Origin of the sequence: Nonlabens xiamenensis (genome assembly GCF_003865345.1) — a bacterium.
In the GTDB taxonomy this organism is placed as follows: domain Bacteria; phylum Bacteroidota; class Bacteroidia; order Flavobacteriales; family Flavobacteriaceae; genus Nonlabens; species Nonlabens xiamenensis.
In genome coordinates, this window is sequence record NZ_RMVE01000002.1 from 403,699 (window position 1) to 461,369 (window position 57,671).

Genomic DNA, 57,671 nt, shown 5'->3' on the forward strand with positions numbered 1-57,671 from the left:
TGCCGGAGGCTTACGTGTATTAAAGTATGGTATGACTCGCCAGTTGATCTTGGGATTAGAGGTTGTGCTAGCCGATGGACGCATTATTTCTTCCCTTAAAAAAATCATCAAGGACAACAGTGGTTATGATTTGAAGCAGCTTTTTATAGGTAGTGAAGGTACATTAGGTATTGTTACCAAAGCCATGCTTAAATTAGAAGAGGCGCCCAAAAGCAGAAATGCAGCCTATGTAGGTTTTGACGCTTTCGCGAAAGTGGTTCATTTCCTCAAATATATGGACGGTCAGCTGGCAGGACAGCTCAGCGGATTTGAATTGATCTGGAAGAATACGTATCAGCAAATGACCAGCACAAGTGATGCCGTACGACCACCGCTCCCTTATGACTACAATTATTATGTGTTGGTTGAATCCATGGGAGCAGACCAGATAAAAGATCAGCAAAGTTTTGAATTTCTACTTGAAAAGGCCTTGGAATCAGACATGATCCTGGATGCGGTCATGGCACAGTCACCCAGTGATGTGGAATGGTTTTTCAGGATCCGGGAAGATGTAAATAACCTGGTTGATTTCATGACCCACGACCAGCATTTTGACATCAGTCTGCCCATACCACTGATAGGAGAATACATTGCAGACCGATATGAGCGGCTGAAGGAAATTGACGGCGTTGAACAGGTATATGCTTTTGGACATGTAGCCGATGGAAATATTCACTTTATGATTGGTAAAGAAAATACCTCAGCCGACCTAAAAAAGGCCATTGATCATTGCATCTATGATGGGCTCAAAGCTATCGGTGGTTCTGTAAGTGCTGAACATGGGATTGGCGTACACAAAAAGGAGTACCTGCAAATATGCCGTACCACAGAAGAAATCCAGTTGATGAAACAAGTCAAAAACATGATGGATCCTAAGGGCTTATTGAATCCAGGGAAGATTTTTTAACCAACGCAAGTTGAGCAAATTAGGTTGGGCTGTAAATACGGCACTAATATTGATACACTAGCAAAAATACCCGCATGCGTTATTTTGCCTACTCAATCCTCACTATTTTAATCTCCTGTATAACCACATTGGCCTTAAAAAATCGGCATTATTTCAACAGTTGGGAATGGGTCTAAAGCTAAACTTCAGTATGAGAATTCATCCAACAATTTGAGCCGAATGAAATATACGATCGCTTCTATAACCCTGATTTGCTTTTCTGCTCTCACGCTTGTGGTCAATGAAAAATTTGGCGCCAAAACTATTGAAATATGGGGCCAGTACACTCCAGAAGCGGACTTAGCCCGACATGAGATTGATGTTGATGATTTTGAGACTTACAATGACTTTTTGGAAGCCCTAAGTGATATAGATTGTAATAATAAAACTCCCATCATCTTGCTTAGAGATCAAAATATAACCTACCACATTCAGCCGATGTTCCATAATTGCAAAAGACTAATTTATTGCGGTAGATCGAATCGATATATTCAAATCACTTCGGACTTTATATATATTGATGAACCTGTACAATTTGGGCGTTTAACTGAAGAAAATATGTATACATTTTTCCAGGAAACCTTTCGAAAGGAACCCTATTTTCTTACACCTCAAAAACCTAGATATTCTAATCTCCATTTTGTGTTCAACAAAGATCAAACTATAGAGGTTTTCAGGGAGATCTTGCTTCTAGCCGTTAAAGCATATGTAAAAATTAAAGACCAACATGATGGAGAAGTTCCATTTAATGCACATTTTTCTTTTCCTATCCCTCCACCTCGACCACCGTCATTACTGATTGAAACCTCGTAATTTAATAGCAGTCAGCACTTTTTTAGTGTAAAGCGGGAAATCTGCATTCTGGATCCAGCTGTAGTACCCGGGCTCACTCTCCAATACATCCACTACACGCTTCCCTTTGTGTTTGCCAAAATTAAAACACTCCTCTCCCTTATCGTTATAGGCTAGCATACCTGCAAAATCCACTGGCTTTCGTCGGGCGGAGAATTCAGCCAGGGATTTCATGTCATTCTCTAATTCTGGATAGCGCTCCAATTGTCCTTTCAACACCTCGTAGGTGGCAATGGTGTCTGCCTCCGCACTATGAGCATCGGTCAATTCTTTGTCGCAGTAAAATTTGTAGGCCGCCACCAGGGAGCGTTGCTCCATTTTATGAAATATATTTTGCACATCAATAGCATTGCGATTACCCATTTCAAAATCCACTCCGGCCCTAAGCATTTCCTCGGCCAAGAGCGGAATGTCAAATCGGTTGGAATTGAATCCGGCCAAGTCTGAATCCTTAATGATATTATTAATTTCATGAGCGCGCTCTGCAAAAGTGGGTTCATTAGCTACCATTTCATCTGTAATTCCGTGTACCGCAGTAGTTTCAGCTGGAATTGGAACCGTAGGATTAACCTTGAATGTATAGGTTTTTTCGTTGCCGTCAGGGAATACTTTATGGATGGATATTTCAACAATACGATCCTTGGAAATGTTGGTACCTGTGGTTTCTAGATCAAAAAAACAAATGGGACGATGCAGGTTAAGTTTCATGAATGGCAGTGCTGTTTGGGATTGAACATTTTGGTGATTACAAATGTAGGTAAGTTCGCTTTCGCGAAAGCGGAGTCCCTAACCACATCAGTATTTGCTATTTTTACAAATATAGGTTTCAGATCAGGAGCCGAGGCACAGAATTTGAAAAGAATACGCAAAAACTACTTATGAAATTGATCGCCACCTTCCTGTTATTCATTTTTTGTCTACCAGATCAACAATTCCATCCAGGGATCAAGATCAGTGTTCGCAAAGAAAAACGCAGCATTGTATATGAGGCTGAAAACACGACCGACAAGGACCTGGATTTATTTTTTAGGGTAGAAAGCAAAGGATTCAGACGCAGCGCAGATCGCCCGATGATCACTACTATTCCAGCAAAGAAGAAGATTGATTTATTGGAAATGATACCGCTTACAAAAGATGCCGATACTGTCCATACTTATACAGCCATCGTGACCCAAAAGGACAATAACCTGAATTTGCAGCGATCTGATTCGGTGACTACAGAAGTAAGACGGATACGACCAGACAGTTTGGGTTATTAAGCCTTGAACAGGTCTTTGCGCAGCAATATGAGAAGGCATACAAAATACACGATATAATTGGCCAGATAGGCAATAACAACACCCTCCTCTGCATAAACAGGAATTGCATACCAAGAAAAGATGTAGAAGCTAGCGATACTAATGATTTCTGCGGTGAGATAACGTCTTAAGTCATTTTGCGCGATGAATCTGAACGCCATCACCGTTGTAATTATCTTGACAAAATCCCCCACCAGCTGCCACTTAAACATGGGTAGGGCTCCCTCAAACTCTGCCGTAAACAAAATAGCCACAATCCACTCCCGACATAGGTAAACTGCAACCAGACCTATGATCACCAAAGGCAGGATATTTTTATAAAAACCCCAAATGGTACTTCTATAATTACCCCTGGAAGAATTTTTACTCAAACTGGGAAGCACATACATGCTGATCAAACTGGTCACAAACATCATATAATAACTGGACACACGAGTGACCGCTTCCCACCAACCGGCTGCCTCGTCGCTCACCTGCTCCATCAACATCGTACGTATCAAAATATGAACCAGTGGGATCATCAAGGCACTAAACAAAGCCATAAGACTGTATTTAAGGAGTTGGCGTACCACCGTAGTATCAAAGGAAAAATTTATCCTTTTTGACAAACCTGTTGTTTTGGCTGTTCCCCAATGCCACCAGCCCCACGCCACCATGGCCTGAATAACGGGAACAACAACCAGGACGTATAATGCACCGCTTAGGTTGTATTGATACACACTATAAGCGGAAATCCCAAAAACAAGAACACTGATACAGATATTGACCCAGATAAACTTCTTGTACCATTGAAACCCCTGTAACAGAGACGAAAAGAATACAAACACTACGTAAAAAGGCAAACAAATGGCCAGCCACCTAAATAGGTTGGCAAAACTAGTATCAACTGCAATCAATTGTTGATCCAGCCATGGGGCCGCTAAAAAGATCAGAATCCCAGCCACCAAACTGGCGATAAACATCAGTATTTTGGCGGTACTTAAGACTTTTCTTAGTTTGGGTATATTTTCCTGAAACTGGGCCACGTGCTTGACCATTCCATTTTCTAGCCCCAGTACAGAGAAACTCAGTACGCCTTGTACAAAATTGCGAAGGTTCCCCAATATACCCATTCCAGCCGCACCTACATAAATAGCAAGCAGATGCGACATTAAGGCACCCGTACCTATTTTAAGGAACACGTGGAGCGAATTGAACCCAGCGAGTTTGAGTAACAAATTCTTGTTCAGTGAATGCAATAACCTCCTCATCAGAACTTATTGATTACATCGACAATACGCTCCATCTGTTGTGCAGTCAGAAGAGGGTGGCAAGGCAAGCTCAATTCCTGTCGATGCAATAATTCTGTCCTGGGAAACACCCCAAAATTATAGGAACTCAGTGCAGGCTGTTGGTGCGGTGGAATTTCATAGTGACAACTGTAACCGATACCATGTTGTTCCAGATGTTTTTTAAGGGCGTCCCGATCGGCTACCAAGACAGGGAAAACATGTAACGCGTTGTGATAAAGAAAATCTGCCGGTAGCAAGTCAATCCTTTCATTCTTGATATGGGCATAATAATATTGGGCAACCTCCTTTCTTTTGCTATTATCTTCATCCAGAAGCTCTAATCTGGTGGACAGGAAACCCGCCTGGAGTGGATCTAGCCTTGAGTTGAGACCTAATTGATCATTTTCATATCTACTCAGCCTACCATAATTACCGAGTTTTCTACACATCCCAGCAAGTTGGTGATCATCCGTAGTAATTGCTCCACCATCTCCCAGTGCCCCAAGATTTTTTGTGGGATAAAATGAAAATGCGCTGGCACGAGCCAGGCTACCTGCTTTTTTCCCAGTTGCATTGATCGCACCGTGGGATTGTGCGGTATCGCAATAAATTGGTATATCGTGTTCTTTGGCGTAGTCATAGACCTCATCGGCCACCATTTTGCCATATAGATCCACAGCCAAAATACCATCATAAGATGTTTCACAAGCCTCTACAGCTTTGAGATCAAGATTGAGATGGCCTACGTCAACCGGAATGGGGTGCATACCAGCATGGATAATACTCAAGAAACTGGCGATATATGTATGGGCCGGCACCAAGATTCTTGCCTTTTGAGGTAATATTCCTAATTCCTGATCAGCCAACAGAATGAGGCGTAATGCATCGAGTCCATTGGCAGTGCCAACGGCATGACCAACTCCACAGTAAGAAGCAAATTCATTTTCAAATGCTTCTAACATAGCACCACCAATAAATTGGCCGACCTCATGCAGGCGGGTTAAAGTTTGTTGATCTTGCAATGCAAACCTGGCTTGCAAGGCAGGTAGATCCAGATATGGTATTTGCGTTGGCTTCAATAGATTTAATTCATCCTCACGAAGATATTAAAAGATCTCTTCCTTCTAGCCAAACCACTGGCTCAGATCCTGCAAATTGCCAATCAACGCCAAAATGAATAAAATAAAATAGAACACATTGATCCCTAAACCTATGTACTTTTTCCAGTGGTAGGACTCCCTTAAACTTAACATAGCAAAAACAAAACCCAGGATCAGACTCACAAAAAAAAGTGTAATTAAATATCCAGTAACATCATTGATATTGTTTTGTGTGGTACGATCAATATTAGAAAGCACCACAAAGCCAACTAACAGAAGACTGGAGAGCACAGCAATGTGAAAAGAGTGCTTGGTGTATTTCATGGGTAATTCTTTGTCTTCAAAGGTACTTTCTTTTGCAATAACACTACTTAACAGTGCTTAACGGGACTTAGTGCTTTAAAACTAGGTATCGCTTTACATTTGTATCATCATAATATTGGAAGACAAAGTTTGGATTATTGAATTAGCCTGAAATAATACCTCTACTACTGAAGATACTATGAAAAAGGAAAAATAAGTTAAGTTTGGTTGAAGGACCACCGATCGCAATGAGTTTGATAGCCTCTTTGAAATTGGTGGTTTTTTATGGCCTAGAGGTAACCAGATATGTGCTGGCATTGCTGACGAAAAAAGCGTTTCTTTATAATAGAGTTATTCTACATCTTCCTGGAGTTGTTTTTCCAGTCGGCTAACTACAGTTGTCGTACACCCCAACTCTTCTTTAAATCGCTGCAATCCTCTATTGATACTACCATTTGATTCGTTTACGGGACCGTAGTCCATGATTTCAAATCCACGTGCTGCAAAATATTTCATGCTTTCGATATACGCAAAAGCCATGGCATCCTGTTTCATCCCTTTAGTCGTAGCGGCAGCATATTGAGATTTCACTACGTTGCCTTTTAGAAAAAAACATATGCCAGCAACCAGCTCTTCTTGATGAATTACTTGGAAGAGTAGTATTTGCTCTGGAAATTTGGAATACAAATGGCAGATCTCTTTTGCAGAGTGGACTGGACGGGCCTTGTGCCTGTTTTGCAAGGATGGGATAAGTACTTGTTCCCAAAATTGTTCGAATCGAGAACCCAGTGAAAACTTCATGTTGTCAAACTTTCCATTGCGGTAGCCTGCAGTTTTTTTAGAGGATACAACAAGTTTTTCTGACAGCTTGACCCACATGGAGTGTTGTTTGCGCTGTAGGTTAAAGCCTAATTGCGTTAAGACCTCATATTCCTCGTGGGTTTTGGAGTGATACCAAGGACTTTGCAGTTGAATTTCCGCTTTCGCGAAAGCGGACGTTTTCAGATAATCCAGGATATGTTGATAGACTAGTAAATAGTCTAAAGAAGACAAGCTATTTTCCCAGGCTACGCCGCCATAAGTGAGTCCACGGTGGCTATAGAATGAACCGTCGACCACATGAGCTGGCATACAAGCCAAAAGTCGGTCGCCTTTGTAAATCATCAGGCTATGGTCCTGGAACCTGTCTTGATGATATTCCATAAAATCCCTTTCCCAAATAAACGTCCCATTGGCAGAAGTTAGGATAAAGTCATCCCACTGCTGTCTAAGACTGGAATTGTATTGATGGATCTTATAAGGCGCCATAGTTGAAGTACTGCTAAGATACAAGGTGTAGGCAAAAGCCCGAGAATTTATGCAAAACAAAAAGCCGATCCACTGGAAATCGGCTTTTTAAATTGATCATCAAGGATAGACTTAAACGTGCAATGGTCGATCATCAGTGGCTGCAAGGGCTGCCTCTTTGACCGCCTCGGCATAGGTTGGGTGTGCGTGCGACATTCTGGCGATATCCTCTGCGCTGGCGCGATATTCCATCGCGGTAACTGCTTCAGCGATAAGATCTGCTACCCTGGCACCTATCATATGGACGCCTAATACCTCATCCGTATTTTTGTCGGCTAGAATTTTTACCAAACCATCGGTATCACCCGAAGCTCTGGATCTACCCAAAGCACGCATAGGGAATGAACCGGCTTTGTATTCGACTCCAGCTTCTTTCAATTCCTCTTCCGTTTTTCCTACACTTGCCACCTCGGGCCACGTATAAATTACGTTGGGAATAAGGTTATAATTGACATGTGGTTTTTGACCAGCCAAGGTCTCTGCTACAAACACTCCTTCTTCTTCGGCTTTATGGGCCAACATGATTCCTTTTACCACATCTCCGATGGCGTAAATATTGGAAACATTGGTTTGCAAGTGCTCATTTACTTCAATTTGTCCTTTTTCATTGACTTGAATACCCGCTGCGGTGGCATTCAATCCGTCAGTAAATGGACGACGTCCAACAGAAACCAGGCAGTAATCGCCTTCAAAAGTTACCTCATTGTCCTTTTTGTCTTTGGCTGTAATGGTGACTTTGTCTCCATCACGCTCTACTTTGTTAACGGCATGTGACAAATGAAATTTGATGCCCTGTTTCTTAAGAACTTTCATCAATTCTTTGGAAAGTGCCTTGTCCATGGCCGGCGTGATACGGTCCATGTATTCTATAACGCTTACCTCTGCACCCAATCTGCGGTACACTTGTCCTAGTTCCAGCCCGATTACACCACCACCAATGACGATCATGTGTTTAGGAATTTCTTTTAGAGAAAGTGCCTCTGTGGAGGTGATGATGCGTTCTTTGTCCACGGTAATAAATGGCAAGGTCGCAGGTTTCGAACCTGTCGCGATAATGGTATGCTTAGCCTCAATAGTTTGAGACTTATCCCCTTCAATTTTAATATGTGTAGCATCCTCAAAAGAACCAACACCCGTATAGACGTCAATCTCATTTTTCTTCATAAGGTAGGCGACACCATCGCAGGTTTGGTCAACGACCTTTTTCTTCCTGGCGATCATTTTTTCAAAATTGATCTTTATGTCTCCAGGTATTTCTATACCGTGTTCCTCAAAATGCTTGATAGCATCGTCATAGTGGTGAGAGGAATCCAACAGTGCTTTGGAAGGAATACATCCTACATTCAGACAAGTTCCTCCCAAGGTATTATACTTTTCAATGATGGCCGTTTTCATGCCTAGTTGTGCACAGCGTATTGCGGCTACATAGCCACCAGGTCCTGAACCAATTACTGCAACATCATACTTACTCATAAGAGTGTTTTTATGTTAAAATTATAAGATACAAAGATAAGAAAGCAAGCGCGTTTGCCGGGATTTAAGACTAAAATATTGTGTGCAACAAAGTTCCCAAGATTACTTCAATCGTCCAGAAATTTTCTTTTTCTGATAAGGTCGTATGATCAGTCGGGCTGCCCTGTCAAAGTTGAAATAGTTATAAGTCCAATTGAGAAAGACCACCAGACGGTTACGTACACCTACCAGAAAGTAGAGATGCACTCCCAGCCAGGTAAACCATGCCAGCGCGCCTCCCAGGGTAAATTTACCAACATCGGCCACGGCTTTGTTTCTTCCAATGGTAGCCATGCTTCCCTTGTCAAAGTATTTAAATTTTTTCAGTTCCCTGCCCTTCAACATCCTTTTAAAATTGGACACCAAATGAGCTCCTTGTTGGATGGCGGGTTGGGCCACCATAGGATGTCCGTGGGGAAATTTTTCAGTTTGCATCAACGCAATATCTCCAACAGCAAAAATATCGGCATAGCCTTGAATCCTGTTATATTGATCGACCAGATAGCGCTGGGATTTCTGATTGATATGCTCCTCATGGATACCACTTATGGGATTCCCAATTACACCAGCACTCCAGATGAAAGAATAAGCTTCTATAGAAAAATCTGTATTTGTCGTTACCAAATTATCCTGATAATCTTTGACCATCACGTTCAGGTGAACGTTTACACCGAGCTTCTTCAAGTACTTTTTTGCTTTGATGGAGGCTTTTTCACTCATACTGGCCAACACCCTATCCGATCCATCCAGCAGGTGGATTTCCATTAAATCTGGATCCAAATCTGGATAATCATTGGGCAAGACACCTTTTCTGAATTCGGCAAAGGCACCGGCCAATTCCACCCCTGTTGGCCCTGCACCAGATAGTACAATACGCATGAGTCGGCGTTGTTCTTCCCGGTCATCAGTCAGCGTTGCTTCCTCCAGGTTTTGAAGCATATAACTACGTATGTTCAAGGCTTGAGGAACGCTTTTCATTTGCAAGGAAGCTTCCTCTAGCTCGCTGTTTCCAAAAAAATTAGTTTTAGAGCCAGTTGCCAGGATCAGATAATCAAATTTGACCGATCCGATAGAGGTTTTTAATTCTTTGAGTACAGGTTCCACGCTATAGACCTCGGCCAATCTAAAAACAAAATTCTTTTTTTGCTCCACCAGTCCGCGCAATGGAAACGCGATCGAATCAGGTTCTAGGCCGCTGGTGGCCACTTGATACATCAAAGGCTGAAAATTGTGGTAATTGTGTTGGTCAATTAATACAACTTGTAGATCTTGCTTGACCAGCTTTCGCGAAAGCGTCACACCACCGAAGCCACCGCCCACGATGATCACACGTGGAAAATCAGACTTAGGTAGGTTCATAGGTTGTTGTTTGTATCAAAGATAAAACCTGGATAGCCGTCCTACGACCGATTAACATACTTTTTAAATACTTGGGCACCGCATTATATTTTGATAAGCATAGAAAATAATTTACTGTAAATTGTGAGGAGGATGTAACATATCGATATCAACTAAGACTGATTATACAACCAAGCCAATATCAAATAGTGCGAAAGGATTTAGAACAGGAATTTGTACAGCAACTCGAGGAGAACCAGAACATTGTCCATAAGATCTGTAGGCTTTACACGAATGATCGTGCGGCACACAACGACTTATTTCAAGAAGTAACGGTTCAGTTATGGAAAGCTTATCCCAAATTTAGGGGTGATTCCAAGTTTTCTACCTGGATGTATAGAGTGGCGTTGAATACTGCTATCACTTTGTATCGTAAATCAAAGCGCAGGGTCAACACCCAGGACTATGACAGCGTTCAGTTCAAGATTGCCGATGAAATTCAGGATGATGAACAAATGGAACAATTGAGTTTGCTTTATGGTGCGGTAAAGCAATTGAATGATATTGAAAAGGCATTGGTATTTCTCTATTTGGAAGACAAAAGCTATCGGGAAATTTCTGAAACCATGGGAATCAGCGAGGTGAATGCACGGGTAAAGATGAACCGCATCAAAACAAAATTGACTAACATTATTAATCCATAAAAAGATGGATCAACTCGATATACTCAAATCAAAATGGCAGTCCCAGACCAGCGACGTGCCTAATTATTCCAAGGAGCAGCTGCGTGGTTTGCTGGCCAAAAAATCAAGCAGCATCGTCAAATGGTTACTTATTATCGCCATCATTGAATTTGCCGTTTTTGCAGTCTTGGGTTTTTTCTCTCATGGTTTAAACGTGGAACGCAATACCATAGCCATCATAGGTAAGCCTTTTTACTATGGCTCTATTATCCTCCATTATGCAGCTATATTGGTGTTTATTTATTTGTTTTATCAGAACTACAGAAATATTTCAACCGTCCAGCCTACCCGTAGCTTGATGAACAAAATTTTGAAGACACGACGCACCATGAAGTGGTACATTTGGTACAATCTGATCTATATGATGCTCGTCACTATGATAGTTGCTGTATTGACCATAGAGCATGACCCAAACATTGTCAAGCTCTCCCAAACCCAAGAATTTATGGAACACCCTACCTTGTTTTATTTTATGATGTTGGGAGCCTTTTTTGTCGTTACTCTGGCAATGTGTGTTGTGTTATTCTTAATCTATCAAGTCATCTATGGTGTACTCTTGCGGAGGTTAAAACGCAATTACAACGAACTTAAACGTATGGAAATTTAGGCACTGGGTTGACCTGTTCGGACTTCTTAGGTTACTTTAGACAAAGTCAAAATAAATAGCTTTGAGAGGAAGACGACAACTTCCTAGATTGACTAATAAATAGATCTTACCAATCAATAACACTGGCTATTCATTTTTTACCTTAGTTCAAAGCCTGCTTTAGATTCAAAAAGCCAGCTATACAACCGCTATTTTTTTCTCACTCCCAAGACTAAGATTGCATCAAAAATGTTTTATCAAAGCTCGTGCGGTTCACAAGCATTCAAATGACATCAAATACAACTCATAAAAAAAGCCTTTACAAGAAGTAAAGGCTTTTTATTATTATAAATGTTATTTCTTGAATTTTAGAAACGGTATCCCAAAGAAGCATGGACTGTACCTGGCAACTGATTACGGTTAGGACCATCGGTTTCATTGTCGATGATATCAGAAAATCCGTAGGTCAAAGTACCTTTAAGGTAAAGACCGATTTCCTTAAAATCATAACCAAACCCAAAAGTACCAGCAAAATTGGTGTTAACCGTGTCTTCAATTTCCTCTTCGTTTCCATCATTCACGGAAGATTCACCTTTCAACAAGAACCCAATTTGAGGACCTGCATGAATACTAAAACCTTTAAAAGCATAGTATTTGAACTGTAGAGGAACATTGATATAGGATAATTTTACATCGACTTCATCCCCAGCCGCATTAGCAAACTCCTCGCCTTCTACAGAGTAGAGCAAACTTCCTTCATAGGACCAGTTTTCAGCAAAAGGTAGTTCTGCAAATAAACCGGCGTGGAATCCAGTACGGGTATCCTCAAATCCAGATCCTCCTAAATTATCAATCTTAGAGAAATTGACTCCACCGATGACACCATAGGAAAAGTCTTGGGCCTGGGCCGCAAAGGAAACGGCAAAAAGGGCTGTAAGCGAGAAAAGTATAGATTTCATTATATAGTTTTTGGTTTGTGTCAAATATATAAAAATGATGCGGGTTCTGCGATTTATTTCATATCACATTAAACGACAATTGATCATTACGCAAAATTTGCGTTCTATTTCAGGCGTTTCCTTCTGTTGGATTCATAATCACTAAAGATCATTTCTCCCAGTCCTTTTAAGCCAGTAAAAAAGGCCTTTCCCTGATTAGCCTCGGTGAATTGGTCTACAAAACGCTGTAGATAGGGATCGTTTGCAATCATGAATGTGGTAATGGGAATGTGTAACCTTCTTGCCTGGGCAGCCATCGTGTAGCATTTCTCTACTATGTATTCGTCCAATCCATTGGAATTCTTATAATATCGGCCATCCTTAAGACGCAAACAACTCGGCTTTCCATCGGTGATCATGAAAATTTGTTTATTGGTGTTGCGTTTGCGTCTAAGTATATCCATGGCCAATTGCAAACCAGCTACAGTGTTGGTGTGGTATGGACCCACCCTCAAATAAGGCAAATCAGCAATCTTGATCGGCCAAGCATCATTTCCAAAAACAATGATATCAAGTGTATCTTTTGGGTAACGGGTGGTGATGAGTTCTGCCAGTGCCATGGCTACTTTTTTGGCGGGCGTGATACGATCCTCTCCATAAAGTATCATAGAATGGGATATATCAATCATTAAAACCGTGCTCATTTGGGCTTTGAATTGCGTATCTTCTACCACCAGATCGTCTTCGGTGAGGTTAAAATTCCCCATACCATGATTGATTTGTGCGTTTCGCAGGCTCTCGGTCATCGAAATCCTGTCCAGACCATCCCCAAAACGATAAGGTCGATAATCACCGCTGTGCTCATCTCCGCTGCCTAATTTTCCTGTCTTATGATTACCAGAATTACCTTTGCGCATATTTCCAAAAATCTGTTCTAAGGCATGTTTACGCAATAGTTGTTCAGTCTTTGCGGTAATACTAAACCTTCCATTCCCAGACCCTTCACCGTCTTCTCCGTCCTGATTGCCATCTCCAATGCCATTGGGATCAAATTCCTCGCGTATATATCCGCGATCCTTTAAGTCCTCTATAAAATCGTCAATAGTATATTCGGGTGTTGTAAGCTCGTATTCCTTATCCAGTTCGCGCAGCCAATCAATGGCTTCATCAAAATCTCCTGAGGTATGCGTGATCAGCTCTTTAAAAATATCAAACAGCTTATCAAAAGGATCCTTTTCCTGTGGATCAAAAAACTTAAATTTAAAACCCAATCTTTCCTGTGCCATATCTTAAAAATAGTCGACTTTTACTCTATTCCTATCGCTTCTCTAAGATTTAACATGAGATTATAGACTACGTTATCGTTGTAGTTATGATTATCAATTAAAAAGTAGCAGATTTTGCCCATTTTATCCTTGTTTCGCTTTCGCGAAAGCGTGATGCGCAGTATTTTCGCAGCCGCTTAAAAAAATTGAAGATGACTAAACACGCTTGGCATGATGTAAGTTATGGGGCAAACGCACCAAAGAATGTAACCGGTATTATAGAAATACCTAAAAATACCAGAGCAAAATACGAATTAGACAAAGACTCTGGGATGTTGATCCTGGATCGTGTGATCTATTCTTCCATGTATTACCCCACTAATTATGGTTTCATTCCTCAGACTTATTGCGATGACAAGGATCCATTGGACATACTTGTACTTTCTCAGATTGAGATCGTACCGATGTGCCTGGTAGACGCCAAGGTGATCGGTGTGATGCAAATGATGGATGGTGGCGAGATGGATGATAAGATCATCGCTGTGGCAGCAAACGATATGAGTGTGGCACACTTCAACGATGTGAGTGAGCTTCCTGAATACTGGAAAAAAGAAATGAGAAACTTCTTTGAGGATTACAAAAAACTGGAAAACAAAACAGTTGAAGTGGAAGAATTTCAGGGACGGGAGAAAGCCATGGAAATCGTACAGAAGGCAATTGAGGATTACAAGATCGAATTCGGCGACCGATAATCTTTACTGAAAAATAATTGTAACACCCGTGACCTCAAAATCACGGGTGTTTTTATTTTCCACTACCTTTAAACTGCTGATCTTTGCTCCCAAAGAGTACGTTAAAGGTGGTCAGACTTCCATAAATTCGGGTGATATACTGCTGCAAGTCAACCTTGAGCTGATCGTCTAAGCTGGAGCTGTTGATTTTTTGCTCCATCACGCGCAGGCGATCTCTTAGCATTACAATCTTGTGCCAAAAGGTGTTGATAGGAATTTCCTTAGAGGCGAGTTGCGCATCAGCTGGTTGCAGGATCATCGTACCATTTTTGTATTTATCCGCCAGCGCCACCACTTCAGTTACATCACTATAGCGCTGCAGAATTTCCTTGAGGGATTTTTCTACTTCGTAAAGGCTGATCGTATCTACATCATCCTCGCAAGATTCTATAACCTCAAACTCATCGTCCAGCGGCAAGGTTTCTAAACCATCCTTTTGAAAAGTTACCCAGTACATTTTTGAGGTCACATTGGTGACTACGCCAAAACCAAATTCTGGATGATTGATCCGTGATCCTATTCCCAATAATTTCATAAGCTATATTTTGTGTGATTATATTTGAAGGACTAAGTTGCTAAAAAAACAAAGGCTTTGAAAAAAATATTACGTTTTATAGGAAAATCTACGCTGTATTTGGCTGGATTCCTGTTATTGGCCGGAATAATCATCAAAATTATTTTTACGGAAGATATTCCCGAGGGCCAAACTGGACCAGCCGCCAATGAGTTGGCTTTTAAAATGCTGGAGTCAATCAACTACAAGGAATTTGCCAATGCCAACGAAATACGCTGGACGTTCAGGGACAAAAACACCTATCATTGGAAAGTGCAAGAAAAACTAGTGAATGTTTATTGGGATGATTACAGAGTGGCATTTGCCACCCCTTATCCAGAAATAAGCCATGCTTTTAAAAATGATCAAAAGCTGAGTGGAGAAGAAAGAGAAAATGCCATTGCTTATGCTGAAAAAAACTTTAATAACGACAGTTTCTGGATCGTAGCTCCTTTTCAGGTAATGGATATTGGCACAAAAAGATCCGTAGTCAAGGAGGATGGAAAAGAGCAGTTATTGGTCCAATATACCAGTGGTGGCACTACACCTGGAGACACTTATTTGTGGGAATTAGATAAAGACTATCAACCGATCGCTTTTAAAATGTGGGTAGATATAATTCCACTGGATGGCGTGCGAGCCAAATGGCAGGAATGGGAAATGACGGCTGGAGGATTCCCGCTTTCGCGAAAGCGCACCATTTACGGACTGGAAATTCCTATTTCAGACCTGGAAGTGATTAAATAAAATTTTCGCTTTCTTTCTTATCCTTTCTGGACCTGGACTTTTCTCTTACCGCCTGCCAAATGTTGAAATAATCTGCCGAAAATTTATTGTAATAAATGGTGTAAAATAAGGCCACCTTCAGTATCAAGGTATAAGAATGTATAAGTGCGGTCTCCAAATCACCAGTCAGATGAAATAAGGCGGTAAAAAAAACACCTAGACTTATACCCCACTTCAGGCTCATTCGGGTGTAGAGTCCAATAAGTAACATGGAGGCGATAAAAAACTCAATCAACGGAACTGCTGGTGTAAAATAGGCCAGAAATCCAAAAGCACTATCCTCTGGCACATACTGACGCGACATGAGTACAAAATCATTGTAATGAATCAGATTTAAGACAGCGTGAACAAACAAGTAGAAGCCAAGTCCAAACCTCACCGTAAAATAAAGGATACTTTTCCAGTCTGTCTTGGTATGGTAAAGTTGTGGCATAAAATAGTTATTCTACAAAAGAGCGATGCCTAAGGGCACACCTCTTCAATTATAATTTATTTCAACCAATTAAACATCTAGCATAAAGAGATTTGGATCAATACACCTATATGCTCGATCAAAAACGTAAGACAAGCAGACAACGAACAAATTAGCCTGGCCAGAGATCCTAATTTACTTTAACAGGGACAGGGGATATTTAAGTTGGCTTTATATAAAAATAACGACTTGATGGGGTAAATTCGCAACAGGTTCTACACTTATGGGATACAACGACGAAATCATTGAAGTTAAAGGCGCGCGCGTTCACAATTTAAAGAATATTGATGTCAACATACCCAGAGAGAAATTGGTGGTGATCACCGGACTTTCTGGCTCGGGAAAATCCTCGCTAGCCTTTGATACTATTTATGCCGAGGGACAACGTCGCTATATTGAAACTTTCAGTGCTTATGCCAGGCAATTTCTGGGTGGACTGGAACGACCTGACGTGGATAAGATTGACGGCCTTTCTCCCGTCATCGCAATCGAACAAAAAACTACCAGTAAAAGTCCGCGAAGTACAGTAGGTACTATTACAGAGATCTATGATTTCCTAAGATTATTATACGCCCGCGCCAGTGATGCTTATTCCTATAATACGGGTAAGAAAATGGTAAGTTACAGCGATGAACAGATCCGTAATTTGATCATTGAAGATTACAAAGAACAGCGCATCAATATTTTGGCGCCAGCCGTCCGATCCAGAAAAGGACATTATCGCGAATTATTTGAACAAATTGCCAAACAGGGTTTTGTCAAGGTACGTGTAGATGGGGTGATCGTTGATATCACCAAAGGCATGAAATTGGATCGTTATAAAACACACGACATCGAGATCGTAATTGATCGCTTGCAGGTAGGAGATAGCGAGCAAGACATCAAGCGATTGGATGAAGCCATCCGACTAGCCATGCACCACGGAAACGACATCACCTTGTTAGTACCCCATGGTGCTGACGAAGGCCGGTTCTTTTCCAGAAGCCTGATGTGCCCTGAAACCGGGATTTCTTATCCAGAGCCAGAGCCTAACAATTTTTCCTTTAACAGTCCTAAAGGCGCCTGCCCAAAATGCAACGGAATCGGCCGACTGTATCAGGTCAATGAGAAAAAAATTATTCCAGATACCAGCTTATCCATCACCAAAGGTGGTCTTGCTCCTTACCCAGATAACAAAAAAAACTGGATTTATAAGCAACTCGAATTAATTGCCAAGCGATTTGACTTTAAACTCTCGGATCCGTTGGAAACCGTCCCAGAAGAAGCCATTCAAATGATCCTCTATGGGGGTACCGAGAAATTAGAAGTGGACAGTAAAGAATTGGGCGTCAAACGCAATTATAAAATTGATTTTGAAGGTTTGGCTAATTTTATAGAGCAGACCTATCACAACAACGATAGCGCAAGTCTCCAACGATGGGCCAAATCCTTCATGGATCGGGTCAAGTGCCCGGTTTGTGACGGCTCCCGATTACGCAAGGAGTCCCTCTATTTTAGGGTAAATGAAAAAAATATTGCAGAATTGGCTCAAATGGATATTGTCCAATTGGTGGAATGGTTCAGTGGTTTGGAGGATACGCTTTCGCGAAAGCAACTACAAATAGCTAGCGAATTGCTCAAAGAGATCAGGGAGCGATTACAATTTCTATTGGACGTAGGTCTGGATTATCTGGCCCTGGACCGAAGTGCAAAAAGCTTGTCTGGAGGCGAAGCCCAACGCATACGCCTAGCTACGCAGATCGGATCACAACTGGTTGGCGTATTGTATATTCTAGACGAACCCAGTATTGGCTTACATCAAAGGGACAATGAAAAATTAATCAATTCGCTGGTATCTCTTCGCGATACAGGGAATTCTGTGATCGTGGTTGAACATGACAAGGATATGATTGAACGTGCTGACCATGTCATTGACATTGGTCCTAGGGCTGGAAAACATGGTGGTGAAATCATCAGCGAGGGTTCGCCAGAGGAAATTCTTAAACACGACACGCTCACTGCTCAATATCTCAATGGAAAAAAGGAAATAAGCATTCCCACAAAACGTAGAAAAGGCAATGGAAAAAAAATCAACTTGAAGGGTTGTACCGGGAATAACCTCAAGAATATCTCTGTGGATTTTCCTTTGGGACAAATGATAGTCGTCACCGGAGTTTCTGGAAGCGGAAAATCTACTTTGATCAACGAGACACTGTACCCGATCATGAATGCGCATTTCTTTAATGGCGTAAAAAAACCTATGCCTTATGAAAAGATCAAAGGACTAGATCATTGTGATAAGGTGATTGATATCAACCAAAGCCCGATTGGTCGCACCCCAAGATCAAATCCTGCCACCTATACCAAAACATTTGACGAGATCCGATCTCTATTTGCCAAAACACCAGAAGCACTGATTAGAGGATACAAACCCGGACGATTCAGCTTTAATGTAGCTGGTGGTAGATGTGAAACCTGTAAAGGTGGAGGTCTTAAGGTCATTGAGATGAATTTCTTACCCGATGTTTACGTGACCTGTGAAACTTGTCAAGGTAAGCGATTCAATAGAGAAACACTTGAAATCAGATACAAAGGAAAGTCTATCAGTGATGTTTTGGAAATGACCATCAATGAAGCGACCAGTTTTTTTGAAGCTATTCCTAAGATTTACCGTAAACTGAAGACCATTCAGGATGTGGGGTTGGGATACATCACACTAGGACAACAATCCACCACTCTTTCTGGTGGAGAGGCGCAACGCATCAAATTGGCCAGCGAACTTTCAAAAAGGGATACGGGTAATACGTTTTACATTTTGGATGAACCTACGACCGGATTACACTTTGAGGATATACGCGTATTAATGGATGTACTGAATCAGTTGGTTGAAAAAGGAAATACGGTATTGATTATTGAGCATAATCTGGATGTGATTAAAATTGCTGATCACATCATCGACATAGGTCCCGAAGGCGGTCGTGGTGGTGGTGAAGTGCTTGCCACAGGAACCCCAGAGCAGGTGGCCAGACATAAAACCAGCTATACCGCAAGATTTCTACGAAAGGAATTGGATTGACCTGATTCCAAAGATGAAGAGCATCGTATAATAGAAGATAGCACAAAGCAAATGGCCATCAATTGATGGCCATTTGCTTTAGAAATAAATAGGTCATCTCTATTTCTTGGACTTTTTCTGGATCTCTTGTTGAGCCTGGGCCTGTTCCATGATTTCCTGCATCTTTGACGCAAAACGACCCTTCTTCTTTTTCGGCTTTGCTTTGGCCTTTTCAATTTTAGCCAATACTTTATCCTTATCGATAATCACATATTTGATCACCAACATCAAACCAATGGTAATCAGGTTGGATATAAAGTAATACAAGGATAATCCACTCGCATAGTTGTTAAAGAACACCAACATAAACAGTGGGGACAAGTACATGATAAATTTCATGTTAGGCATACCAGGTTGTTGGGCAGCCTGCATATTTTGTCCAGTGGTCATCTGCATATAAAAGAAGATAGAAACCGACGCCAGAATAGGAAACAAACTTACGTGATCACCATACCCCCAAATATAAAATGGTAGCTCAAAAATCTCGTCATAACTGGAAAGGTCGTCTGCCCAGAGGAAACTTTTTTGTCTGAGTTCAAAAGCCGTAGGGAAAAATTTAAATAGGGCAAAGAACACCGGCATTTGTAGCAGTGCAGGTAAACAACCTGCCAACGGACTCGCACCTGCCTCACTTTGCACGCGCATCGTCTCTTGTTGCTTCTTCATCGGATTGTCCTTGTACTTTTCGGCAATCTTATTGATCTCAGGTCTTAAGATTTTCATCTTTGCTTGCGTCAGATAACTCTTGTACAATACAGGAGACAATACCAAACGCACGCAAATCGTCAAAAGAATAATAGCTATCCCGTACGGAATTCCCAATCCGTTATCAGGATTACTCAACAAGCTAAACATAGGACGTATCGCCCATTCATTGATCACGCCGAATATTCCCCATCCCAAATCAACCACTTCATCTAGGTTGCGGTCATAGGTATCAAGGATATCATAATCGGTTGGACCAAAATACCAGTCCATATTGTATACAAGCTCACCGCCATTGTATTCCATCTGAACTTCTGAACTGAACTTTTTGGTCAGCTCATTTTGCTCATCATTAGCGCTATAGTTGTTGAAGGATTGCATTAAACCACTTTGAAATGGCGTATCTGTCAGGAGAATAGAGGAAAAGAAATGTTCTTTATAAGCTATCCATGTAATTTTTTCCGCCTCCTCTTCAGCGTTTTCACCTTGACCTGTATAGTCATCACTTCCACCATCATATTCAAATTTGATTTCGGTGTAGCGGTTCTCATTAGAAATACTTTTAGACCTTCTATACGCTTGAAGTTCCCAATTTAAAGTCGCAGCTTCGGTAGTGTTCACGAGTTGAGACAAACCTTGAGACCTTATATTGAAGTCCATCATATAATCGTCTGGCTTCAATTCGTACCTAAATTCTAGGGTCGCGCCTTGTCCTGGATTAGCAGTCAGACTCAAGACCTGGTTTTCCCCATTGCGCGAAGTTTTAGGGGTAAATACCATATTACTGGTATTTAATTGGCGACCATCCTGGGTTTGAAAAGCAAGGTTGAACTTGTGGTCATTTCCTTTAACCAGATACACCGGAAGGGAATCATAGGTAACAAATTTTTTCAACAACGCCTCTGTAATCAGAGCTCCTTTGGTACTGATCTTAAAGTCTACCAGTTCGTTTCCAAAATCGAGCACCTGCGCTTTGTCGACAATGCTGTCTGTGGATATACTGCTACTATCGTTAACTGTATTGACGGGAGTAGTTTGTTCTGTTATCGACTGGGATTCAGTGGTGGTAGGTTCCTCCTTGGGTGGTTCTTCCTGATTTCTCAAAAACATAAAGGCCAGGATCCCAAAAATGAGGGCCAACCCTAACATGCTTTTCCAATCTGTCTTTTTTTCTTCCATAAATTTGCCTTGTTCAGGCGTTTATTGCACTTCGTATTCGTTTAGTGTTACCCTTTAGGGTTTATGCTTTACGCTTTTTATAGGCGTCTGCGGCAGCTACAAATGAGGTAAACAAATGATGTGGCTGCGCTACCGTACTTTTATATTCGGGATGGTATTGTACACCGATAAACCATGGGTGATCCTCAATCTCAACGGTTTCTACCAGATTTGATTTTGGGTTAATACCTGTCGTTGCCAACCCAGCATTTTCAAGTTCTTCACGGTATTCATTATTGTACTCATAGCGATGTCGGTGGCGTTCACTAATCATATCCTTGCCGTATATCTCTCTTATTTTTCCACCGATTAACTGGCAATCCCATGCTCCTAATCTCATGGTTCCACCCATATCCAAGATGTTTTTTTGATCTTCCATTAGGGATATAACTGGATTCTGAGTGTTTGGATCCATTTCCACCGAGTTGGCATCATGGATACCCAACACATTTCTAGCATATTCAATTACCGCCATTTGCATACCTAGACAAATTCCGAAAAAGGGTAATTTATTTTCCCTGGCATAACGCACAGCCTCTATTTTACCTTCAATACCTCGTTCTCCAAATCCTGGAGCCACAAGTAAACCATCTAAATGGGACAATTTTTTCTTCAAGTTTTCAACTTCGAGATACTCACTGTGGATGGACTCAATATTGACTTTAACTTCGTTGGCTGCTCCAGCATGAATAAAGGCCTCTAGAATAGATTTATAAGAATCCTGCAATTCGACGTATTTACCAATCAAGCCAATGGTCACTTGACTTTTAGGATTTTTATGACGTTGCACAAATTCATTCCAACTGCGTAAATCTGGGTGATCTTCTGTGTCTATTTTGAGGTTTTTGATGACAACCCGATCCAATCCTTCAAGCAACATTTTGTTAGGTACGTCATAAATGGTTTCTACATCAATGGATTGAATAACAGCTTCTTGTTTTACATTGCAGAAACGCGCTAATTTGACACGAATATCCTCGGTGATCTCATGTTCGGTACGACATACCAAAATATCTGCCCTTACCCCGCTTTCCATCAATGTTTTGACGCTGTGCTGGGTAGGTTTGGTCTTCAGTTCTCCAGCAGCACTGAGGTAAGGAATAAGCGTTAAATGAATGACCAGTGAATTATCTTCACCCAGCTCCCATTGCAGTTGACGCACACTTTCTATATAGGGCAATGACTCAATATCACCGACGGTACCTCCTATCTCGGTTATAATCACATCATAATCTCCTGATTTCCCAAGGATCTGAATACGTTCTTTGATTTCATCGGTGATATGGGGAATGACCTGAACGGTTTTTCCCAAGAACTCTCCTCTTCTCTCTTTGTCGATGACGCTTTGGTAGATACGACCTGTAGTGACATTATTGGCTTGGGAAGTATTGACATTGAGAAAACGTTCATAATGTCCCAAATCCAAGTCCGTTTCTGCTCCATCCTCTGTCACAAAGCACTCACCGTGCTCATAAGGGTTCAAGGTTCCTGGATCTACATTGATATAGGGATCAAGTTTTTGAATAGTCACGCGTAAGCCTCTGGCCTGCAATAATTTTGCAAGAGATGCTGCGATAATTCCCTTTCCAAGGGAAGAGCTCACTCCACCGGTTACAAAAATATACTTTGCGTTTACCATAGCCTGCTGTTACATTTATACAAAAACAGCTGCAAAAGTAGTTATTTTGACTAACAGATACGAGAACTTTTTGAGGGAATCAGAGCAAGCCTTCAAGCTACCCAATTCTTTAACTGTCTACGCGTGCTCACCAGAATCTCTATTCCACCAGAATTTTTTGGGTATTGACTCTTCCTTCATTTTCTATACGAACCAAATACACTCCAGAGGTCACGTTGCTCAATTCAATTTTCTTGCGAAGTCCATTTGTGAAATCGTAGATTGTCTGATATACAGATCTTCCATTCAAATCAAAGACTTGAATATTAGTCTTTCCTGTACGGGCTTCCCCAAAATTAATTTCAAAAGCCCCCCGATTGGGATTGGGGTAGATACTGAATCGATCGGCAGCAAACTCCTCATTGCTTAAAGGTGTTACGGTGGTTGTGCATATCTCTACAGCCCAATCATTCAAGGTCCCGTTATCACCGGAAAAGAAATCGGCAATAGCCAAGGTCCAATTACCTCCAGAGTCATTTCCGACAAAATCATTTAAATTTCCTAGGGGTTGATAGGTACCGACGGTGGGACTTGCACAGACAATATTGGGCGCACCTTCTTCAAAGTTTACATCTAAGTCGTCATTGTTCCCACAATTGAACTGCCACAATCTTACGGTAGTGCTAGAAGGGTCAGTTACTTCAAAAATAAGGTCCTGAATAAAGCTATGGGATATATCCACATTTATACTGATCCCAGTGATACTATCGTTGTCAGGGATATTGATCACATTTGCTGTTACCGGGCCTGCTACTGGAGTGGTTCCTGATCCCGTTCCATCTGCAATCGGTATTGAGATATTTCCTGAAGAATAGGTGGTACAAGTCTCTGTAACCTGAGCGTTTACACTGAAATCAGTACTATTGATATTAAAAAACGGATTAGTGGCTCCTACCACCATCAAACGACAGAAAGGAGCAACAATTCCGCCAGGGACTGTAATAGTGGCAGATCCGTTGTTGGGTACATTGGATGCTAATATTGTATCAAAGGTCTCGCCGGCATCTGTGGAAAGCAAAATATCAACCGAATTTTCATTCACACCATTGGCGTTGGTTCCAGCAACGTCCCATGTAATTGTTTCTGTAGTGTTTGGCAGCCATGTGATGCCGGTTGTATTTTGGGAAGTCACAACAAATGGACCTGCATTATCTGTGGTAATAATATTGACAAAATCCACTGCAGTCTGACCTCCCCTACTGTCATTATCTCTCACTGTAAGTGCAAAAGTCATGGGCCTAGAAATGGAGGCCAGTTTTTCCCAGGTGGTTGAATTCCCTCCATTGAGGACAATATCAGGTAACCTTGGTATATATCTAATTGGATCATCGCTTCCCTCAAATGATCGCACGAGTGGACCAGAAGCGGAGGTTTCGGTTGGAATTCCTGATGGTCCGAGATCAAATTGTTCCCAGGTGTAGGTATGCCCTACCGTTCCATCGACATCAGTTGAAGCTCCCACCAATCTATATGGAGTTGAAATGGGAATAACACGATCACTTCCAGCTATTGCAACAGGCGCTACATTCAGACTAGCTACATTTTGCGAGCAGGTAGAGAAACCGCCTGGTCTGATATTGTCAAAGATATTTTCCAAACTGATTTGATGGAAATAAGGATCAGTGCTCTGTTGCACATTCTGCGGCGGACATATTCCTGCGTAACCCATGATGGTAGAACCACTGCCAGGCTCATAGGCTGCGGAAGCAGACCTATTTCCACCAGAGCAATTGGCGGTACTCCCATTAAATGAATGTAATGCACCAAATTGATGGCCAATTTCATGGGCTACAAAATCCACATCAAATGGATCACCTATAGGGGCGGGCAGACCAGTTACCCCCTGTGCTTTTCTATTGGTACAAGGTGATGCTAGTGATGCAATACCACCGCCACCAGTGGTAAAAACATGACCTATATCATAGTTATTGAAACCTATATTGGCGTCAAGTACTTGCGGATTCTGTGAAAACAAGACATTATTGGCATTGTTGTTATCTAGATTATCGCTATTGATGAAGACCACTAGGTCATTATTGGCCACCAATTCCATGGTCAGCGACAAATCACGTTCATAGATAAAGTTATTTCTAGCCAAGGTGACATTCATGGCTGCCAGCACCGCAGTACGCTTTTGAGCTTCGGTATCTGTGGCCGATAAACCAGCTCTGGTCCAATGAAATTCTGAATACTCCACCGTTGCCGAAATAGCAATTCTAAACCTGCGCAATAGCCCATCATTGGCATTTTTTGCATGATAGGAAGAAGGACCCATGCGATGGTTAGGCATGTCTTCCTCCACCACTTCGCAATGTGACCCTGTTTGAATGGCGGGTAAGTCTGCTTTCGCGTAAGCGATATAAGTACCGCGATCTGTAGTATAGGGATCAATAAAAGAAGTCCCATGCTCTGGAGAAAAAACCATTCCGTGGAAACCATAAGGATCCACCGTGAACTTAATGCTATTTCCGGTCCCTCCGGCAGCGGCGCCAGTATAGGTACGTATATTGGGATATTTATTTTGAAGGGCATCAGCCATGGTTGGTGTTTCAAATACTTCAAATACCTCAAGCCCATGTGATGTAGGTAGTACTATGCTTGTAGGCACAGCACCTGGAATGCTGGCCTCAGTTACTTGCTGCAACTGAGCACGCAGGTCAGACAAATCCATTTTGTAAAAATTAGCCCGGGATGGTTCAGACTTTCTAAAGAGTGCGGTACTACCCATATCTGGTCCACCGACCTTTTTCCAAATCAATTTTCCATTGTTTTGAGCGAGACCAGATCCCGTCATTAAAACCATTACCAAAACAAGGAGGCCATGAGCACTCTTATACATATTCTAATCTTTAAGCCACAATAATAGAGTTTTATGTAAAATATTTAAAAGTTTTTAAAGATTCCTTAACCGAGGAAAGATAAAATTCAATATTTTCCCCCTTTAATCGATGCTAGCAGGGAATACTTGTCCTTAAGGCTGTCAAATATTTAATCAATGACAAGACTCTTTATATTGTTCATAGCGGCTTGTGTTGGCATGGCTTGCCAGAGCAAAAAACTTAGGTTTGACGAGCAATTGCATCGTCAAAATTGCCCAGAAAATGGCAATTGCGACTTAAGGATTTATACAGATAAGGGGGTAGAGACCAAAAAGGACGAATTCAATGCTTCTTATCAGGAACTCTACACCGCCGAAGGTAGTCATGTTTTGGAATTTGAGTACGTTAGAAATACTTCTCCCGAGATACAAGATGATCAATACCGGGAAATCATTCGTATAGAATTTGATGATGATTTGCAGGCTTTGTCGCTTACAAATAAGGAGTTAAATCAAGTGAAAGTTAGCCTGACGCGACTTTGCAATTGCAGGGGAGCGACAGGCGTGTACCCCATCGACCAGGGAAGCTTAAAAATGAGGAGGCAAAACGGGAAAATCGAATTAGACCTGAAGTTCAGCCTGTCTGAAGTACCCCACGAAATCCATAGCATTCAGGAAGTATTTTCCTATTGATCTGTCTGCGCCCAAGCTGAGTAAGTAAATAATTCTTCCCTTATTTGTTGCTGCCAATGGGACTGGGCTTCTTTGTTATTTCCATGTTGGGACTCACGATCGTAGTTTTGTTGTCTGGCCCTTCTTTTTTTCTCAAATACCTTAAAAATAAAATCCACCTCCTTTTTAGGCTCATTTTTTGGTACGTAGCGACTGTACGCCTCCCTTAATTGTCTGGCATACAACTCGCTGATATCCCAATGAAGTTGCTCATGCGCCAACAACGCCCGATCATGCTCATCCAATTCCTTTTTCCAGCTCAATTGTGGGTAGAAATAGCTATTGACCCGAACATCTACATGCCATTCACCATTTTGCATTGAACTACTGAACTGGTAGCCCATACCAGAATTTACGCTGGCATGATGATCTGCATTAGATGGCGGTGTCCCTCTAAAATCTTCCCAACTCAATGTGGGATGCTCTTGGTAAGTCCAGCGTTCTTTAGGTTCTGAATTTAAACACAGTACTAATGCTGATAAGGTGACCAACCATTTCACGACATCCAGTTAAAATTAATGTCTTTTTCAATCTCTGGGTGCAAACTATTGAGCACTGGACAGGTAAGTGCCACCCGTTCCAGGATGGTTTGCATGCGTTTATCGCAAGAAGCTTTCATGTCCAATTCTACCTCAATCCCACTGATACGACGAGGATTGGAAGCCATGATTTTGTTTACTTTGGCGGTACTGCCTTTGAGTTCAATTTTCAATTCCCGGGCTTTTATACCCATTACAGTAAGCATGCAACTTGCCAACGCGGTAGCGACAGTATCTGTAGGAGAGAATGCCTCACCTTTACCATTATTATCGACAGGTGCATCAGAAACAATAGATTCTCCGCTTTTAAGGTGCGTGGATTCGCAACGTAATTCTCCCAAATATTCAACCAAGGCTGTCATCATCAGTTTTGTGTAAAACCAGGTGAACCCATCTCAAGCTCCTTGATACTCAAATCTTCCTGATATTGTAGAATGTACACTGCGTTATTGAAATATCCAGAACCTGGTTTTTTCAAATACTCAAATTTGTTTTCTGTCATTACAGTTTTTCCGTTGCGCACAACGCTCTCGTATAAGTCTTCGGCACTGGCCTGTCTTAAGAAGACATCCATACTCAAATCAAAACCCCGGGTTGCATAGGCATTTGGAGAGATCGCAAATTTCTGAAAATAGGCGGTTTTGAATTCGTTATCAGCTCCACCATCATTGAACATCTGAGGATAGGTATAATGCAAGGCAGCCAACCTCATATTGGAAAGTTCCATCTCTTCAAAGGCCTCTAATCCAAACATGGTGATTCTGTGGGTGTCTGCTTTGGCAGCATAACTACTCACTGCATCTGTTACAAAACCAACATTGTCCACAGCTAGAACCACTACGTTTTCACGTTCCGGATCCAGTTCCTTGACATATTGGACGTTAAAGATGTAATTTTTCTTCTCGTTGGGAATCAACAATTTTGCCTCAGGAAGCAAGTTGGCAAATTCATTTTTAAGACCTGGTTCATTGTTGTCAGTCACAATGATTACATTTTTACCTTGTGCATAGGTTTTTAAAAATACTTTCAATTTCGACTTGAGTAAATCTGAGTTGGGTCTTGCCTGAAAATAATTTTCAAAATTGGCCTGGTCTACCGTAGACAATGGTGAAATAACCGGTATTCCATCTTGTCTCAGGGCTTTGGCTGTTTCTAAGGCATTGGTGGACATCAAAGGACCAATTACCGCAGAATACGCTCTAAAATTATTGTTATCCAAAATATCTTTGGTTTGCTGTAAGTTCTTCTGGGTATCATAAACATCAAACTGGACATTGATTCCCAGATTGCGAGCGCTATCCCTCGCTATTTGCATCCCGCTATAAAAATCCAGTGCTATACGCAAGGTGCGATCCTCTTTAAGCCGATCTCTATCCGTAGTTTCTTCATTGATCTGTTGAAGTGAAAATGGCAATAAAACCGCAATACGCTGAGCTTCAAAATTGCGTAAACTATCTACAAGTCGGGCGACTTCTCTGTTGCGGTCTAACAAGACTACATCACTTGTAAGATTAGGATTGGGAATTCTGATCACCATACCTTCCTTTAGCCCATCATTTAATGCCGGATTGAGCGCTATGAGTGAATCCTCGCTAATTCCAGCAATATTTTTAAGGGAATACATACCCATGCTTTTGGGAATCGTATAGTCCACAAATTTATCCACAGGAGCTGGATTGGTATCGGCATCAGCATCGTTATCTGCTTCGGCTATCTCAATGCCTTTGGGTACATTGAGAATCGTACCAGGTCGCAATTCGGTCACCTTTGGATTCATGGCCTTGAGTTCCTGGATCTTTATCCCGTGATTGGTAGCAATACGGAACCATCCTTCAGATGGACGCACTACATATTTACCATCGGGCAAGTTCGTACGATCCACAACTTCGGGAGCAGTATCTGCAATGGAAGTAGTCACTTCTTCAAATACGGGAATCTTAATTTTATCGCCCTTTTGCAGTGGACTGGAATACAACTGTTTGTTGGCTTCCTTGATGTCCAGTTGTGTTACCCCATATTCTTCTGCCAATCCAAAAAGCGTCTCTTTACGCTTGACTTTATGGCTTTTATACCGAACAACTTTACGGGAAGTGATGATTTCCTTTGGTTCTGGAATAAGTAAAACCATACCATATTTCAAACCAGATTTGAGATCTGGATTCAGATCCAGCAATTGCTTTGCCGTTACATCATAAGTTTTGGTCAAGGTATAAATGGTTTCGCCTTGGGCGACCTTATGCTGTTTATAATTTTGAAGGAAGGCTGCGTCCGCTTTCGCGAAAGCGAAACACACCAACATCACTATCAATAGATTTTTCATAATTTTATTCCCATTCAATGGTTGCAGGCGGTTTTGAACTGATATCATAGACCACTCTATTAACGCCTTTTACCTTATTTATTATTTCGTTACTGGTCGCCTGTAAAAATTCGTACGGCAAATTCACCCAATCTGCGGTCATTCCATCCGTACTTTCTACAGCTCGCAGGGCAACACATTTTTCATACGTACGCTCGTCACCCATTACACCTACACTATTCACAGGCAATAACATCGCCCCAGCCTGCCATACTTGATCATACAGGTCCCATTTTTTGAGGTTATTGACAAAGATGGCGTCAACTTCCTGTAAGATAGCTACTTTTTCTGGAGTAATGTCACCAAGAATACGAATTGCCAGTCCAGGACCAGGAAACGGATGCCTTCCCAACAACTCGGCTGACATTCCCATGGATTTACCCACCCTGCGTACCTCATCCTTGAACAAGGAACGCAACGGCTCGACAATTTTCAGCTTCATGTAATCTGGTAAACCACCCACATTATGATGCGATTTGATGGTAGCACTAGGCCCTCCGGTTGCACTGACACTTTCTATAACGTCAGGATAAATAGTTCCTTGAGCCAACCATACCACATCTTTGACCTGGTGGGCTTCATCATCAAAAACATCAATGAACACCTTACCGATGGCTTTCCGTTTGAGTTCTGGATCAGCCTGGCCCTTCAAGGCATCCATAAACCGTGCCGAAGCATCCACCCCTTTTACATTCAGCCCCATACCTTCATACTGCTGAAGCACCTGACTGAATTCATTTTTACGCAGTAATCCATTGTTGACAAAGATGCAATAGAGATTTTCTCCAATTGCCTTGTGCAATAACATCGCCGCTACCGAGGAATCTACCCCTCCAGACAAACCTAATACTACACGATCGTTGCCCAACATTTCCTGCAAACGCTCTACGGTTTCTTCTACAAAAGAGTCAGGCGTCCAGTCTGGTTCAACTCCAGCAATATGGATCAAGAAATTTTCAAGCAATTGCTTGCCATCGGTTGAATGGTATACCTCTGGATGGAATTGAATGGCAAAAGTAGTTTCCCCTTCTATTTTATAAGCAGCGTTCTCTACATCATGCGTGCTGGCCAATAAAACGCCTCCTGTAGGGAGTTTTTTGATGGTGTCGCTATGACTCATCCACACCTGACTTCCTGCCGATATTCCCTTAAAGAATTCCTCACCATCCTTGATGTGAGAAAGATGAGCACGGCCGTATTCTCTTGTGCTGGAAGCGCCTACCTCACCACCGTGAAAATGAGCGAGATATTGCGCGCCATAACAAACACCTAGCAACGGCTTTTTCCCTCTTATTTCCTCTAGATCAATGTGGAATGCCTCATCAGATCTTACCGACATCGGACTTCCAGAGAGAATCACAGCTTTGTAGGATTCCAGATTGGACGGAATCTTGTTGAAGGGATGAATTTCAGAATAAATATTGAGCTCCCTTACTCGGCGCGCAATCAGTTGGGTATATTGCGAGCCAAAATCTAGTATAAGTACCTTGTCGTGTTGCATGGGCAAATTTACTTTTTTCTGTTGGGAACCCATTCGATTGATTGGGCTTTTGTTAACGTGTTTTCAAGATTGTATAAAGCCCTGGATAAAACTACTCTTCAAACACCAGTACACTAAATCTCAAGTCCAACGGGTCTAATCCAGCCTGGATCCACTGAATCATTACTGGACCATAAGCTTGATAGAAATAGGAAAAATTACTCTGACGTTCCTGTAGGCTCTGGTTGGGAAAGAGTTGCTGTTGAATAAGTAAGCTGCGTTCCACCTGATCGGATAGCTTGCGCTTCTGTGCTTTGAGTAAGCGTTTTTCCAGATGTTCCAATCCCTTAATTTGTTTACGCTCCTGCGCTCCAACGGCTCCGAGAAATGAAGGGTCGGTTTGTTCGGCCAGTTCATATAATTCCTTGAACTGATGATGAAGCCTTTTTTTCTGTGGAGTAAAGTCAATATCAATTTGACTTAGTACGCGCGTTGCCTTTTCAGCCAACTGATGTTCTGGAAGGAAAAGATCTTCTAATTCGACCGGTAATCGTTTTAGTTTGCCCCATTCTTTTTTGGACATCAATAGCGCTGAATTTCGCAAGAGCAAGATAGGAAACACTACACCTTGGGAGTCAAAGTATTGTTTAAGTTGCAGCCAATAAGCCATTTCGCCCCCTCCACCTATATAACATAAATTAGGCAAGATAGATTCTTGATACAGCGGACGCATTAATACATTAGGTGAAAAGCGTTCTGGATACTGCTTCAACAGATCAATGATCTCCTCTTGAGAGAATGAGGTTTCCATTTCGTCCAAATAAAACCGACCGTCCCGCTTAATGATACGTTTTCGGTATTCGTCGGTCAGATAGAACAAGTTGATTTCCCTGGGGTTGACCTGTATGTTATATTGATCGGGCCACTTTTTTAAGGTTTGGCCGACAGATTGATGGCAGGAATGCTTTAATAATTCTTCCTGGAACGTGGGAATCATGAGTTTCTTTAACCTAGCATCATCTGCGTCTAAAACAATAAGTCCATCCTTGCCAAATAACTCATGTGCAAGGTATTGGGTAGCCGCCGCAAGATTGTCGTGATCCAGATAGGCTTCTTTAAATAACTCTTGCAATCGGAGCGCATTGTCGTGTTTCCCCAAAAATGTAGAAAAACCTTCTAAAACATGATCCAGACCTTCTGTGGTCAACCTACCGACAGCACCAGCAGCTTCTCGATCGTACACAATCTTACGACCGCCGTAATTGAAATACTGAATTTCTTCAAAATCATGATCTTCGGTAGCCATCCAATAAACAGGTACAAAATCAAAAGCTGGATATTCTTCTTTCAAACGTTCACAGAGCTTGATGGTAGAAATAATCTTGTACAAGAAATATAAAGGTCCAGTAAAGAGATTGAGTTGGTGGCCCGTAGTAATGGTAAAAGTGGTATCCTTAGACATCAGGTCGATCTGAACCATTGCATCCTTCTTATATTGTAAAGAGGAATACTGCTCTTTCAGGACCGATACTAAGGTTTGTCTATACACCTGTTTCGCCTGCCATTCTTTTTGTTTCTCCTCCAGTTGCGGACCAAAATTTTCCATCTTAGGATACCGATGGTACAAATGGGCAAGTTGTTCTTTTTGATCCAGGTAATCTGAGATCAGATCTGAAAAGAAACGCAATTGCTGGTAAGGTATATGTTTAACGGTCATGGAAAAAGCTGGCATCTGATCAACCATTTCCTGCGACGGATTTGGAAATGGATAATATCGCCTCTTATGATGGCTTACTCGAAGTTACTATTTCTTTTTTCCTTCGTACACCGGAAGGAGCTTATTGGACACCTCACCAAAACCAATTCGGAGGTCACCCTTATGGCAATAACCCCTCATAGTTACTGTGTCATTATCTTCTATGAACTTTCTCTCGGAACCATCGTTAAGCTTTACAGGCTTCTCTCCTCTCCAACTCAATTCCAGCATGGATCCATAAGATTCAGGTGTCGGACCAGAAATAGTTCCACTCCCCATCAGATCCCCACTATTTACTCTACAGCCATTGACGGTATGGTGGGCCAATTGCTGTGAGATGTTCCAATACATATATTTAAAATTGGAATTACAAACTGTGGTAGGTCTTCCGTTATCAGGGGTTACATCTACCTCAAGATTGATATCAAAGCTGTGTTTACCTTTGGAATCTAAATATTTCATCACAGGCTGTTCGCGTTTAGGGCCTTCAGTACGGAATGGCTCCAAAGCTTCCAAAGTAACGATCCACGGAGAGATCGAACTCGCAAAGTTTTTGGCCAAGAAAGGGCCTAAAGGAACATATTCCCATTTTTGTATATCACGGGCACTCCAATCATTGAGCAATACCATTCCAAAAATATAGTCCTCGGCTTCATTCACTGGTATAGGATGCCCCAGATTATTGGCATCTGTTGTAATAAAAGCCATTTCTAATTCAAAATCCACCAATTTTGAAGGGCCAAAAGTAGGTTCATCTGCATTGGCTGGAAAGGTTTGACCTTTGGGTCTGTGTATTGGAATACCAGAAGGTACGATCGAACTCGACCTGCCGTGGTAAGCTACAGGCATATGCAGCCAATTGGGCAGCAAGGCATTATCCGGATCCCTGAACATGGTTCCTACATTGGTCGCATGTTCCTTACTGCTATAAAAATCGGTATAATCCCCAATCATTACTGGCAACTGCATCTCTACCTCGTCCATGGCGAAGATGATACGCTCTCGATGCTCCTTATGGTCACGCAATTCAGGATTTTCCTTGTCAAAAATATCTCCGATACGGTTGCGCACCAACCGCCAGGTCTTTTTCCCATCAGAGATAAAATCATTGAGCGTATCCTGCATGAACATATCGTCTGTCAAAGGAACATCACTGAAATACCCCAACTCCTGCAACGCTCCCAAGTCAATCGCATAGTCACCAATTCTAGTTCCTATCGTGATCACATTGTCCCGGGTCAGGAATACCCCAAACGGTATGTTTTGAATAGGAAAGTGCGTGTCTCGATTATAACCGATCCAGGATTTACGGTTGGGATTGTTGGTTCTTTGAGGCATGATTTTTAATTTGTTGTTAAAAAGTACTATCCAAATATATCATTTATCAGTTGGTTGCACACGACCATAGCGTATTTTTGTTTACTAAAATATTCCCAATGGCACATAAGGATACAGTAATATTTGACCTGATTAAAAAAGAGCAACAACGTCAGACCCAAGGCATCGAATTGATCGCCAGCGAGAACTACGTGAGCGAAGAGGTCTTGGCCGCAGCTGGCTCTATTCTCACCAATAAATATGCAGAAGGTTACCCAGGCAAACGCTATTATGGCGGTTGTGAGGTGGTAGACCAAATAGAGAATATCGCTATCGACAGAGCAAAAGAACTTTTTAATGCCGAATACGTGAATGTGCAACCTCATTCTGGTAGTCAAGCCAATACAGCGGTATTTCACGCTTGTCTCAATCCAGGTGACAAGATTCTTGGTTTTGACCTCTCCCATGGAGGCCATTTAACCCATGGATCGCCAGTCAATTTTTCGGGTAAGCTCTATACCAATGCCTTTTATGGCGTACAAGAGGATACAGGAAGATTGGATTATGACAATATTGCTCAAATTGCACGTGAAGAGCAACCTAAAATGATCATTGCAGGTGCATCGGCTTATAGTAGAGAGATCGATTATCAACGCTTTCGCGAAATTGCAGATGAAGTAGGTGCCATCCTTTTGGCAGACATTGCCCATCCTGCCGGATTGATCGCTAAAGGCATTTTGCAGGACGCTGTGCCTCATGCTCATATTTGTACCACAACCACCCATAAAACTTTAAGAGGTCCTCGCGGCGGACTGATCGTCATGGGTGAGGATTTTGAAAATCCGTTTGGCCAGAAATTAAAAAATGGGAAGCTTAAAAAGATGTCCACTCTTCTTAACAGCGGTGTTTTCCCAGGAAACCAAGGTGGACCATTGGAGCATATCATCGCTGCTAAAGCGGTAGCTTTCCGCGAAGCCTTGTCTGATGAGTTCCTACACTACATGGTTCAAGTCAAGAAAAATGCCGAGGTAATGGCGCAAGCCTTTGTTGATCTAGGCTATCATATTATTTCAGGTGGAACTGACAACCACATGATGCTAATTGATCTAAGAAATAAAGGAATCAACGGGAAACAAGCTGAAGAAGCCCTCGGTAAAATTCACGTAACCGTCAACAAAAATATGGTTCCCTTTGATACAGAATCTCCTTTTGTCACTAGCGGTATTCGTATTGGTACACCAGCCATTACAACGCGAGGAATGAAAGAAGATGACATGAATGCCATTGTAGAGATCATAGATGAGTGCCTGCAAAATCACGAGGATGAAGCAAAGCTAAAATCATTGGCTGATCGGGTGACGTCGATGATGGGTGATCTTCCATTGTTCCAGATGTAAATCATCTCGGTATTTTAATAAAAAAAGAGGCTGTCTATAAAACATAGACGGCCTCTTTTCTTTTAATAGCTCATCGGCCTAGGAGCCGGCGATATATTGGTCCACTTGTTTTTCCAAGACGTTGAGTGGAAGGGCGCCGTTGGTCAAAATCACATCATGAAATTCCCTGATGTCAAATTTATCGCCCATGGCGTCTTTGGCTTTTTTTCTCAACTCCAAAATTTTGTTCATCCCCACTTTATACGCGGTGGCCTGTGAAGGCATCACTATATGACGCTCCACCATTTTTACAGCATCGCTTTCGGCATTGGGCGTATTGTCCATATAATATTTGATTCCCTCTTCACGGGTCCATCTTTGATCATGAATACCAGTATCCACGACCAGACGACAAGCTCTCCACAATTCCATAGCTAGTCTTCCAAAATCACTGTATGGATCATTGTATTTTCCAATTTCTTTGGGAATATATTCTGAATACAACCCCCAACCTTCAACGTAGGCAGTATAGAAACTGTGTTTTCTAAAATCGGGAATGCCTTCTAACTCTTGGGCAATGGCAATCTGCATATGGTGACCGGGAATGCCTTCGTGATAGGCCAGGGCTTCCATTTGATATGTAGGCATAGCTTCCATTTTATAGAGATTGGCATAGTAGGTTCCAGGTCGTGAACCATCCATGGCCGGTTGCTGGTAAAAAGCCTTACCTGCACTCGCCTCTCTAAATGCTTCTACCGCTTTGACCTGAATGTCAGCTTTGGGTTGGGTCAGGAACAATTGGTCCAAGTCTTTTTTCATTTGGGCGATGATAGCTTTGGCTTCTTTAAGGTATTTTTTTCGGCCAGTCTCATTATCCTGATAGTAAAATTGTTCATCTTCCCTCATAAATTTGAAAAAATCCTGCAAGGATCCCTCAAATTTCACCTGCTTCATGATCTCCTTCATTTCGCCGTGGATACGTTGCACCTCTGCCAAACCCAATTCATGAATTTCCTGTGCGCTCATATCCGTAGAGGTCGTTCTTTTCAGCGCCATTTCATAAAATTGATCACCTTTAGGAAATTTCCAAACGCCATCTTCTCCAGTAGCTCGTTGTTGTTGGTCTTCCAAGGTAGCAATCAAAGTTTCATAGCCTGCTTTAACTTCCTTGGAAAGTGCATTGATAGCCTCTTGTTCCAGCGCTTCCTTTTCCGCTTGATCAATGTTCAACTGATTGACTTTTGAGACAAAATCCGCCAATAAAGTGCTCTGGTCTTTGCTATCGGCAAAAGGAAAGCCACTAATTACATTTCGACTGTCTTTTAAGACATGATCAAAAACAAATTTGGGCACCATGATGCCGTTGCTTTCCCTGAGTTGAAGGTTTTCTGAAAGCTGTTCAAAAAGTGGCTGAATGCCCTTGAGTCTAGCGATGTAGGCTTTGGCATCTGGCACACTATCAATTTTGTGCATATTGATCAAGAAGGCAGGAATCTCAGCTTGCATACCGTGCATTTGATTCACCGGATAAGTATACAGCCTATAATCAAAGTCGGCTATTGCTTGTTCTTGCTTATCCTTATACAAATCATAACTCAGCTTGTCCTGTCCGCTCAACACTGAGGGATCAATAGAGTCCTTCAAATAAGTCAATCGCGCCTCGGCCAGCTTTTTTGACTCTAGCTCATACTCAGACGAGATGTCTGTCCAGGAGCCATAGTTGGTACGTATGCCCATAGAAGTTTGCATCTCTGGATCTCTGGCCAGATCGGTTTGAAATTGTTGTTCCAACCAATCGTTAAATTGTTGGGCAGCTTGATCTGGTGTCGCTTTCGCGAAAGCGTCCTTTGACTCATTTTTACAGGAAAAAAGCAGCAATATAACCGCCAATACAAACAAATTTCTCATATAGCTTGTGTTTACGGCTAAATATAATACAACAAAAAAACCGATGCGTTTTGACATCGGTTTTTATGAGAATTTTAGGGAATCACTTGGTGTTCTCTAGTAGCCATTCCAAATATTCCTCAATATCTGGTGTGTAACCTACCGGTTCCCCGACCTTATTGCCGTTTTGGTCCAAAATAGCATAATAGGGCTGGGCTGCATTGTTGTATTCTTTCTTTTGCAATTCGTACCATTTATCGCCAATGGTCCTCACTTTGCCATCAATGATGTCAGATTCATATTGTTGGTCTTCTGGAAGTTTATTGGCATCGTCTACATACAATGATATGAGCACCACATCGTTTTTCAAAATGGGCAATATACGCGGGTCGGACCAAACGCGTTCTTCCATCTTTCGGCAGTTGACACAGGCCCAACCCGTGAAATCAAGAAGTACGGGTTTACCGACTTCTTTGGCGTAAGCCATACCTTCTTCATAATCGTGAAAAGAGATGATATCATGTACGGCCAGGTGAGCTCCTTCAGGAAGTTCTTCTTTCAATTCCACTTTGGAATACCCTACTCCATAAGGTGACTCGGCATAATTTAGTGGTGGTGGGAAACCTGAGATAATCTTGAGTGGCGCACCCCATAATCCAGGTAACATATACAAAGTCACAGCCAATGTGAGTAATCCGAGCAAAAATCTACCGACAGAAATAGGTTGTTCAGGTCCATCGTGCGGAAGTCTAATCTTTCCAAACAAATAAAGTGCTAGGCTGGTACTCACAGCAATCCATAAAGCTAAGAAGACCTCTCTTTCCAAGAAGTGAAACTGGTACACCAAATCTGCCGAAGAAAGAAATTTTAATGCCAGGGCAAGTTCCAAAAATCCCAGTACCACTTTAACCGTATTGAGCCATCCACCAGATTTAGGCAGCGAATTCATCCAGCCAGGGAAAATGGCAAAAAGTGTAAAGGGCAGCGCCAGTGCAAGGGAGAAACCGAACATACCTATAATGGGCGCGATCCCACCCTTGGTAGAAGATTCTAAAATTAAGGATCCCACGATAGGACCTGTACAGGAAAAGGAAATAATGGCTAGTGCCAAGGCCATAAAAAATATACCGATGATACCGCCTTTGTTAGCATTGGCATCTACCCTATTGGCCCAGGACTGGGGCAAAGTGATTTCAAAAGCGCCAAAAAAGGAAATAGCAAAAATGACCAGTACTAAAAAGAAAGACAAATTAAGCCACGGATTCGTAGCCATAGAATTCAGGATCCGGTCCCCAAACAAGGCAGTAACAGCCGATCCAAGTACAACATACACCAAAATGATAAAAAACCCATAAAGAAAGGCTTTTCTGATCCCAGAAGCTCTGTTCTTACTTTGTTTTGTAAAGAAACTTACCGTCAAGGGAATCATCGGGAAAACGCAGGGCGTTAATAAGGCGGCAAAACCAGCCAGAAAAGAAACGATAAATATGCCCCAAAGGGATCTATCTTCTTCATCTTTTGCAGGAGACGAGGGCTCTAATTCAGCTTCTTTTTTTTTAACCTCTTCTTTGGTTGGCGGCGGATTTCCAGAATGACCTTCTTTAACAGGAATGTCCTTTTCGGCAGGTGCCTGGGCCACTAATGGTTCTCGTTCCTCGTCTAAATATGTTTCAATAATCATCCCTGCATCCTCTGGAATACTGGCTTCAGGATTGATTTTGTAGTACAAGGGAACACCCGTAGGTCGCAAACAGCGCTCATCATCACAGGTCTGATAAAAAGCCTCGGCGACCAAGTATTCTAAATTGGGGTCTAACACCTTTATTTTTTGTTCAAAAACTGCCAGATCGGCAAATTGGTAGACATTGAATCCCCATACATCAGAATACTCTGCATAGGAACCATTTTCTTTGTTAGGACCCAGCAATTCGATCTTAGCTTCTGCGTCATAAAAACTAAGCGTGGTAGCCACTGGTCCTCTATTCTCTTCTGAAGAGGCTTGGGAATACACATGCCATCCGGGCTCGATGAGTGCGGTAGTCGTTAATAGGTATTCATTATTTGAGAGTTTTTCTACTTCAGTAGACCATTCCGTCGGGTCCGATTGGGCTTGAATCGAACATACGGACAACACCCACAGGGCAATAAGCGTTAATCCTTTCATTTTTCTAAATTAAGTTCTAAAATATGTTTGGTTTTGGATGTGATCACAAAATTTTTGGAAGCGCGTAAACCTACCAACCACAAAATTTTGTTTTCACATGTCAATACTAAGGCTTTTTCTTTATCTATTAAAGAAACCTTAAGATCAGTTAATAAATCGCTGACTAATTTAGTGCCTTTCATACCAAAAGGCTGCATGCGATCGCCAATTTGCCAGGTACGCAACTCCAATGGCCATTGTATCAGATCAGCATCGAGAAAAATACGATCATCTCTCTGTCTGGATTTTACATATTGCAGTGGATCTTGGGTTTTCACTTCATTTATGCTAATTCTCTTACCTGCCAGGCTTACTTCTTGGGCGGTTTTATCTATGAGTTGGCCTAGCGCTCGAACTTCTACTTTATGCCTCAGACTGAGTCGGTCCCGACCCCTGATCAATTCCCAATCCCCTGCAAAAATTCGTTTGCCTGGCTGGGCATCCAGCAGTTGAACCGCATCAGGAATGTGAAACCCATATGATTTGATCAGTTCATATAAATAGGCTTCGGCAGCTCTGGTGGCCTTCAGTTTTTGAAGAGCTATATGCATTCCATCCTGATCTTTGCTGGTCCCGCTTTCGCGAAAGCGGTCTACCTCGCGCTGTACCAAAAGATCGGCTTGTTTTAGATAGGCCAAACTATCGGCCAGATGCAAACCCAATTCTGGTAAAATTTCATGTAGTTGAGGCAGTACCTGATGCCTTAATTTATTGCGCAAATAAGCTTGAGAGGCATTGCTAGAGTCTTCTCGCCAATGCAGATTTTGTTTTTCTGCATAGGCCAATATGTCTTTCTTTCTCCATGAGAGCAAAGGTCGTCTGATATGCCCATTGCGCGCTGGAATACCTGAAAGCCCCTTCAAACCTGCGCCGCGTCCTAAATTGATCAGCAAGGTTTCTAGTTGATCGTCCAAATGATGTGCCGTCAGCACATAGTCCACTTTTCCGCTTGCTATCCATTCACTGAACCAATCGTAACGCAGTTGTCTGGCTGCCATCTGGATCGAACACTTATGTCTGGTGGCATAATTAGCGGCATCCATCTCGCGGACCTGTATTGGCCACCCCAAACGATTGGCCCAATCGGCAAGGAATTGAGCATCTGCATCACTTTCTGCCCCTCGCAATTTGAAATTGACATGGAGGATACTGGCCGATAAACCCAGCTCAGAGCAAAGTTGTATCAATACGCTGCTGTCTAATCCGCCGCTGGCCGCCACAGCAACCCTGGCACCCGACAATTCAGGAAATTCACGGATGATGTTTGTGGCAAGATCATTCATATCCCGGCAAAGTTACTCAAAACGAATTCCCTGTAAGGCGAGGACTTGAATCAAGGCCTTGGCTTTAAGTAGACATTCCTCGTATTCTTTCTCAGGCGTGGCTGCGGCTGTTAATGCACTACCCACTCCAAAGGCGAGTTCGTTTAAGTTTTGATTATATAGAATAGTCCGGATCACCACGTTGAAGTCAAAATCATCATCTGGGGTGAAGTAACCAATAGCTCCACTGTATAAACCTCGCTTGAAGGATTCGTTCTGTTCAATAATCTTCATCGCGCTGATTTTAGGAGCGCCAGTCATACTTCCCATTGGAAAACTGGCCTTAATCGCATCCATTGCATTGTATTCGGGAGCAAGTCTTGCTGTGATCGTGCTGATCATCTGATGCACTTGCTTAAAACTATAGATTCCAAAAAGCTCCTCTACCTCAACACTGCCTTTGGCGGCTATACGCGCCAGGTCATTGCGCACCAGGTCCACAATCATGACATTTTCAGACCTCTCTTTGGGATCTTTAAACAATTCTGTTCGCAAGGCTTGATCTTCTACTATCGCCATGGATCTTCTTGCCGTACCTTTTATGGGTTGAGAAACTAGCAAATTACCTTCTTTTTTCAGGTAACGCTCGGGACTGGCACTCATCACATGGTAATCTCCAAACCTAGCGTAAACCGCAAAAGGAGGTTCACTTACTGCATTGAGATCTAAAAATGCTTTTAAAGAGTTTAGGCGAACTTTTTCCGCATAAAATTGTGTGCAGAAATTGGCTTCATAAATATCACCTCTATGGATGTGGTCAAGAAATGTTTGCGCCTTTTTTAGATAGGCTTCACGTGTATCTCTAGCGATGAGATTTCCGCCTTCAAAAGGTCCCGAAGTATGATGGTGGGCACTTGTTGCTTGAATGACATCAATTATTGATTGAGCTTCCTGAACGGAGCAATGGGCATGTACTTTTACTGCGCTAGCTGTAAGTTCAAAAATGAATTTGGGCACAAAAAAACAAAGGTCTGGAAATCGCAGATTGTCAACACCTCCAGTGGTCAAAGATTCAAGTTCGCTTTTTAAATCGTAACCCAACCATCCAAAACACCAGTCTTGGTGCTGCTGACGAAAGTTTTCCAAGGCATCAAATGCCTTTCCCGCTGCGCAAACCAACATATCTACTACTCCTACGCCGATCAAAGTTTCATGACTGGTGTAGGATGACTCAGCCTGATTACTATCCAACATACAGAAATACTCTTCCTGCTGGTAGTAGGACAACAATCGGCGTTTAAAATCAACTGAATCCTTTAAGGGAAATCTATGCGCGATACGTTTTTTCATGCCACGCAAAGATAGCAGGGCGTGGGGAATTTCGAATTCTGAATTTAAAAGCTATACTTTACAATACCGCGAATAAAAAACGGAGTTCCTGGGGTAAAATGAATTTCTTCCACAGGTTGGGACTCGTTGGCCAATCTGGAATTGGTGGCAAATTGCGTTTCATTCCATTCGGTATCCGTTAGATTCTGAATGGCTACTCCCAGGTTGAGTTGTGGGGACAAGTCATAGTTTACATTCAAATCTGAGACAAAGTAACCATCGGCGACAATACTATTGTCTTCATTGGCGGGCCGGTCTGCGATATATCTATAACGCAATCCTACATTCCATTTTCGATAATTTTTGAGACTAATTCCTCCCGTTGAGGTCCATTTAGGCGCCAGCGGAATAAAGTCGGCTCCATCAGTCTCATCCACTGCTCGTGCATGGGCATAATTCAAATTGCTATCCAAAAATAAATGATCGGTTAACTGGTATTGAAGGCCCAGATCAAAACCATAGCGTTGGGTCTGACCACTGGGCTCGACAATACCAGCATCACCTACATATACAAATTCCTGTTCTAGATACAGGTACCATAAAGCTGTATTGATAATCAGTCGGTCGTTGGCTTTCCAGATACTTCCTAGGTCAGATCCATAGCTGAGCGGCAGGATATCATCGGCAGATTGTTGTAGTACTACCCGGGTATCGTTGCTGTGGAAACCTATTCCATTGCGCCAATATAACTTCAGCTTATCGTTGAGGCGGTAGTCCAGATTCAATTTAGGTAACAGGGCGGTTTCTGATTGTGACTGGGTATCATAGGTACTGGCCAGGGCATCTTTATAGTTGAATTTGAATCGCTCCAATCGCAATCCAGCTTCAAGCATCCACCGATCCAAATACCAAGAAGCACTGGTAAACAAGGAGGCATTGGTCTCATTGATATCGCCTAATTGGATTTGCTCCAGGGTTTCCCTTCTATTGGCTGTGCGTGCTAGACCTGTTCCATCAGTGCGATCATTGCGCAATCCTATTCCTGCTTTTAATAGCAAATGGTGATCCCCCAGCATGGTTTTATAGCTATAATCGGCTTTAAAGCCCATCATATCCCGAGATTCCTGCTGGCGTATTTGATCTCCATTAATAGGGTCTTCCAAAAAGAAGGTAAAATTGGAGAACAACAAGAAATCGTAGTGTGAGTAATAAGCCTGGACATGCATTCGTTCACGACTATTGATGGGCTTTTCATAATTTAAAACCAGGCTTGTTCTGGAGGTATTACCGCCCTCAGTATCGTCGATGGCTCCAAATCTGCTGATCAATCCCTGATCCACTGCGCGTTGCGGAATCTGGCCGCTAGCGTCCCATTCACTGTCAAAATGTGAAATCCCTAAGTCAATTCGGTCGCCGTTTTGAGTCACATGATTGAACTTTCCAAAGAGATTTAATCGATCAAAATTCTGCGGACTTTCAAACGCGCCATCGAAGGTTAAATATTCTGTGGCCATATAAGCACTGGTGTGCGTATTCTCAACCAGTTTAATCATTCCCAGATAGCGTTGGTGGTTGAAGTCCCCTATTTCTGTGCTTATACTACTGCGATTTAAGTATCGCTTGGTCTGGAAACCTACGTGTCCGGCCGTGGCAAAGTTACCTACCTCAGGGTCGTAACTCCCTTTGGCATAACGGATATTGTCAATGGTTTCAGGGATGACAAAATGAAGATCTGCATAACCCTGACCATGGGCATGGGACACCATATTGACTGGCATTCCATCCAAATTGATCGCAACATCCGTACCGTGATCCACATCAAACCCGCGTAAAAAAATCTGCTCGGCTTTACCACCGCCAGCATGTTGCCCAATAAATAATCCAGGTACTTTTTGTAAAATCTCTTGGGAACTGGTAACTGGATTAATTTCCAGATCGACTTTGGCCAGCGTGTTTAAGGTTTCTACCTGATTACTGATGGTGACCGCCTCTAAATCAAGCGGTGCTTCCTTCAGTACAATTTCGAGAACTACATCTTCTCCGTCGATGACTTCATTGAAAGTTGCATATCCTACATGTGAGAACTGCAGGCTATCGCCTTCGTCTACATTTTGAATCTGAAAGAAGCCTTCCGTGTTTGTATGGGTATGCGTGCCTGATTTTACATGCCATACATAGACGTTTTTAATGGGTCTCCCCTCTTGATCAAGCACGGTCCCCTTGATCGTTTGTGCTGTGGACAGGTAAGTAAAAAGAAAGATAAATAGGGATAATATCGCTTTCGCGAAAGCGGAAAAAGCAGTCATAAAGTGGTTGTTTTACCGCCTATATACGTGACCGCAGTTGCGTACGGGTGCTAACAAAATGTTAATAGCACAAAAAAAAGCCTCCATCGGAAAATGGAGGCCTTTTTTTCAACTCGTAAAGCTGATTTAGCTCAGCTCTTTTGCTCGACGTTTGCGCTCGTTTTCATCCAAATAGATTTTACGCAATCTCAGGTAGTTAGGTGTCACCTCTACATATTCATCCTTTTGAATGTATTCCAAAGCTTCTTCTAAGGTAAACTTAACTGGCGGAGCGATCTTCACCTTATCATCAGCTCCGGCACTACGCACGTTAGAAAGCTTTTTAGTTTTGGTTAGGTTCAGTACTAAATCATCAGGTCTTGAATTTTCACCCACTACCTGTCCGGTATAAATTTCTTCACCCGGAGCGATAAAGAATTTACCTCTATCCTGCATTTTATCCATAGAATATGGAATAGCTGTTCCTTTTTCCATGGAGATCAACGATCCATTGATACGGCCTGGGATATCTCCTTTAAAAGGTTCAAAACCTACAAATCTGTGGTTCATGATGGCCTCACCAGCGGTCGCAGTAATCAATTGATTTCTTAGACCAATGATTCCACGTGATGGAATTTTAAACTCGCACAGCATACGATCACCTTTAGGCGTCATGCTGGTCATTTCCCCTTTTCTCATGGTCACCATTTCAACAGCCTTACCACTTACATTTTCAGGAAGATCAATAGACAATTCTTCTATTGGCTCACATTTTACACCGTCTATTTCCTTAATGATGACCTGCGGCTGTCCAATCTGCAATTCGTAACCTTCGCGACGCATGGTCTCGATCAATACAGAGAGGTGCAATACCCCACGACCAAAAACCATGAATTTATCGGCGCTATCCGTGTCATGCACTTGGAGAGCCAGGTTTTTTTCCAATTCCTTGGTCAAACGGTCCTTGATATTACGAGAGGTAACGTATTTCCCATCTTTCCCAAAGAAGGGCGAATCGTTAATGGTAAATAACATACTCATGGTAGGCTCATCAATAGCGATGGTTTCCATTGCCTCTGGATTTTCAAAGTCGGCTACACTATCACCGATCTCAAAACCTTCCAGGCCTACCAACGCACAAATATCTCCTGCGTGAACCTCTTCTACTTTGGCGCGTCCCATTCCGTCAAAAACGTAGACTTCCTTAACGCGTGTTTTTTGTTGATCGCCGTCGCGTTTGCACAAAGTTACCTGTTGGTTTTCTTTGATGCTACCACGCTTGACACGTCCAATTGCGATACGTCCGGTATAGTTGGAGAAGTCCAATGAGGTAATCAATAATTGGGTAGTTCCCTCTTCTACTTTAGGCGCTGGTACGTGCTCGATTACCATATCCAGCAAGGGCTCGATGTTTTCGGTCTCGTCCTTCCAATCTTCACTCATCCAGTTGTTCTTGGCGCTTCCATAAACAGTTGGAAAATCCAGCTGCCATTCTTCGGCACCCAATTCAAACATCAGATCAAAGACAGCTTCGTGCACTTCTTCTGGCGTACAGTTTTCCTTGTCCACCTTATTGACTACCACGCAAGGTTTGAGACCCAAGTCAATGGCTTTTTGTAATACAAATCGGGTTTGTGGCATAGGACCTTCAAAAGCATCTACCAAGAGTAGAACTCCGTCGGCCATATTTAATACACGTTCTACTTCACCACCAAAATCGGCGTGACCTGGTGTATCGATGATATTGATTTTAGTACCCTTATAATTAACAGATACGTTTTTTGCCAAGATAGTGATCCCTCGTTCTCTCTCCAGGTCATTATTGTCCAAGATGAGTTCGCCAGTGGATTCGTTTTCACGAAAAATCTCACAGTGGTGAAGAATTTTATCAACCAAGGTTGTCTTTCCATGGTCAACGTGCGCAATGATGGCAATGTTTCTAATGTCTTTCATAAATAAAAATAGCGCTTGTTAGCGGCTGCAAAAGTAGTCTTATTTATTGGTTTATAGGGATTTGTTGCGTTAAATGATCCTGATCAACAACTGACTGATTTTCAGTAAGAACATCATTTTAATCAATTCATCTGCACCCTTAGCAGTATTGAAGGGCGAAGGCTGATGGATCAAACGCTTACATAAAAAATTTTTTTGACGACTATATATGAGTTAATATTGTCGCTTAATTTTTTTGAATGGAATTGCAACAATTTGATGTGGCTGTGATTGGCGCTGGACCAGCAGGAGCCATGGCAGCCTATGAATTGGCCAAAGCTGGCAAGCAGGTTTTGGTAGTAGAAAAAAAGGAACTCCCACGCTACAAAGTTTGCGGTGGTGGTTTTGTGTATCGTGGCCTGCGGCAAATGCCATTTAATGTAGAAGAGGCTATCGACTTACAATACAAGAAAATTGATATATTTTTTAAGAATGGAGTTCACCTTGAATCCTCAAGTGACCATCCTACCTTAAGTATGGTGATGAGGGATGACTTTGATCATCTATTGATCCAAAAAGCGACCCAGGCAGGTGCCGTTTTGGAAAGCGGTAGCAAACTCACTTCTATGGAGCTCAAAGATGATGGCGTGCTGCTTACCACGACCAAAAAAAGTCATCAGGTAAATGCAGTTATTGCCGCAGATGGAGCCTATAGCCCAACGGCCAAAATGGCTGGATGGAAAAATGAAACCAGACGCATGGTACCTGCGCTGGAATACGAAATTTATGTATCTGAAGAAGTGTACCAAAAATTTAGTGATGTCGTGCGATTTGATATGGATGCTGTACCCTATGGTTATGGCTGGTGTTTTCCAAAAGATGGACACCTTTCAGTAGGGCTTGGGGGTTTTCATAAGGACAAGAAAAAATTTGATTTAAAGCAAAGCTGTATGGATTACATAGAGCGTTTGGGCATTACGGATATTGTAAAAATCAAAAAATACGGCTACAATATTCCGATTGGGACGCGAACTGATGGTTTTGTAAAGAATCGGGTATTTTTAGTCGGAGACGCAGGTGGTTTTGCCGATCCGATTACTGCTGAAGGTATTTCGAATGCTTTGATGACAGGAACCTGGGCAGGGCAGGCACTGGCTCAATCACCAGACGACATAGACAAAGCCGCAGACATCTACAAAGACAGGCTCTCGACCGACTTGTTGCCCTATTTAAAAACTGCTGCAAAAATTGCCGATATCTTTTACGGTTATGAATGGTTAAGAAATGTGCTGATCAAGAAGTATGGCGATTATTTTGCTCGCTACATGACCCAGATTTTTTCAGGCGAAAAAAATTACCCCATTCACCTAAAAAGAAAATTGGTTCAAAAAGCTTGGTCTTCTCTTTTGGGAAAATAAATCATATTCTTTAGATTCCCTTTTTTTGAGGTTAGAGCTGGTTTTTCTATTGGTTATATCGCTTTCGCGAAAGCGATATCCTACAACTTTTAGAATTTTACAAATTCAGTCCTTTTAAAAATGAATCCTACCGCTTAAGCAAGAAGTTTGAATTTCCCGCCGGATCAAGATTATCTTTGCTACCGTGCGTGTTTTTGTTTTTCTTTATTTGCTGATAGGTTTTCAGGCTGTATTTGCCCAGCAATTGGAACCTGTAAAATACCAGCTTTCTACCGAGCATGGATTACCGGACAATGAAGTCTATGCAATCATTGCAGACCAGGAACACAATCTCTGGTTGTCGACAAATAGCGGAACCTTTAAATACAATGGCAGGTCGTTTGAACATTTTCATCATGAAAAGCAAAAGGGACAATCTACTTTTGGCATAATTGCAGATTCCTCTGGAACTTTATGGTATAACAATGGTTATGGCCAGATCTTTAGCATCAACAACGACAAAGTATCATTAAGGTATGAGTTTGACCGTGTACCATTGAGCTACGTAGAAAAAATAAATGTGTTTGATGACCTCATTTATGTAAGCGGCAGGGAAAAGATTGTAATTTTTGATACTTTAAGTGGAGAGGTAAAGACTCATGACTATCAGAGTCAAAGCTTGCCCGCGACTAATGTAGACGTTTCCCCTAATGGTGCCTTTACCATCAAGGGTAATTATTTACTCAATTTACATAGGGAAGGACACACCATTCAAGCCATGGATCTGACCAACCTCAAGCTGCCAAAAAATAGAGGCTTCTTGTTTCATTTTGAAGAGGATATTTATGGGGCGTTCCCCAATTCCAATGGAAATTTATTTTTCTCCATTTTGCAGCAGAAGGAATTGATGGGCGCTTTTAAAGAAATCGATGACGCCTCAATCAATTTCATAAAAAAAATCGATGAGACCTTATGGTTTTTCACATCAAACGGCGCTTACCGTTATTCATTCAGCAACGACAAGTTTCACTATGACAGCCACTACCTCAAGGATCACACAGTAACCAACCTGGTGGTAGACCATGATGAGAACCTCATTTTTAGCACTTTAAATGATGGTTTATTTATTATTGAAGATCCTACCATAAAAGTTTTACAACTAACTGATTTTGCTCCTCTGTCGAGCATTAATTCGTTGACAAATGGCAGGCAGGGTGAAATTTACTTTCTGGTCAACCAAAGAAAGCTGGTTAACTACAATACTATTACTGGAAAAGCTACTTTCAAAAATATCAGTAGGCACCAAGATCAGTTACTATATTATGACAAACTGAAGAATCGATTGTGGTTATTCAACAATCAGGTAGCCACGGTCTTTGACGCTGACCTGCATGTCATCGATAGATTTTCTGGCATCGCCCGACCCAAGGATTTTAAACGAGCTTCAAAAAATGCTTTCATAGCAGGATATTATAACAGCGTAATGCTTGTTGACGAGGAGCTCAACCCGATTCAGAGTATTCCCATACGCACTTCTATTGTAGAAAACACCAAGGAAAAACTCTACTATTCATCTATTAACGGAGTATTTGTCACAGATCATGATCTGATGAACAATATGCCTTTAGAACTAAATGGCAAGGCATTCAAAGCCAATAAGATCGTCAGCGGCCAGGAAAGTGATATAGTTTATGCTGTTTCAAATCAAAAGCTATTTACCATTGATAGTTCCACGGTCAAACCCCACACGTTTCAATATTCTTTAAAGGAGGAGCTTGTCATTGATATTGCATACAAAGAACCTTTTCTAACCGTGCTGACTGACAAGGGTCTATATGATTACCATACGACCACCCATAAACAACTGAACTATCCTTTCTCCCTACCTAAAAACATTAGAAAAAACCTTAAACAGATACTGCCAGTTGCTAATCAATTATGGATGACAGACGGTAAGGGTTTATATATGAAATCAAAGGAAAGCAAGAGTTTATTGCCTACTAAGGAAATCGAACTCACCATGGATGGCCTTTGGATCGATAAAAATTCTGTAAAATTCAGAAACGATCAAACGATTGAAATTGAATATAACAGTACGGTAAAGATGATCCCATGGGTCAACCAAGTCAATAGCAGCCGCCAATATAACTACTACTACACACTAGATGAAGAAGAATGGCACACTTTAGAGGCAGGAGATGCAATTAGCCTTTCTGGGTTACCTGTGGGGAAAAACACGCTATTGATACAAGCGGAGGATAAATTGACTCAATCAGAATCAAACCTCCTATCAATCCATTTTGAAGTGGCAGCACCATACTTCAAGACTTGGTGGTTCTACGCGGTTATCTTTCTTCTATGTTTGCTTACCACTGGTGCATTTTATTCAATTTTTAACGCCTATAGAAACCGGAGATGGGAACATAAGATAACAAGCGTTCAAAATGAAAAAAGGCTTGTACAGCTGCAGTTGGAAAACTTGAGATCGCAGATGAATCCGCACTTCCTTTTTAATGCTCTGAACAGCCTTCAGGATCACATCATAAGCAACGAGCAAAAAGAAGCCAGCAAGTTTCTCGTCAAATTCAGCAAGCTCATGCGCATGTTTCTTGACCACAGTCGATCAGATGTCATTACTCTTGATCAAGAAATAGAGACGCTTGAACTATATCTATCACTGGAAAAAAAACGCTTCAATAACCAATTGACCTATAAAATTAAGATCGATCCATCTATCAATAGATTCAAGACGATGGTACCATCTCTTTTTCTACAACCATACATCGAGAACGCTTTACTTCACGGTCTGCTCAACAGGAATGGAAAAAAGGAGCTATCTATTGTTTTTTCAAAATACAATAACTCACTATTTTGTCGGATAAGCGATAATGGTATAGGTCGTGAGGCTGCAGCTGAACTGGCAAAACAACGTCAATCACATAGACCATTTGGGACGATGGCCAACAACAAACGCATTCAATTGATCAATTCGGGAGGAAACATGAAGTTGAATGTTGAATACACTGACCATACTGACACCAACGGGCAAGCCACCGGCACAAGCATTTTAATAAAGTTATTTCATGAACATCTCTATTCTTATCATTGATGACGAGGATCAAGCCAGACGACTGCTGCGCAACCTCATTTTAAAGAAATATGAATATGCAACTTTGCATGAGGAATGTAACATTTTGGACGCCGTAGAGGTAATCAAGAAAAATAAGGTTGACCTTGTCATATCTGATATCAACATGCCAGGTCATAGTGGTTTGGAGCTCGTCGATCTAATTAATCGGGAGTCATATGATTTTTCATTGATCTACACCACTGCGTTTGATCATTATGCGATTGAGGCATTTAAGACCAATGCCATTGATTATATACTCAAGCCCCTGGATGAAGATGAATTGTATGATGCGATAGAAAAAGCGTTGAGGCTGCAGGAAAAAAACGCAGACTTGGGTGAGCGACTCAAACGCATGCTGTCGTACGTTTCGATGAATAAGATCAAGCTTAAAATTCCTAAAGGCTACCTATTCGTGAAACCAGAGGAGATTATCATGTTTGAGGCAGACGGGATGTACACTTATGTCCACCTTACGGGACAGAAAAAACAGTTGATATCAAAACCACTTAAGTTTTTTGTGGACCAATTACAGGATAATACTTTGTTTTATAGACCGCAACGGTCCTACCTCATCAATCTTAGCCAAATCACTGAGGTCAGAAAAGACGAGGCACTCTTCATCGTCATGACAAATGGTGATAGTGTGACTGTTGCGCGAGATAAGAAAAAGGGGTTTCTGAGTACGCTGGATAAGTTATTTTAAACAGAAAGAGCCGCGATGGTTCGCAGCTCTTTCATTGAAGTTATTGGTATGATTAGTTGATGTTAACAACAGAACCACAGGCACCGTCTGCTTGGTTAATCTTTGTACCAGAAGCACCTTGGGCATCACTATGATAGTAGTACAAATCTGTTGTACAGTTCATGGTAACCTCGTCACCTGGTTCTATTTTTGTAGTGATAAATGCCTCTTTGCTGCTTCCGACCCAAAGTGTTGAGCCGCTATTGTTCTTCACCGTAAGGTTTACATTGCTTTTTAACCATCGATGGTAAGCTAACATACGCTGATACTCTGGACTATTGAAGATATCATCGTTGTATTGCTTCATGGCTTTATTCATCATTTCTCGTTTATCATCCATGTACTTTACAGTGTTCTTGTTATTAGGGTCTTTAATCCAATCCGCATAAAAAGCTTTTTGCTTAGCCGTGGCTTCATCGAGATAGGGTTGTAAGACTTCTGCGGTCAACTTTTCGATGGATACCCCACCTGCAGATGCATTTTTCATCTTTTCTTTAAAAGATTTGAACAAGCCCTTCTTTTTCTTTTTTGATTTTCCTTTGTTATCTCCTTGGGATGCTGGATCTCCTGTACTTAAAACGTACCTCACTTCATAATTATCTTTGTCTTGCCATTTATGAAGTAGAAATATATAATTGTCCTTAACCACCATTCTCTCATTACCCACACTACGCCCTTCTCTTATTACATAACCTACATTGTCTTGTAATTTTTTATTGCCTTCATAAGTGCTTTTTATATAGGTGACAGGAAAAGCAACATGGTCTGCAAAATATTGCTCCGTTTCATTTCTTGTCGATTCTGTTGCATGATTTGGATAACGCTTGAGTATAATCTGATAATGACCACCGGGCTGTGCTTTATCCTCATTGATTTCAGTAATGGTCATTACACCGCTGTGACTTTTGTATTGATCTGCGGTAATTCTAAAGTCTCCCTTAGAAATCTTGCTACTCATGATTTTACTTTGATGCATTACTTCTTGTGCATGCAAGGAACCAGCAAGGTGTATTAATGCAACAAGCGCAATTGATTTAATTTTTCGTAGTGACATATTATTATAGTTTTTGAATTACGAGGCACGAATATGTCACAGATTGGTAAAATACTTCATGGTATACTTTTAAGTCGAGTAAAAAAACTGCTGATTTGTCAAAAATCAATTTGATATTTCATCTCTCTCATCAGTGCTTAAGTTTTTTAGCTACTTCAATCAAAAAAAGGTGCTATGCAAAACAAGCATAACACCTTAAACATCTGTATTTGTTTATACTTATAGCTTAAGTATTTTTCTTGTGATAAATTGGTTAGAGTTATTAAATATTGTCACTAGATAAATACCGGTTTCCAAATTACCGAGCTCCAATTTAGGAGTGGAACTAGACATCAGTAATTGTCCGGATAGATTTCTTAGTTCTGCTTTGGCGAAAGGGAACTCACCTTCAATGAACAAGATGTTCCTAACTGGATTAGGGTAAATCGTCAAACTGCTCGTAGTATTACCTGTTATTCCTGCTGTCGCCCCAAGCTCGTATGCGCCAATATCTACAGCACTACCAGCTATCCTAGTGTTGCCATCTAGATCCTGTATGATATTAGGGTCAACAAGGCTGCTGTCACCAGCATCTATCAAATTTGAGTTCGCCCCAAAAGGCCTAAAATCTGGAGACGTTGTACTCGTAAATCCAGGAAACGCATTACTGTTATTCTGCATAGTTACCTGCGATGTGTTGTTGACTAAATGATTGTCATTGAAATCATACATATTATTTGCAAATAGCATAGTGCCTGGACTACTTGAGCTTCCAGAGTTAATATGCGCTACACCTTCGGTCAGGTTACCCATGGCATCAGTATTTGCCCAAACCACATTGTTTGCAAAAGTGGTATTGAGTGTGGCTCCTGAGGATTGATCAAAAGCCGCAGCCGCTTTGTAAACATTCACATTGGAGCCACGATCTGTATTACCGTAGATAACGTTGTTCGTAACTGTTGTGTTTACCGTTGTATTTATGACATTTGCCCTTACCCACATTGCTGTACCTGAAATTCCTAGATCAGTAGAGTTTATGTCTTGGTTTACATTGTAATAAAATAAATTGTTTGAAATACTTATGTCTGCATCTACACCAGACACACTCGCACCTGTAAATACTCCTGTACCATATCTTCCTATATTATCTCTCACAATATTATTGACAAATGTCAGCGATCCAGATATGCTTGGGTTTCTAAATTCTCCAAAGAATGCTGCCCCACCAGTTGCCACATTCCCATAAAATGTGTTGTTTTTTAAGGTAAGTGAATTGACATGTTCCATTTTGAAGATCGCAGCACCTAATAAGTATTGAGCAACATTTTGACCGGTGGCATTACCTCCTGTTATTTCCAGTCCATCTATTACAGTGTTATCTCCTTGAATAACCATCACATTGTAAGCGTTATCTGCTCTATTTCCAACATTGTTGAAATCGGCTGCACCTACATCGTCAAGGGCATTATCACCCGTAAAAATAGTTCTGTTGGTTCTGAAATCACGATCGGATATATTGGCTTCTATTCCACTAAAACCACCGTAAACTTGTACCCCACTGACACCGTTTGGTAGTCTAAAACTATGCTCCCTAGAGCTCGCATTGAGATTATATGTCCCATCTGCAACCCATATTTGGGCATTTTCTTCGGCCTGTGCAAATGCTAGAACTGGATTGGTGTAAGCATTTGACCAGCTAGTCCCATCACCGGTACCAGTAGCATCAGCATCGACGTAAGTGATAGCTTGAGGTTGTGATTGATTGAACAGTTGAGCTACCTCGGTAGCACTTAATGCGCGACGATACATTTGGAAATTATCCAACGCATCTATGAATCGATTCGTCTCTCCTAAAATCAATCTATAGGTGGCCTGCGTGAGCAAATTGTTTCTATTCTGATTTAGAGCTGTAGAAAACCCTGGCACCAATACATTATCTGCATAAACTCTAATATCATCATTGGCACCTGGAGTTACATCTACGACCACGGCGATGTGATGCCATTGCAGGTCATTGATGTTAATTACCTCATCATGGTCTCTATTAGGATTTCCATTTCCTTGAATTCTTAAGTTAAAAACATTGTTGGCCTTTCTGGAAAAAACCACCGCACGATCTGCGGAGTTTGAGATACTCTGTAATCTAAAAATTCTGCTTTGTGCACTTCCAGCATTTGAACCACCTCGGTACCAAAACGAGAAAGACATGGCATTTTGATTAAACAAAGTTTGGTCAGAGCTGAATTGTGTCCCTGCTAAACGCAACGCCTGCTGTGACCTGTTAAAGCGGTCTGGTATTTGCTGAGCAGTACCCGTCCCGGCGATATCAGTGAGCCTACCGAGTGGTTGTACGCGATTGTTAAAAGTTCCAGCAGTGCTTGTAGCGAACTCGTATCTAGCAATGTAGTCGGCAGGAAATTGAGCGCTGCTCAACTGAAATATTAAAAGAATAAGTAAAGTAATTTTTAATTTCATGTTTGTAGAATTTTCTATTCAAACACGAAAATCGAACATCAGTTCATGAACCTAGGTCCGCAGTTTTTAAACAGCTTTGATTTATTTGTAAGCGGTAATCTTTACAAAAAAATACGTCCTAAATTTTAGTTGAGTATAAATGAATTCAAAGATCATTGAATAAGTCTTTTACTACTTATCCTAACTATTCCAGTATTGAACTTCTTAAACAATGACTAGGCAAGCCCCAGTAATCAATGCTGTTGTTTAGATTTCTAGTGTATCAACCTTGCTTAGAAGTTACTTGCGCATATGGTATTCTACGATTCGCTTTCGCGAAAGCGATATCAACATACTCTTTCTGCCAACAGGCGTTGCACCTTAAATACATCTACTCCCTTGGAAAACTTTTTACTTACACTGGGTAGATTTTCACTGCTGATCCAGATTTTGAGTTCGGCATCTCGATCAAAGGTCCCAGCGGTTTCCAGGGAGAATCTGGAAATGCTCTTGTAAGGCAAAGATTTCATCTCCATCTTCTTGCCGCTTAATCCTTGTTTATCGATCAAAATCAACCGACTTGAGGTGAAAATAAACACGTCCCTCAGCAAGACAAACCCCATTTCAATCTGCTCTCCTTCGATCAGTATATGTTTGTATTCCTCTTTTAACTTTTCGTGGTCTACCTCACCGGCATTGCCCAATATTTTATCTAAAAAACTCATGACTCATTTTGCTTTGGATCCAATCTACAAAATTCCCTGGCGCGTTCCAGACTTTTACAATTACTTTAGGCATAACGCCTTGAGCCGAGGGATGCAGGCTTTAACAATTGAGGGGGTATTTCTGTTAAGTGTTTCTTAATTACTCCTGATAATGTGGCAATTACTTGGCAGGGGCTATTAAGATCATACCTTTGCCGCCGATAGAAAAAAATATCAAATTTTATGAGTCAAGTAAAAGCAAATGACACGGTAAAAGTGCATTACACAGGTAAACTTAAAAACAACGGACAAGTATTTGATACGTCTGAAAATAGAGAGCCGTTGGAAGCCAAGTTGGGTCAAGGTATGTTGATCCCTGGTTTTGAAAAAGGCCTGGTCGATATGAAAGTGAATGAAAAGAAAACCATAGAGATACCTAAGGAGGAAGCTTATGGAGACATCCATGAGGAGCTTTTCCAAAAAGTTGAAAAAAACCAACTTCCTGAGGAAATTAAACCAGAAATCGGAATGGGACTGGTCTCTACCAATCCAGATGGTTCCCAGCGCCAGTTGCGCGTGACCGATGTCCAAGAGGACCATATTGTGGTGGATGCCAATCACCCACTGGCCGGACAGGATTTGATCTTTGACCTTGAAGTAGTAAGCATCAACTAGGTCTTCTATAATCCCCAGGTTTACGACCTGATTACAACTATAAAAAGCCCATTTGACTAGTCAAATGGGCTTTTATCTTATAGGTCTTAAACCTAGCTACTATTTACTCTTTTATAAAGCGCTTGGTAACAGTTTGCTCGCCTACACTTAGCTGGATCAAGTACATTCCTGCACTTAACTCGCTGATGTTTAATTGCTCCTTGACCACACCATCTTGGACTGCCTTACCGTTGATAGCAAATATCTGGTAATTGGCTTCCTGGGCTCCGGCCAAGTTGATGAATAATAGACCATCTTTTACCGGATTTGGATAAATACTGATCTCGCTGGACGTATCTGCTACGGTTGCCGTATAACTGGTCGGACTTGATCCTCCCACACAGAAGTCATTGACATCAGTAGACCCAAAGGAAGCTCCTGATGCTAAAACAGATCCGTTTGAGGTTAGGGAATAACTTCCATTCCCATAGCCACAACACATACCATCGCTAGCCGAATCAAAAACCGTCAGCGTATAGCAGTCGGCTGGAAGGTTGATCGGGATGTTCAGGGTAGATCCATCCGCTTGGGAAGCGTAGGTACCACCACTGGCAACCGTTGTTCCATTCCCATTGACTAACGTCCATCTGGTTTCCTCTGGATAATCGTCAAAGTTCAGTTGAAGATTGACAGCTGTATCCGTTGAAGTAGCACCATCGGTTACACTGATCGCGTCAATAGCTACGTCTCCTCTCCACTGGTTGGTGGTAGTCCCGGTAAATCTCAATCTGACGGATTTACCAGCGTAAGTCGCCAAGTCAACATTTCCTGTATTCCAGGCACTACCTTGACTACCCGTTCTACTCCACAATTGGTTCCAGCTCGCCCCATCATCTTCACTGATGGAAACAATCAAATCACCCATGGTACTTACACCCAACATGTGATATCTGAAGCCCAACCTTGGATCAGTAGCACCAGCCAAGTCAATACAAGGAGAAACCAAGTGAGCAGTTCTACCATTATTGTACGGAGAGGAAGCCTCTACAAACATGTAAAAAGAACCTTCTGCAGCAGAAGTTGGCCCCGTATCTCTGGAAGGAGTTCCACCAGATGTTCTGGTCCAATCATGATCATCTGCAGTACTTTGGGCCCATCCTCCCAGACCGTTTTCAAAACCTTGCGAGTACGGAAGGTTAGCACCATTTGCGCAACCTGATCCTGGCGCTGAGGCCGTGGTAAAACTAAGTGCACTGCTTAAGGCACTGGTATTGCCGGCAGCATCTTTGGCAGCCACCTGAACTGTATAGGAAGTGGACGCGGTAAGTCCAGTGATATTCACTGACGCATTTGGCGTCTCACCAATCAGGTTCCCATTGAGATAAACATCATAAGCCGTTACTCCAACATTATCTGTTGAGGCATTCCAAGTAATACCGGCACTGGT

The 57,671-nt window shown here is 41.8% G+C and carries 44 protein-coding genes (2 of these 44 only partly in view); 14 read left to right on the forward strand and 30 right to left on the reverse strand.

The features are described 5' to 3' along the window. Both EGM47_RS06770 and EGM47_RS06775 read left to right on the forward strand, forming a co-directional pair. On the forward strand, window positions 1–946 hold the 3' portion of the coding sequence (locus tag EGM47_RS06770) for an FAD-binding oxidoreductase (RefSeq protein WP_124980019.1). 440 nt of this gene lie to the left of the window's left edge; only the last 946 of its 1,386 coding nucleotides appear in the window; its start codon lies beyond the left edge, outside the window; the stop codon is at window positions 944–946. 219 nt (window positions 947–1,165) lie between these two features. Then, a complete protein-coding gene (locus EGM47_RS06775) occupies window positions 1,166–1,798 on the forward strand; it encodes a hypothetical protein (protein ID WP_124980020.1) in 633 nt (210 codons plus the stop codon). On the opposite strand, the gene EGM47_RS06780 is transcribed toward EGM47_RS06775, so the two are convergent. Further along, window positions 1,778–2,545 (reverse strand): 3'-5' exonuclease, encoded by a 768-nt coding sequence (locus EGM47_RS06780; RefSeq protein WP_124980021.1) that lies wholly within the window; start codon window positions 2,543–2,545, stop codon window positions 1,778–1,780. The two genes, EGM47_RS06775 and EGM47_RS06780, sit on opposite strands and share 21 nt — an antisense overlap. A gap of 170 nt (window positions 2,546–2,715) precedes the next feature. Here EGM47_RS06780 and EGM47_RS06785 point away from each other — a divergent pair, with 170 nt between their 5' ends. Further along, window positions 2,716–3,096, forward strand: coding sequence for a hypothetical protein (locus tag EGM47_RS06785; RefSeq protein WP_124980022.1), 381 nt, complete (start codon window positions 2,716–2,718; stop codon window positions 3,094–3,096). Here EGM47_RS06785 and EGM47_RS06790 read toward each other — a convergent pair. From EGM47_RS06790 to EGM47_RS06815, 6 genes are all read right to left on the reverse strand, one after another. Next, window positions 3,093–4,385 (reverse strand): O-antigen translocase, encoded by a 1,293-nt coding sequence (locus EGM47_RS06790; protein ID WP_124980023.1) that lies wholly within the window; start codon window positions 4,383–4,385, stop codon window positions 3,093–3,095. The genes EGM47_RS06785 and EGM47_RS06790 overlap by 4 nt on opposite strands. Next, entirely contained in the window at window positions 4,385–5,485 is a 1,101-nt protein-coding gene (locus tag EGM47_RS06795; RefSeq protein ID WP_124980024.1) for a DegT/DnrJ/EryC1/StrS family aminotransferase, read from the reverse strand. Before EGM47_RS06795 ends, EGM47_RS06790 begins: the two co-directional genes overlap by 1 nt. A 45-nt stretch (window positions 5,486–5,530) precedes the next feature. Further along, window positions 5,531–5,830, reverse strand: a complete 300-nt coding sequence (locus EGM47_RS06800) for a hypothetical protein (RefSeq protein WP_124980025.1) — start codon at window positions 5,828–5,830, stop codon at window positions 5,531–5,533. 330 nt (window positions 5,831–6,160) lie between these two features. Further along, window positions 6,161–7,117, reverse strand: a complete 957-nt coding sequence (locus tag EGM47_RS06805) for a hypothetical protein (protein ID WP_124980026.1) — start codon at window positions 7,115–7,117, stop codon at window positions 6,161–6,163. 111 nt (window positions 7,118–7,228) lie between these two features. Beyond that, a complete protein-coding gene (lpdA, locus tag EGM47_RS06810; protein WP_124980027.1) occupies window positions 7,229–8,629 on the reverse strand; it encodes a dihydrolipoyl dehydrogenase in 1,401 nt (466 codons plus the stop codon). 102 nt (window positions 8,630–8,731) lie between these two features. Then, window positions 8,732–10,027 (reverse strand): NAD(P)/FAD-dependent oxidoreductase, encoded by a 1,296-nt coding sequence (locus EGM47_RS06815; RefSeq protein ID WP_124980028.1) that lies wholly within the window; start codon window positions 10,025–10,027, stop codon window positions 8,732–8,734. A 188-nt stretch (window positions 10,028–10,215) separates the two neighbouring features. Between EGM47_RS06815 and EGM47_RS06820 the strand changes: the two genes are divergently transcribed. Continuing rightward, a complete protein-coding gene (locus tag EGM47_RS06820) occupies window positions 10,216–10,710 on the forward strand; it encodes an RNA polymerase sigma factor (protein ID WP_124980029.1) in 495 nt (164 codons plus the stop codon). A gap of 4 nt (window positions 10,711–10,714) precedes the next feature. Further along, window positions 10,715–11,356: a hypothetical protein gene (locus tag EGM47_RS06825; protein WP_124980030.1), complete on the forward strand. Its 642-nt coding sequence runs from the start codon at window positions 10,715–10,717 to the stop codon at window positions 11,354–11,356. Window positions 11,357–11,703: 347 nt separating this feature from the next. On the opposite strand, the gene EGM47_RS06830 is transcribed toward EGM47_RS06825, so the two are convergent. Both EGM47_RS06830 and EGM47_RS06835 read right to left on the reverse strand, forming a co-directional pair. Further along, on the reverse strand, window positions 11,704–12,294 hold the full coding sequence (locus EGM47_RS06830) for a porin family protein (protein WP_124980031.1): 591 nt from the start codon (window positions 12,292–12,294) through the stop codon (window positions 11,704–11,706). Window positions 12,295–12,398: 104 nt separating this feature from the next. Further along, entirely contained in the window at window positions 12,399–13,559 is a 1,161-nt protein-coding gene (locus EGM47_RS06835; protein WP_124980032.1) for a vWA domain-containing protein, read from the reverse strand. 191 nt (window positions 13,560–13,750) lie between these two features. Between EGM47_RS06835 and EGM47_RS06840 the strand changes: the two genes are divergently transcribed. After that, entirely contained in the window at window positions 13,751–14,290 is a 540-nt protein-coding gene (locus EGM47_RS06840) for an inorganic diphosphatase (protein ID WP_124980033.1), read from the forward strand. A gap of 52 nt (window positions 14,291–14,342) precedes the next feature. Here the strand turns inward: EGM47_RS06840 and EGM47_RS06845 are convergent, their stop codons facing one another. After that, window positions 14,343–14,864, reverse strand: coding sequence for a hypothetical protein (locus EGM47_RS06845; protein ID WP_124980034.1), 522 nt, complete (start codon window positions 14,862–14,864; stop codon window positions 14,343–14,345). Window positions 14,865–14,921: 57 nt separating this feature from the next. Here EGM47_RS06845 and EGM47_RS06850 point away from each other — a divergent pair, with 57 nt between their 5' ends. Next, complete coding sequence (locus EGM47_RS06850) at window positions 14,922–15,629, forward strand: hypothetical protein (protein ID WP_240642322.1); 708 nt, start codon at window positions 14,922–14,924, stop codon at window positions 15,627–15,629. Here the strand turns inward: EGM47_RS06850 and EGM47_RS06855 are convergent. After that, on the reverse strand, window positions 15,622–16,101 hold the full coding sequence (locus EGM47_RS06855) for a MauE/DoxX family redox-associated membrane protein (RefSeq protein WP_124980035.1): 480 nt from the start codon (window positions 16,099–16,101) through the stop codon (window positions 15,622–15,624). The genes EGM47_RS06850 and EGM47_RS06855 overlap by 8 nt on opposite strands. A 262-nt stretch (window positions 16,102–16,363) precedes the next feature. Between EGM47_RS06855 and uvrA the strand changes: the two genes are divergently transcribed. Then, complete coding sequence (uvrA, locus tag EGM47_RS06860; protein ID WP_124980036.1) at window positions 16,364–19,195, forward strand: excinuclease ABC subunit UvrA; 2,832 nt, start codon at window positions 16,364–16,366, stop codon at window positions 19,193–19,195. Between the two features lie 99 nt (window positions 19,196–19,294). Here the strand turns inward: uvrA and yidC are convergent, their stop codons facing one another. From yidC to EGM47_RS06875, 3 genes are all read right to left on the reverse strand, one after another. Further along, on the reverse strand, window positions 19,295–21,118 hold the full coding sequence (yidC, locus tag EGM47_RS06865; protein ID WP_124980037.1) for a membrane protein insertase YidC: 1,824 nt from the start codon (window positions 21,116–21,118) through the stop codon (window positions 19,295–19,297). A 61-nt stretch (window positions 21,119–21,179) separates the two neighbouring features. Continuing rightward, window positions 21,180–22,796: a CTP synthase gene (locus EGM47_RS06870; RefSeq protein WP_124980038.1), complete on the reverse strand. Its 1,617-nt coding sequence runs from the start codon at window positions 22,794–22,796 to the stop codon at window positions 21,180–21,182. Window positions 22,797–22,935: 139 nt separating this feature from the next. Continuing rightward, on the reverse strand, window positions 22,936–25,674 hold the full coding sequence (locus tag EGM47_RS06875; protein ID WP_124980039.1) for a zinc-dependent metalloprotease family protein: 2,739 nt from the start codon (window positions 25,672–25,674) through the stop codon (window positions 22,936–22,938). Window positions 25,675–25,830: 156 nt separating this feature from the next. On the opposite strand from EGM47_RS06875, the gene EGM47_RS06880 reads away from it, so the two are divergent. Further along, window positions 25,831–26,346 (forward strand): hypothetical protein, encoded by a 516-nt coding sequence (locus EGM47_RS06880; protein WP_124980040.1) that lies wholly within the window; start codon window positions 25,831–25,833, stop codon window positions 26,344–26,346. On the opposite strand, the gene EGM47_RS06885 is transcribed toward EGM47_RS06880, so the two are convergent. From EGM47_RS06885 to fahA, 6 genes are all read right to left on the reverse strand, one after another. Then, window positions 26,340–26,885, reverse strand: a complete 546-nt coding sequence (locus EGM47_RS06885; protein ID WP_124980041.1) for a DUF922 domain-containing protein — start codon at window positions 26,883–26,885, stop codon at window positions 26,340–26,342. The two genes, EGM47_RS06880 and EGM47_RS06885, sit on opposite strands and share 7 nt — an antisense overlap. After that, window positions 26,882–27,286 carry an OsmC family protein gene (locus EGM47_RS06890; RefSeq protein WP_124980354.1) on the reverse strand — a complete coding sequence of 135 codons (405 nt, stop codon included), beginning with the start codon at window positions 27,284–27,286 and terminating at the stop codon, window positions 26,882–26,884. The genes EGM47_RS06885 and EGM47_RS06890 overlap by 4 nt, the downstream gene beginning before the upstream one ends. Before the next feature lie 2 nt (window positions 27,287–27,288). Continuing rightward, window positions 27,289–29,244, reverse strand: a complete 1,956-nt coding sequence (locus tag EGM47_RS06895; protein WP_164510835.1) for a LysM peptidoglycan-binding domain-containing protein — start codon at window positions 29,242–29,244, stop codon at window positions 27,289–27,291. A gap of 4 nt (window positions 29,245–29,248) precedes the next feature. After that, window positions 29,249–30,784, reverse strand: a complete 1,536-nt coding sequence (gene guaA, locus EGM47_RS06900; protein ID WP_124980042.1) for a glutamine-hydrolyzing GMP synthase — start codon at window positions 30,782–30,784, stop codon at window positions 29,249–29,251. A gap of 91 nt (window positions 30,785–30,875) precedes the next feature. Further along, on the reverse strand, window positions 30,876–32,507 hold the full coding sequence (bshC, locus tag EGM47_RS06905; protein ID WP_240642324.1) for a bacillithiol biosynthesis cysteine-adding enzyme BshC: 1,632 nt from the start codon (window positions 32,505–32,507) through the stop codon (window positions 30,876–30,878). Between the two features lie 60 nt (window positions 32,508–32,567). Next, the gene (gene fahA, locus EGM47_RS06910) at window positions 32,568–33,857 is read right to left on the reverse strand and encodes a fumarylacetoacetase (RefSeq protein WP_124980043.1); all 1,290 of its coding nucleotides are present in this window, start codon (window positions 33,855–33,857) and stop codon (window positions 32,568–32,570) included. A 98-nt stretch (window positions 33,858–33,955) separates the two neighbouring features. Between fahA and EGM47_RS06915 the strand changes: the two genes are divergently transcribed. Continuing rightward, the gene (locus EGM47_RS06915; protein WP_124980044.1) at window positions 33,956–35,233 is read left to right on the forward strand and encodes a serine hydroxymethyltransferase; all 1,278 of its coding nucleotides are present in this window, start codon (window positions 33,956–33,958) and stop codon (window positions 35,231–35,233) included. A gap of 78 nt (window positions 35,234–35,311) precedes the next feature. On the opposite strand, the gene EGM47_RS06920 is transcribed toward EGM47_RS06915, so the two are convergent. The 6 genes from EGM47_RS06920 to typA form a co-directional block, all read right to left on the reverse strand. Further along, window positions 35,312–37,120: a DUF885 domain-containing protein gene (locus tag EGM47_RS06920; protein WP_124980045.1), complete on the reverse strand. Its 1,809-nt coding sequence runs from the start codon at window positions 37,118–37,120 to the stop codon at window positions 35,312–35,314. A gap of 82 nt (window positions 37,121–37,202) precedes the next feature. Next, window positions 37,203–39,263, reverse strand: a complete 2,061-nt coding sequence (locus tag EGM47_RS06925; protein ID WP_124980046.1) for a protein-disulfide reductase DsbD family protein — start codon at window positions 39,261–39,263, stop codon at window positions 37,203–37,205. Then, the gene (tilS, locus tag EGM47_RS06930) at window positions 39,260–40,585 is read right to left on the reverse strand and encodes a tRNA lysidine(34) synthetase TilS (protein WP_124980047.1); all 1,326 of its coding nucleotides are present in this window, start codon (window positions 40,583–40,585) and stop codon (window positions 39,260–39,262) included. Before tilS ends, EGM47_RS06925 begins: the two co-directional genes overlap by 4 nt. 12 nt (window positions 40,586–40,597) lie before the next feature. Beyond that, window positions 40,598–41,914 (reverse strand): anthranilate synthase component I family protein, encoded by a 1,317-nt coding sequence (locus EGM47_RS06935; protein WP_124980048.1) that lies wholly within the window; start codon window positions 41,912–41,914, stop codon window positions 40,598–40,600. Between the two features lie 44 nt (window positions 41,915–41,958). Next, complete coding sequence (locus tag EGM47_RS06940) at window positions 41,959–44,199, reverse strand: TonB-dependent receptor (protein WP_124980049.1); 2,241 nt, start codon at window positions 44,197–44,199, stop codon at window positions 41,959–41,961. A gap of 126 nt (window positions 44,200–44,325) precedes the next feature. Beyond that, the gene (gene typA, locus EGM47_RS06945) at window positions 44,326–46,131 is read right to left on the reverse strand and encodes a translational GTPase TypA (protein ID WP_124980050.1); all 1,806 of its coding nucleotides are present in this window, start codon (window positions 46,129–46,131) and stop codon (window positions 44,326–44,328) included. Window positions 46,132–46,370: 239 nt separating this feature from the next. Between typA and EGM47_RS06950 the strand changes: the two genes are divergently transcribed. The 3 genes from EGM47_RS06950 to EGM47_RS06960 all read left to right on the forward strand — a co-directional run bounded on the left by EGM47_RS06950 (window position 46,371) and on the right by EGM47_RS06960 (window position 51,340). After that, window positions 46,371–47,528, forward strand: a complete 1,158-nt coding sequence (locus tag EGM47_RS06950; protein WP_124980051.1) for an NAD(P)/FAD-dependent oxidoreductase — start codon at window positions 46,371–46,373, stop codon at window positions 47,526–47,528. A 184-nt stretch (window positions 47,529–47,712) separates the two neighbouring features. Continuing rightward, the gene (locus EGM47_RS06955) at window positions 47,713–50,616 is read left to right on the forward strand and encodes a sensor histidine kinase (RefSeq protein WP_124980052.1); all 2,904 of its coding nucleotides are present in this window, start codon (window positions 47,713–47,715) and stop codon (window positions 50,614–50,616) included. Next, window positions 50,591–51,340 carry a LytR/AlgR family response regulator transcription factor gene (locus tag EGM47_RS06960; protein ID WP_124980053.1) on the forward strand — a complete coding sequence of 250 codons (750 nt, stop codon included), beginning with the start codon at window positions 50,591–50,593 and terminating at the stop codon, window positions 51,338–51,340. The genes EGM47_RS06955 and EGM47_RS06960 overlap by 26 nt, the downstream gene beginning before the upstream one ends. A gap of 52 nt (window positions 51,341–51,392) precedes the next feature. On the opposite strand, the gene EGM47_RS06965 is transcribed toward EGM47_RS06960, so the two are convergent. The 3 genes from EGM47_RS06965 to EGM47_RS06975 all read right to left on the reverse strand — a co-directional run bounded on the left by EGM47_RS06965 (window position 51,393) and on the right by EGM47_RS06975 (window position 55,591). Continuing rightward, window positions 51,393–52,337, reverse strand: coding sequence for a hypothetical protein (locus tag EGM47_RS06965; protein WP_124980054.1), 945 nt, complete (start codon window positions 52,335–52,337; stop codon window positions 51,393–51,395). 315 nt (window positions 52,338–52,652) lie between these two features. Then, a complete protein-coding gene (locus EGM47_RS06970) occupies window positions 52,653–54,887 on the reverse strand; it encodes a LamG-like jellyroll fold domain-containing protein (protein ID WP_124980055.1) in 2,235 nt (744 codons plus the stop codon). A 326-nt stretch (window positions 54,888–55,213) separates the two neighbouring features. Further along, on the reverse strand, window positions 55,214–55,591 hold the full coding sequence (locus EGM47_RS06975; protein ID WP_124980056.1) for a PH domain-containing protein: 378 nt from the start codon (window positions 55,589–55,591) through the stop codon (window positions 55,214–55,216). Between the two features lie 222 nt (window positions 55,592–55,813). On the opposite strand from EGM47_RS06975, the gene EGM47_RS06980 reads away from it, so the two are divergent. Further along, a complete protein-coding gene (locus EGM47_RS06980; RefSeq protein WP_124980057.1) occupies window positions 55,814–56,245 on the forward strand; it encodes an FKBP-type peptidyl-prolyl cis-trans isomerase in 432 nt (143 codons plus the stop codon). 103 nt (window positions 56,246–56,348) lie between these two features. Here the strand turns inward: EGM47_RS06980 and EGM47_RS06985 are convergent, their stop codons facing one another. Next, window positions 56,349–57,671, reverse strand: partial view of a GEVED domain-containing protein gene (locus tag EGM47_RS06985; RefSeq protein WP_124980058.1) — the end only. Its footprint extends 2,427 nt past the window's final position; only the last 1,323 of its 3,750 coding nucleotides appear in the window; the start codon falls outside the window, past its right edge; it ends in the stop codon at window positions 56,349–56,351.

Coding starts and splice junctions, on each gene's coding strand:
- EGM47_RS06775 (WP_124980020.1), top strand. CDS start 1,166: ATGAAATATACGATCGCTTCTATAACCCTGATTTGCTTTTCTGCTCTC.
- EGM47_RS06780 (WP_124980021.1), bottom strand. CDS start 2,545: ATGAAACTTAACCTGCATCGTCCCATTTGTTTTTTTGATCTAGAAACC.
- EGM47_RS06785 (WP_124980022.1), top strand. CDS start 2,716: ATGAAATTGATCGCCACCTTCCTGTTATTCATTTTTTGTCTACCAGAT.
- EGM47_RS06790 (WP_124980023.1), bottom strand. CDS start 4,385: ATGAGGAGGTTATTGCATTCACTGAACAAGAATTTGTTACTCAAACTC.
- EGM47_RS06800 (WP_124980025.1), bottom strand. CDS start 5,830: ATGAAATACACCAAGCACTCTTTTCACATTGCTGTGCTCTCCAGTCTT.
- EGM47_RS06805 (WP_124980026.1), bottom strand. CDS start 7,117: ATGGCGCCTTATAAGATCCATCAATACAATTCCAGTCTTAGACAGCAG.
- lpdA (WP_124980027.1), bottom strand. CDS start 8,629: ATGAGTAAGTATGATGTTGCAGTAATTGGTTCAGGACCTGGTGGCTAT.
- EGM47_RS06815 (WP_124980028.1), bottom strand. CDS start 10,027: ATGAACCTACCTAAGTCTGATTTTCCACGTGTGATCATCGTGGGCGGT.
- EGM47_RS06825 (WP_124980030.1), top strand. CDS start 10,715: ATGGATCAACTCGATATACTCAAATCAAAATGGCAGTCCCAGACCAGC.
- EGM47_RS06830 (WP_124980031.1), bottom strand. CDS start 12,294: ATGAAATCTATACTTTTCTCGCTTACAGCCCTTTTTGCCGTTTCCTTT.
- EGM47_RS06835 (WP_124980032.1), bottom strand. CDS start 13,559: ATGGCACAGGAAAGATTGGGTTTTAAATTTAAGTTTTTTGATCCACAG.
- EGM47_RS06840 (WP_124980033.1), top strand. CDS start 13,751: ATGACTAAACACGCTTGGCATGATGTAAGTTATGGGGCAAACGCACCA.
- EGM47_RS06845 (WP_124980034.1), bottom strand. CDS start 14,864: ATGAAATTATTGGGAATAGGATCACGGATCAATCATCCAGAATTTGGT.
- EGM47_RS06855 (WP_124980035.1), bottom strand. CDS start 16,101: ATGCCACAACTTTACCATACCAAGACAGACTGGAAAAGTATCCTTTAT.
- uvrA (WP_124980036.1), top strand. CDS start 16,364: ATGGGATACAACGACGAAATCATTGAAGTTAAAGGCGCGCGCGTTCAC.
- yidC (WP_124980037.1), bottom strand. CDS start 21,118: ATGGAAGAAAAAAAGACAGATTGGAAAAGCATGTTAGGGTTGGCCCTC.
- EGM47_RS06870 (WP_124980038.1), bottom strand. CDS start 22,796: ATGGTAAACGCAAAGTATATTTTTGTAACCGGTGGAGTGAGCTCTTCC.
- EGM47_RS06875 (WP_124980039.1), bottom strand. CDS start 25,674: ATGTATAAGAGTGCTCATGGCCTCCTTGTTTTGGTAATGGTTTTAATG.
- EGM47_RS06880 (WP_124980040.1), top strand. CDS start 25,831: ATGACAAGACTCTTTATATTGTTCATAGCGGCTTGTGTTGGCATGGCT.
- EGM47_RS06890 (WP_124980354.1), bottom strand. CDS start 27,286: ATGACAGCCTTGGTTGAATATTTGGGAGAATTACGTTGCGAATCCACG.
- EGM47_RS06895 (WP_164510835.1), bottom strand. CDS start 29,244: ATGAAAAATCTATTGATAGTGATGTTGGTGTGTTTCGCTTTCGCGAAA.
- guaA (WP_124980042.1), bottom strand. CDS start 30,784: ATGCAACACGACAAGGTACTTATACTAGATTTTGGCTCGCAATATACC.
- bshC (WP_240642324.1), bottom strand. CDS start 32,507: ATGGTTGATCAGATGCCAGCTTTTTCCATGACCGTTAAACATATACCT.
- fahA (WP_124980043.1), bottom strand. CDS start 33,857: ATGCCTCAAAGAACCAACAATCCCAACCGTAAATCCTGGATCGGTTAT.
- EGM47_RS06915 (WP_124980044.1), top strand. CDS start 33,956: ATGGCACATAAGGATACAGTAATATTTGACCTGATTAAAAAAGAGCAA.
- EGM47_RS06920 (WP_124980045.1), bottom strand. CDS start 37,120: ATGAGAAATTTGTTTGTATTGGCGGTTATATTGCTGCTTTTTTCCTGT.
- EGM47_RS06925 (WP_124980046.1), bottom strand. CDS start 39,263: ATGAAAGGATTAACGCTTATTGCCCTGTGGGTGTTGTCCGTATGTTCG.
- tilS (WP_124980047.1), bottom strand. CDS start 40,585: ATGAATGATCTTGCCACAAACATCATCCGTGAATTTCCTGAATTGTCG.
- EGM47_RS06935 (WP_124980048.1), bottom strand. CDS start 41,914: ATGAAAAAACGTATCGCGCATAGATTTCCCTTAAAGGATTCAGTTGAT.
- EGM47_RS06940 (WP_124980049.1), bottom strand. CDS start 44,199: ATGACTGCTTTTTCCGCTTTCGCGAAAGCGATATTATCCCTATTTATC.
- typA (WP_124980050.1), bottom strand. CDS start 46,131: ATGAAAGACATTAGAAACATTGCCATCATTGCGCACGTTGACCATGGA.
- EGM47_RS06950 (WP_124980051.1), top strand. CDS start 46,371: ATGGAATTGCAACAATTTGATGTGGCTGTGATTGGCGCTGGACCAGCA.
- EGM47_RS06960 (WP_124980053.1), top strand. CDS start 50,591: ATGAACATCTCTATTCTTATCATTGATGACGAGGATCAAGCCAGACGA.
- EGM47_RS06965 (WP_124980054.1), bottom strand. CDS start 52,337: ATGAGTAGCAAGATTTCTAAGGGAGACTTTAGAATTACCGCAGATCAA.
- EGM47_RS06970 (WP_124980055.1), bottom strand. CDS start 54,887: ATGAAATTAAAAATTACTTTACTTATTCTTTTAATATTTCAGTTGAGC.
- EGM47_RS06975 (WP_124980056.1), bottom strand. CDS start 55,591: ATGAGTTTTTTAGATAAAATATTGGGCAATGCCGGTGAGGTAGACCAC.
- EGM47_RS06980 (WP_124980057.1), top strand. CDS start 55,814: ATGAGTCAAGTAAAAGCAAATGACACGGTAAAAGTGCATTACACAGGT.